Origin of the sequence: Streptosporangium brasiliense (genome assembly GCF_030811595.1) — a bacterium.
Classification (GTDB): domain Bacteria; phylum Actinomycetota; class Actinomycetes; order Streptosporangiales; family Streptosporangiaceae; genus Streptosporangium; species Streptosporangium brasiliense.
Map to the genome: position 1 here is coordinate 1 of NZ_JAUSRB010000003.1, position 57,671 is coordinate 57,671.

General features: G+C 70.2%; 38 protein-coding genes (1 of these 38 running past the window's edge). 23 read left to right on the forward strand and 15 right to left on the reverse strand.

The genetic code is table 11. From position 1 onward, the window contains the following. The coding region (locus J2S55_RS47100) for a hypothetical protein (RefSeq protein WP_306876069.1) at positions 1–180 on the reverse strand (180 nt) is incomplete at its 3' end. A 335-nt stretch (positions 181–515) separates the two neighbouring features. Here J2S55_RS47100 and J2S55_RS47105 point away from each other — a divergent pair. Both J2S55_RS47105 and J2S55_RS47110 read left to right on the forward strand, forming a co-directional pair. Continuing rightward, the gene (locus J2S55_RS47105) at positions 516–806 is read left to right on the forward strand and encodes a type II toxin-antitoxin system Phd/YefM family antitoxin (RefSeq protein ID WP_306876071.1); all 291 of its coding nucleotides are present in this window, start codon (positions 516–518) and stop codon (positions 804–806) included. Further along, a complete protein-coding gene (locus J2S55_RS47110) occupies positions 803–1,042 on the forward strand; it encodes a hypothetical protein (protein ID WP_306876073.1) in 240 nt (79 codons plus the stop codon). The genes J2S55_RS47105 and J2S55_RS47110 overlap by 4 nt, the downstream gene beginning before the upstream one ends. A 495-nt stretch (positions 1,043–1,537) precedes the next feature. Here the strand turns inward: J2S55_RS47110 and J2S55_RS47115 are convergent, their stop codons facing one another. Beyond that, entirely contained in the window at positions 1,538–1,858 is a 321-nt protein-coding gene (locus J2S55_RS47115; RefSeq protein ID WP_306876075.1) for a hypothetical protein, read from the reverse strand. A gap of 739 nt (positions 1,859–2,597) precedes the next feature. On the opposite strand from J2S55_RS47115, the gene J2S55_RS47120 reads away from it, so the two are divergent. The 3 genes from J2S55_RS47120 (at position 2,598) to J2S55_RS47130 (ending at position 5,747) form a co-directional block, all read left to right on the forward strand. Continuing rightward, the gene (locus tag J2S55_RS47120) at positions 2,598–3,878 is read left to right on the forward strand and encodes a MalY/PatB family protein (protein WP_306876173.1); all 1,281 of its coding nucleotides are present in this window, start codon (positions 2,598–2,600) and stop codon (positions 3,876–3,878) included. 403 nt (positions 3,879–4,281) lie between these two features. After that, positions 4,282–4,581: a hypothetical protein gene (locus J2S55_RS47125; RefSeq protein WP_306876077.1), complete on the forward strand. Its 300-nt coding sequence runs from the start codon at positions 4,282–4,284 to the stop codon at positions 4,579–4,581. Positions 4,582–4,679: 98 nt separating this feature from the next. Then, a complete protein-coding gene (locus J2S55_RS47130; RefSeq protein WP_306876079.1) occupies positions 4,680–5,747 on the forward strand; it encodes a glucose-1-phosphate thymidylyltransferase in 1,068 nt (355 codons plus the stop codon). Positions 5,748–5,911: 164 nt separating this feature from the next. On the opposite strand, the gene J2S55_RS47135 is transcribed toward J2S55_RS47130, so the two are convergent. Further along, on the reverse strand, positions 5,912–8,089 hold the full coding sequence (locus tag J2S55_RS47135) for a peroxidase family protein (RefSeq protein WP_306876080.1): 2,178 nt from the start codon (positions 8,087–8,089) through the stop codon (positions 5,912–5,914). A gap of 710 nt (positions 8,090–8,799) precedes the next feature. On the opposite strand from J2S55_RS47135, the gene J2S55_RS47140 reads away from it, so the two are divergent. Beyond that, positions 8,800–10,215: a nucleotide sugar dehydrogenase gene (locus J2S55_RS47140; protein ID WP_306876081.1), complete on the forward strand. Its 1,416-nt coding sequence runs from the start codon at positions 8,800–8,802 to the stop codon at positions 10,213–10,215. Further along, the gene (locus J2S55_RS47145) at positions 10,212–11,264 is read left to right on the forward strand and encodes an NAD-dependent epimerase/dehydratase family protein (RefSeq protein ID WP_306876082.1); all 1,053 of its coding nucleotides are present in this window, start codon (positions 10,212–10,214) and stop codon (positions 11,262–11,264) included. Before J2S55_RS47140 ends, J2S55_RS47145 begins: the two co-directional genes overlap by 4 nt. Before the next feature lie 410 nt (positions 11,265–11,674). On the opposite strand, the gene J2S55_RS47150 is transcribed toward J2S55_RS47145, so the two are convergent. Together J2S55_RS47150 and J2S55_RS47155 are read right to left on the reverse strand one after the other, a co-directional pair. Further along, positions 11,675–13,075, reverse strand: coding sequence for an FAD-binding protein (locus tag J2S55_RS47150; RefSeq protein WP_306876083.1), 1,401 nt, complete (start codon positions 13,073–13,075; stop codon positions 11,675–11,677). Between the two features lie 30 nt (positions 13,076–13,105). Continuing rightward, positions 13,106–13,291, reverse strand: coding sequence for a hypothetical protein (locus J2S55_RS47155; RefSeq protein WP_306876084.1), 186 nt, complete (start codon positions 13,289–13,291; stop codon positions 13,106–13,108). A 288-nt stretch (positions 13,292–13,579) separates the two neighbouring features. Between J2S55_RS47155 and J2S55_RS47160 the strand changes: the two genes are divergently transcribed. After that, a complete protein-coding gene (locus J2S55_RS47160; RefSeq protein WP_306876085.1) occupies positions 13,580–14,602 on the forward strand; it encodes an alcohol dehydrogenase catalytic domain-containing protein in 1,023 nt (340 codons plus the stop codon). Between the two features lie 501 nt (positions 14,603–15,103). Next, complete coding sequence (locus tag J2S55_RS47165; RefSeq protein WP_306876086.1) at positions 15,104–16,324, forward strand: class I SAM-dependent methyltransferase; 1,221 nt, start codon at positions 15,104–15,106, stop codon at positions 16,322–16,324. Between the two features lie 70 nt (positions 16,325–16,394). On the opposite strand, the gene J2S55_RS47170 is transcribed toward J2S55_RS47165, so the two are convergent. After that, entirely contained in the window at positions 16,395–17,588 is a 1,194-nt protein-coding gene (locus J2S55_RS47170; protein WP_306876087.1) for a DegT/DnrJ/EryC1/StrS aminotransferase family protein, read from the reverse strand. 670 nt (positions 17,589–18,258) lie between these two features. Here J2S55_RS47170 and J2S55_RS47175 point away from each other — a divergent pair. The 3 genes from J2S55_RS47175 (at position 18,259) to J2S55_RS47185 (ending at position 26,297) form a co-directional block, all read left to right on the forward strand. After that, positions 18,259–19,299, forward strand: coding sequence for a methyltransferase (locus tag J2S55_RS47175; protein WP_306876089.1), 1,041 nt, complete (start codon positions 18,259–18,261; stop codon positions 19,297–19,299). A gap of 147 nt (positions 19,300–19,446) precedes the next feature. Next, positions 19,447–24,648 carry a type I polyketide synthase gene (locus J2S55_RS47180; RefSeq protein ID WP_306876091.1) on the forward strand — a complete coding sequence of 1,734 codons (5,202 nt, stop codon included), beginning with the start codon at positions 19,447–19,449 and terminating at the stop codon, positions 24,646–24,648. Beyond that, the gene (locus J2S55_RS47185) at positions 24,645–26,297 is read left to right on the forward strand and encodes a (2,3-dihydroxybenzoyl)adenylate synthase (RefSeq protein ID WP_306876092.1); all 1,653 of its coding nucleotides are present in this window, start codon (positions 24,645–24,647) and stop codon (positions 26,295–26,297) included. Before J2S55_RS47180 ends, J2S55_RS47185 begins: the two co-directional genes overlap by 4 nt. A gap of 101 nt (positions 26,298–26,398) precedes the next feature. Here the strand turns inward: J2S55_RS47185 and J2S55_RS47190 are convergent, their stop codons facing one another. From J2S55_RS47190 to J2S55_RS47205, 4 genes are all read right to left on the reverse strand, one after another. Next, positions 26,399–27,244: an alpha/beta fold hydrolase gene (locus J2S55_RS47190; RefSeq protein ID WP_306876094.1), complete on the reverse strand. Its 846-nt coding sequence runs from the start codon at positions 27,242–27,244 to the stop codon at positions 26,399–26,401. 160 nt (positions 27,245–27,404) lie between these two features. Next, on the reverse strand, positions 27,405–28,808 hold the full coding sequence (locus tag J2S55_RS47195; RefSeq protein ID WP_306876096.1) for a nucleotide disphospho-sugar-binding domain-containing protein: 1,404 nt from the start codon (positions 28,806–28,808) through the stop codon (positions 27,405–27,407). Positions 28,809–29,166: 358 nt separating this feature from the next. Beyond that, positions 29,167–29,748, reverse strand: a complete 582-nt coding sequence (locus tag J2S55_RS47200) for a TIGR03086 family metal-binding protein (RefSeq protein ID WP_306876098.1) — start codon at positions 29,746–29,748, stop codon at positions 29,167–29,169. Positions 29,749–30,314: 566 nt separating this feature from the next. Continuing rightward, on the reverse strand, positions 30,315–31,043 hold the full coding sequence (locus J2S55_RS47205) for a DNA alkylation repair protein (RefSeq protein WP_306876099.1): 729 nt from the start codon (positions 31,041–31,043) through the stop codon (positions 30,315–30,317). A gap of 330 nt (positions 31,044–31,373) precedes the next feature. Here J2S55_RS47205 and J2S55_RS47210 point away from each other — a divergent pair, with 330 nt between their 5' ends. Continuing rightward, positions 31,374–32,063, forward strand: coding sequence for an O-methyltransferase (locus J2S55_RS47210; protein ID WP_306876101.1), 690 nt, complete (start codon positions 31,374–31,376; stop codon positions 32,061–32,063). A gap of 6 nt (positions 32,064–32,069) precedes the next feature. Continuing rightward, positions 32,070–33,434 (forward strand): condensation domain-containing protein, encoded by a 1,365-nt coding sequence (locus J2S55_RS47215; protein WP_306876103.1) that lies wholly within the window; start codon positions 32,070–32,072, stop codon positions 33,432–33,434. 349 nt (positions 33,435–33,783) lie between these two features. On the opposite strand, the gene J2S55_RS47220 is transcribed toward J2S55_RS47215, so the two are convergent. Beyond that, positions 33,784–35,964 carry a molybdopterin oxidoreductase family protein gene (locus J2S55_RS47220; RefSeq protein ID WP_306876106.1) on the reverse strand — a complete coding sequence of 727 codons (2,181 nt, stop codon included), beginning with the start codon at positions 35,962–35,964 and terminating at the stop codon, positions 33,784–33,786. Positions 35,965–36,316: 352 nt separating this feature from the next. Here J2S55_RS47220 and J2S55_RS47225 point away from each other — a divergent pair, with 352 nt between their 5' ends. From J2S55_RS47225 to J2S55_RS47245, 5 genes are all read left to right on the forward strand, one after another. Next, positions 36,317–37,429 carry a cytochrome P450 gene (locus J2S55_RS47225; RefSeq protein WP_306876107.1) on the forward strand — a complete coding sequence of 371 codons (1,113 nt, stop codon included), beginning with the start codon at positions 36,317–36,319 and terminating at the stop codon, positions 37,427–37,429. 77 nt (positions 37,430–37,506) lie between these two features. After that, a complete protein-coding gene (locus J2S55_RS47230) occupies positions 37,507–38,652 on the forward strand; it encodes a glycoside hydrolase family 113 protein (protein WP_306876110.1) in 1,146 nt (381 codons plus the stop codon). 336 nt (positions 38,653–38,988) lie between these two features. After that, positions 38,989–40,236 (forward strand): cytochrome P450, encoded by a 1,248-nt coding sequence (locus J2S55_RS47235; RefSeq protein ID WP_306876112.1) that lies wholly within the window; start codon positions 38,989–38,991, stop codon positions 40,234–40,236. Between the two features lie 331 nt (positions 40,237–40,567). Then, complete coding sequence (locus tag J2S55_RS47240) at positions 40,568–41,932, forward strand: aminotransferase family protein (protein ID WP_306876114.1); 1,365 nt, start codon at positions 40,568–40,570, stop codon at positions 41,930–41,932. Between the two features lie 114 nt (positions 41,933–42,046). After that, positions 42,047–43,510 carry an APC family permease gene (locus J2S55_RS47245; RefSeq protein ID WP_306876116.1) on the forward strand — a complete coding sequence of 488 codons (1,464 nt, stop codon included), beginning with the start codon at positions 42,047–42,049 and terminating at the stop codon, positions 43,508–43,510. A gap of 36 nt (positions 43,511–43,546) precedes the next feature. Here the strand turns inward: J2S55_RS47245 and J2S55_RS47250 are convergent, their stop codons facing one another. Then, complete coding sequence (locus J2S55_RS47250; protein WP_306876118.1) at positions 43,547–44,953, reverse strand: pyridoxal phosphate-dependent decarboxylase family protein; 1,407 nt, start codon at positions 44,951–44,953, stop codon at positions 43,547–43,549. A gap of 12 nt (positions 44,954–44,965) precedes the next feature. Then, positions 44,966–46,741, reverse strand: coding sequence for a hypothetical protein (locus tag J2S55_RS47255; protein ID WP_306876120.1), 1,776 nt, complete (start codon positions 46,739–46,741; stop codon positions 44,966–44,968). A gap of 812 nt (positions 46,742–47,553) precedes the next feature. Here J2S55_RS47255 and ovoA point away from each other — a divergent pair. Next, positions 47,554–49,785 carry a 5-histidylcysteine sulfoxide synthase gene (gene ovoA / locus J2S55_RS47260; RefSeq protein WP_306876122.1) on the forward strand — a complete coding sequence of 744 codons (2,232 nt, stop codon included), beginning with the start codon at positions 47,554–47,556 and terminating at the stop codon, positions 49,783–49,785. A gap of 81 nt (positions 49,786–49,866) precedes the next feature. Here ovoA and J2S55_RS47265 read toward each other — a convergent pair whose 3' ends face one another. Beyond that, positions 49,867–50,247 carry a VOC family protein gene (locus J2S55_RS47265; protein WP_306876124.1) on the reverse strand — a complete coding sequence of 127 codons (381 nt, stop codon included), beginning with the start codon at positions 50,245–50,247 and terminating at the stop codon, positions 49,867–49,869. A 564-nt stretch (positions 50,248–50,811) separates the two neighbouring features. On the opposite strand from J2S55_RS47265, the gene J2S55_RS47270 reads away from it, so the two are divergent. From J2S55_RS47270 to J2S55_RS47280, 3 genes are all read left to right on the forward strand, one after another. Next, entirely contained in the window at positions 50,812–52,206 is a 1,395-nt protein-coding gene (locus tag J2S55_RS47270) for an FAD-dependent oxidoreductase (RefSeq protein ID WP_306876126.1), read from the forward strand. Positions 52,207–52,906: 700 nt separating this feature from the next. Further along, entirely contained in the window at positions 52,907–54,508 is a 1,602-nt protein-coding gene (locus J2S55_RS47275) for an MFS transporter (protein ID WP_306876128.1), read from the forward strand. 199 nt (positions 54,509–54,707) lie between these two features. Next, on the forward strand, positions 54,708–56,312 hold the full coding sequence (locus J2S55_RS47280; protein WP_306876129.1) for an MFS transporter: 1,605 nt from the start codon (positions 54,708–54,710) through the stop codon (positions 56,310–56,312). A gap of 82 nt (positions 56,313–56,394) precedes the next feature. Here J2S55_RS47280 and J2S55_RS47285 read toward each other — a convergent pair whose 3' ends face one another. After that, on the reverse strand, positions 56,395–57,671 hold the 3' portion of the coding sequence (locus tag J2S55_RS47285) for a tryptophan 7-halogenase (RefSeq protein ID WP_306876131.1). 214 nt of this gene lie beyond the right edge of the window; the window shows 1,277 of its 1,491 coding nt (coding positions 215–1,491); its start codon lies beyond the right edge, outside the window; it ends in the stop codon at positions 56,395–56,397.

Consider the following 57,671-nt stretch of genomic DNA (forward strand, 5'->3'; position numbering starts at 1 on the left):
AGCGCGAGCGGCGATGTCAAGCTGCTTCTCCCCGACCTTGCCCAGCGGCTGGAGGACGCAGTACAGCGTGACCACCTGCTGTCCGTACTGCGCCTGATCGAGACGGAGCCTTCGATCATCGGTATGAGCCAGAACTTCGTCGCGATCGCGCAGGCTCCCGCGAGGATTGATTGTCGTCACGAAGGGTGCAGTCAGCGATGGGTCAGGCAGCTTCGACGAGAGGGTGTCCGCCCCAGCGAGTGCCTTTCTCGCTGCAGATGCGGGCATGTTCACAGCGTCAGCGTTGAGCAGGTGGGGACGGTCTCCCGCCCACTGAAGGTCTCCTCCGGATAGGCCAGGCAGATCTCGTTGAAGCGGTGGATCACGTCGCGGACCGTGTCTGTTATTGGCCTGCACTGGCTGAGCAATGACTGACACGTGGTTCCCGTCTGCCGAGGCCAGCAGCATCATCGCCGGCGATAGCACGCCGAAGTGGTGTACACATTGAACACATGAACTACTATGCTCACATGGATATGGAACAGATCGGAATCGTCGAGGCTCGCAAGCGCCTGGGCACACTGGTCTCCCGCGCCGTTCATGCCCACGTCCCTGTGAGAATCAGCCGGTCAGCCGACGAGCATGCCGTACTCATCAGTGAGGACGACTACACCGAGCTCCAGAAGCTGCGTGCCGAACGTGAGATCGCCGAGTTCCAGGATCGGATCGACTCCGCCGGACGCGGAGAGACCACGCCGGTCGCTTTCGAGACCGCCGAGCAGATGTACAGTCACTTCGGCGTCTCCCATCCGGGCGAGCGCCGTTGAAGCGGCGAGTCCTTTTCGACCCCCAAGCTGAGCAGGCCGTTCTGGCGTTGCCGCCGGGCTTGCGTATCACCGTCCTCGATACCGTCTATGGCCTGGTCGATGAGCCGGAGCCGCTCGGCGCGCGTCCCTACGGCATGATCCCTGATGCCTTCGAGATTGTGACGGACTCTTTCACCCTGCGCTACACCCATGGCGAGGATCACGTTTCCATCTGGGTCGTCCGTGCCAACACCTGAGTGCCGTACGCATCGGGCCTCGCGCGCCGTGGGCGGGGTCGGAGATCAAGAGTGAAAGCCCGCGGCCGGGTTGATCGACTCGTGGTCGATCAACCCCGCTGACAGCGTCCTGGCCATCAGCCATGGCTTCGGCGCGGGCAAGAAGGTCAAGGGTCGCGGGGCAGTTCGCCATCGGAGAGGTGAACATGCCGGCGAGGCGGGTGCCCTCCACCCTCTCAAGTGGCAGGCTCGAGGGAGTGCTGGAGCCAGACGTTCGGTTCCACGTAGACACTGAGGTCCTGCTCAGCCGAGGCCAGGACTGGAGCGATACCTCCTTCGACGAAGTTAGACCCTGCGGCGCGCCGGTCCATCGGTGCCACTGCTCGAGCGTTCCGGTGATGCTCATCGCGGACGGGGTGATTTTGACGGATCGTGCGCCCAGCCGCTCGTGGGTGCGGAGCCATGGATCCTCGGGGAGCCCGTCGGCTCGGCGCCTGGCGGCGTACTCCTCCATTGTCAGTTTGGGGCACCGGACCTTGCCGGTGGGGCGTACCGATGCCACCGGCCTACCCATCCCGTTGTCACAGGTGCAGGCGCGCAGGCCGTCACCAGCGTGGTCGTCGGCCGGTTGTCGAGCGCGTCCTGCACTGCCCGGAGGATGACGCCGTCCCAGCCGTGGTCGGGCTTCTCTGTCCGCTCGGGGGTCGGAAACGCGACCGGCACGCTGACCGCCCGCGCCACGGGAACATCGCCGTCGAGCACTACCAGGAAGTATTCCGGCCACCGCGCGGCCAGACGTCTGGCTCGGGTGAGCGTGCCGATCCGGTCGTGTTGCATGAACTCGGCACGATGTCACCGAGTTCGAGTGCCGGCTTGAGCAGGTCCGGGTGTGTGGCGAGGTTTTCGATGAGCATGTGCGTCAAGCCTTCTTGATCAGTGGCCAACCGCTCCATGCTGCCCGTAACGGCTGCCCTTCTCCATTCTTTTCGCCTGATCCCGAGCGAGCGCGGCCCGGAGACATGCCGGGGCGGTGCCTGTGATGCGCCGGGTCAGCTCACCGTTCGACAGGTGGAAAATTTATTTCTCCGGCCGTTGTTCTCATCATCCGGCGGTGGACGGATTGTCGTTTCTGTTGGCCGGGCCGTTGTGCGCAATAGGTGGCAGGAAGCGGTCATCAACAGGCAACTTGCTGGCTCCGTTCTGTCTGGTTTATGGCGCATAAAGCGCGCAGAGTCATTTATAACGGATCACATTTATACGAGGAAGGACAATTTGGATAGTCGGTAGTTCGATGAGGTTCTCACGGTGCGTGGATCGGGCGGATGCACTGTGATCCGCAGGAAATCGCGCTTGTACGTCGAGTGTTCCACCGGCCCTCCATCGCACGTCCGGCGTGAATTCCATCCGGTGGAGCAGAACGCCGGGCGATCCCTTCATCACCGAGTTCATGGACGGAGCATCGCATCTCATGGCGGGCCGTACTCGCCGGCGGAGCCTTCCTGCCGATCGGAACCACCCTGAAACCACGTGCTCCACAGCGCAGTCCGAGAAATGGAGGGACATCCCCTTGACCAACGTGACCCACGCCGGTACCGATCGGATCGACAGCCCGCTCACCGCGTACCACCTGGACCAGCTACGAGAACGACGCAGCGTCAAATGGCGGGAATGCCCGCCGGACGTGCTGCCCATGTGGGTGGCGGAGATGGACACGCCGCTCGCCGAACCCATCGCCTCCGCGCTGACCTCCGCCATCGCCCATGGCGACACCGGCTACGCGGTCGCCGGACGGCTGCCGGAGGCGTTCGCCGGCTTCGCCTCCCGGCGCTACGGTTGGCAACCCGAGCCGTCCGGCATGCGCCTGGTGCCGGATGTCATGACCGGGATCGTCGAGACACTGAGCCTGGTCACCGACCCGGGTGCCCGCGTGGTGGTCAACACTCCCGGCTACCCGTCGTTCTTCTACTGGCTGGACCGCATCGGCCGCCGTGTGGTGAACAACCCGCTCTCCCCTGGCCCTCACGGCTACCGGCTCGATCTGGATCGGCTGGAACGGGACTTCGCCACGGGGGCGGAGGCCTATCTGTTATGCAACCCGCACAACCCCACCGGTCTGGTGCTCAGCCGCGGCGAGCTGCTGGCCGTCGCCGAACTCGGCGACCGTTACGGGGTCCGGATCATTGTGGACGAGGTCCACGCGCCGTTGACCTATCCCGGCGTACGGCATGTGCCGTTCGCCTCCCTGAACACGCCGGCCGCGGCCCGGTCGATCACTTTCGTCTCGGCGGCCAAGGCCTGGAACCTGGCCGGCCTCAAGGCGGCTCTGGCCATCTTCGGCCCTGAGGCCCATGCCGACGTCGCCGCCATCCATCAGGAGGTCAGCGAGTGCGCCGGCCTGCTCGGTGTGATCGCCTCCGAGGCCGCCTTCACCGCCGGGGAGCCCTGGCTCACCGATCTGCTGACCGGCCTGGACAGCAACCGATGGCTTCTGGCCGACCTGCTGGCCGAACATCTGCCCGCGGTCGGCTACCGGCCGCCTCAGGCAACCTACCTGGCCTGGCTGGACTGCCGGGCCCTCGGCCTCGGTGAGGATCCGGCCGCGGTGTTCCTGCGTCATGGCAGGGTCGCGCTCTCACCCGGCTACAGGTTCGGCACGCCCGGGCGGGGTTTCGTCAGATTCAACTTCGCCACCTCCCCCCAGCAGATCATCGAGGGGGTCCGGCGCATGGCCGCATCACTCGACGGGCCGTGCCAGAGCGTCCACGATCTGGCCGCGCTCAGTCTCGACGACCGTTGCTCCTCCCCTCGGATCGTGCCGTTGCCGAATTCACCGTGTGATCACGGGAGCGATCCTTGACTCCGGGATCGATCCGGCCGGTGACCTTTACCCTGTCCGGCGCCGGGTCGGCAGGAAGTGGCTACCGGCAGGCAACATGCTGACTTTGATTCATCTGGTTCCCCGGTCTCGGGACGTGCAGAGTTGATGGTGCGAGGGATAGACGGAAAGGGAGGTCAAGAAATGCCGGTCCGGCCACCTCGCCGGTAAATTTCGACAATGCAGCCAGGCAATAAATGGCGATTACCGTTCCATCTTTTCTGACATTTCTCCTACATCATGACCAGCCGTGGCCGTGCGGGCTTTCCGCCCGCCGGCCCCGGTCCCGCGGCAGGCGCGGCCGCGGGACCGGGGCCCGGAATGAGCGACCCGGCGCTTCTGACGTCGATCCAGCCATCTGGGACACGAACATTTTGGAGAGGAAATGATTGATCATCCAGCAGGCGAGACGGTCGTCGAGGAACGCGAACTCGTCGAGCTCCGCGAGCGGTGTACCACCCTGATGCGTGAGGCCGAGGAGCAGCGGCGGATCACGCTCAGCCTGCAGAAGGCGATCGACGTCTTCCGGCACGAGTTCGATCCGGCGCCTCCGGCTCACATCAGCCCTGTCCGGCCGTCGGAGCCCGGCAACCGGTGCAACCGATGCACGCAGAGCCGGCACGCCGAAGTGCACCGCACCTCCCGCGTCGTCCTCGCCGAGTCGGCAGGACTCCGCGCCGCGTAGCGGTGACGGCCTCGCCTCCGGCGCCTGAGGCCGAGAGCGGGCATGCCGGCAGGACAACCTCTATTGCGAACATCTATTGCGGCAAAGGAAGCATTCTCATGAAGGCTCTGGTGTTGGCCGGCGGATCGGGTACCCGACTACGCCCTTTCAGTTACTCCATGCCGAAACAGCTCATCCCGGTCGCGAACAGGCCGGTTCTGGAACATGTGCTGCGCAACATCCGCGACCTGGGCGTGACCGAGATCGGTGTGATCGTCGGCGACTGGGCGGCAGAGATCGCCGAAGCCGTCGGGGACGGCTCCCGTTTCGGAGCGCGCATCACCTATCTGCAGCAGCATCGGCCGCTGGGGCTGGCGCACTGTGTGACGACTGCGCGGGACTACCTCGGCGATGACGACTTCGTGATGTATCTGGGCGACAACGTCCTGCCGGACGGGGTGGTCTCCATCGCCGAGGAGTTCCGCACCAGGCGCCCGGCCGCGCAGATCGTGGTGCGCAAGGTCGCCGACCCCCGGGCCTTCGGGGTCGCGGAGCTGGCCGCCGACGGCACGGTGCAACGGCTGGTGGAGAAGCCACAGCAGCCGCGCAGCGATCTGGCCCTCATCGGCGTCTACTTCTTCACCGCAGCCGTCCACCAGGCGGTCGCCGCCATCCGGCCGAGCGCCCGTGGCGAGCTGGAGATCACCGACGCGATCCAGTGGCTCGTCACCCAGGGAGCCGAGGTCAAGGCCAGCGAGTACGACGGTTACTGGAAGGACACCGGCAACATCGAGGACCTGCTGGAGTGCAACAGCCGGCTGCTCGGCGGACTGGACGCCGGCATCGCCGGAGAGGTCGACACCGCCAGCAGGGTCAACGGCGGGGTCGTCATCGAGCCGGGAGCCCGCGTGGTCCGGTCCCGGATCGAGGGGCCGGTGATCATCGGTGCGAACACCCTGATCGAGGACAGCCACATCGGGCCGAACACCTCCATCGGCCGTGACTGCGTGCTGCGCGCCGCGCGCCTGGCCGACTCCATCGTGCTGGACAGCGCGTCGATCTCCGAGGTCACCGGCCTGCGCGGCTCGCTCATCGGCCGTTTCGCCACCGTCGGTCCCGGCGGCCGCGGTCAAGACAGCCATCGTCTGGTGGTCGGCGACCACGGGCGGATCGAGATAGCCGCCTAGGCGGCCAGGACAGGCCCGATGCACCCGAGGCGGCAAAGAGGACACCCGCTGCGGGGCCGTGCCTTCCTCGTAACGCTCAACGCCGCCGGCAGTGGCAGGGACACAAGCTCCGAGCCACTACCGGCGGCGAGGCCGTACATCCGTTCAGGGGGCCGTTGCGGTGATCAGATCTCCGCGCCGGTGCCGCGTGGGGTCCTGCGGCGTGCCCTGCGGGTCAGCGACACGCCGGGTGCCTGTCCGACCGGCAGTGCGGCCGGTCCCCCGGGTGCCCGGAAGGTGGCGGCGCGGCCGTTACCGGCGCGGGTGGAGGAGTTGGGCACCACCGGCTCGGCAGCCGACGGGGTCGGGGCCGCCTTGCTCTGCTGCTGGGCCTGCGGGGTGAAGAACACGTTCGGAGACATGGTGTCCCGCGGGATGTCGGTGTTCAGGGCGATGATGTCACCGAGCGGCTTGCGGTAGTCGATCCCGAAGACCTTCCGGATGAAGGGCAGCAGCGGGTCGTTGGCGTGGAAGAAGCGGTCGCCGTCGCGCAGCGCCGTGAACTCCCTCTTCCAGATCGCCAGCTGCGTCTCGCCGAACTCCCGGCCCGGCAGGTGCGGCTCAGCCATCATGCCGACGAAGGCGTCGACATCGGCCACGTTGGCGTAGACCGCCTTGAGCCGCGCGGCCAGCGGCGTGCGGCGCACACCGCTGGTGGCGTTGTCCGCCTCGGCCGTGGTCGGGTTGCCGTTGATGTCGAACAGCTGCGTGAAGTCCATGCTGTCCGGGTCGTTGATCTCGTTGCCGGGGGTCAGCAACGGGTCGGAGGGGAACGAGTCGGACGCCTCACCGGTGATGGCCTTGAACGAGGTCTTCGCCGGCAGGCCGTACGCCTGACGCAGCTGGTTGTAGGTCGGCATGCCGTGGTCGCGGCCCCGCTCGATGTCGAGCGCGCCCAGGTCCGTCACACCGACGACGCAGTCCGGCAGCGTCGGGTCGTCGCCGCACAGCGGGTTGCCCGAGAGCTCGAAGCCCGCGCTGCGCAACAGGTTGTTGATCTGCTCGTCGTTCTTGTTCTGCGCCTTCAGGCCGATGCCGTGCAGCATGGGCCCCAGCTGGAGCATCTCCAGGAGGTCGGGGTTGAAGAAGGCGTCTTCGCCCAGGGGGATGGCCAGTTCGACTTCGTCGTCCTTGACCACGACGTCGATGTTCATCGCTTTCAGCGCGTCCAGCGTGGCCTGGCTGTAGCGGCCGGTCTCGGCAGTGATCCTGAACTTGGGGCGGATCTGGCTGTGCCCGCGGTATCCGACGGTCGCGAACTCGTTGGTGACCGTCGCGTCCACCTTCGGCTTGTATCCCCTGTAGGGAGGCAGCGTCACACCCAGCGTGGGCAGGAACTCGTTGTAGGTGACGTACTGCTGCTCGGCGATGACGACGGCCCGGGCGATCTGGAACTTGTCCTGCTGCGACACCCAGCTCGGCAGCAGGGAGACGATCCGGTTGTGCTCACGGGCGAACAGCGTCTGTGTGGCCAGCAGCGCGGGGTTCTCGTTGGCCCGCTGATCGCCGGTGACGGCGGCCCGGGTCGGCTTGGTGAACAGCTGGCCGCCGATGACCATGGCCGGCGCGGTGTCGGGGTTGCCGCGGCTGTCTCGCCGGGGCAGGTAGTTACCCGGCATCAGCAGCCGCGCGTCGTTGTTGTCCGGGTTGCCGTCCACGCTGCCCTCACGCATCCAGTCCAGGCGCGCGTCGGTGTCTCCGTAGACGGCCGAGGCCTCGATGTAGGAACTGATCGTGTTGATCTGGTCGCGGGCGCTGGTGACACCGCTGCCGGGGGCGGGGGCGGAACGCTCGAAGAAGATGACCCCGAGGTCGTTGCGGAACTTCTCAAGCGGGTCGTTCTTGTCGAAGGGGGTGTTCAACGCCTCCCCGGGGTCGCCGGTCCCCCGCCGGCCGAGCCGCTGGGCCATGGTGTGGTCGAGGAACTGGCCCCAGACGAATCCCCACTGGCTGACGTTGCGCTCGGAGTACAGATTCTGGTTGCTGTCGTTGAAGACACGGTTGCTCACGTACCGGGCGTTGGGCCCCGAAGCCGGCTTGTTGAGTCCGTCGGCGTAGCGCGCCGGGGCCAGCCGGGGGTAGAGCGCCCCTGCCACACCCCAGTCGGGGTGGGATCGGTTGTTCTTGGCACCGCTGAGGCTCTGCGCCTCCCAGATGCCCAGGATCGGGCGGTCCGAGACCCCGCCGTCGTCGGCGTGGGCGGTGCCGTTCATGCTCAGTCCGCCGGCGACCACGAGCGCGACGAGCGAGAGTGCTCTTCCACGCCGGGTCCGATGGCGACCAGGGCGCGCGAATGCACGCATGGTGTTCTCCTCTCCACACACCGATGACCGCGGCGGTTCCGCCGGAGAATCGTTATCCCGTGCAGCCTCACACCCAGCCTCTCGACACCACATCTTCTGAATTGCGGAATATGAGTGGATTTGTGAGTGCTTTGCGGGTACGCCGTAACCCTCCGCAGCGGGCTGTGCCGGCCGGCACGGTCGCCGCTGAACCGGCGGTCACAGCCCGCTGCGGCACATGCCGCGCCTGCCCTGACCATCCCGCCACAAAAGGCCCAGATCAGCGGATGGAGGCGGGTATCGGCCACCGGGCCGCGGCACATGGGAGGGCCGCCGATCCGCCGCCCTCCGCGGCACCGCCGAGACGGCCTCACCTGTGCCGGCTCCGGGCATCCCGGGGCGGCCGCCGGCGCCGCAGTCGGCGTGCTCCGGCGGTTGGGCAAGCCAGGAGATGCAGCGTAGAGCGGCCGGGATGACGATGGGCTGAGGATCGACGGATCCAGGGCGGCCGATGGCCAAACGAGAAAGCAGCGATCATTTGGTGGCGACGCGAGATCACTCGGCTGTCTATCGGGGTTCGGTCTGTTTCTCTCATACTTTCTCGGAAACCTACGCCAGCACGCCCCAACGGAGAATTCAGGTCGCCGCTCACTGATGACGAAGGATCGACCCCGTATTTCTCTCGATTGGAGACGTAGATGCGTTTTCTGCCCGACCGTGAAAACCTTAAAGTGGCAGTCATCGGCTTTGGGTATGTCGGCTCGTGCATCGCGGCGACACTGGCCGACCGCGGCTTCGACGTCGTCGGCGTGGACACCGATCCCCGGCTGATCGAGGAACTGGCCCGCGGCTACTGCCGGTTCCAGGAGCAGGGGCTGGCCGACATGATCTTTCGCGGGGTGACAACCGGGCGGCTGCGCGTCACCACCGACAGCGCCGAGCTCGCTAGCGCCGACGTCGTGCTGATCGCGGTCGGCACCCCGATCCGCGAGAAGGGGGCGCTGGCCGACGAGCAGCTGCGCGGCGCGTGCCTGGAGCTGAGCCGCCACCTCCGCCAGGGTCAGCTGGTGGTGCTCAAGAGCACCGTGCCGCCGGGCACGACCCGAGATGTCGTGCTGCCGCTGCTGGAGCAGAGCGGGCTGATCGGCGGTGTGGACTTCGGACTGGCCTTCACCCCGGAACGGCTCGCCGAGGGCACCGCCCTGGCCGAGCTGCGCACCTTCCCCATCGTGGCCGGCGGGCTGGAGCCGGACAGCACCCGGGACGTGGCGGCGTTCTGGCACAGGGTCCTCGGAGTCGAGGTGATCCCGCTGGACTCCCTGGAATCGGCGGAGATCGTCAAACTCGCCGACAACTGGTGGATCGACCTCAACATCGCCCTCGCCAACGAGCTGGCCAAGTTCTGCGCCCTGTACGACGTGGACGTGCTGGACGTCATCGCCGCGGCCAACACGATCCCCAAGGGCAAGGGCACGGTCAACATCCTGCTGCCCAGCGTCGGCGTGGGCGGCTCCTGCCTGACCAAGGACCCGTGGATGGTGTGGCGTTCGGCCCGCCGGCGCGGCGTGGAGATCCTGACCGCGCCGGCCGGCCGCGAGGTCAACGCGGGGATGCCGGAGTACACGGCGCAGCTCGCCATCGACGAGCTGGTCAAGCTGGGCAAGAACCCGGCGACCGCGAAGGTGGCCGTGCTGGGCCTGGCCTTCAAGAACAACACCGGTGACCTGCGGGCCACCCCGACGCGGGGAGTGGTCGAGACCCTGGTCGAGACCGGCGCCCAGGTGCGCATCTTCGACCCGCTGGTCGACGTCGCCCACGCCGAGGAACTGTTCGGCATCACGCCCGCGGCGAGCCTGCAGGAGGCCGTGCAGGACGCCGACTGCATCGCCGTACTGGCACTGCACCGGGAGTTCGAGGACATCGACTTCGCGGCACTGCCCGTCGCCCGATCATGCCTGCTGCTCGACGGGCGGGCCTACTACTCCAAGGAGAAGATCGCCTCACTGCGCCGCCTGGGCTACCTCTACCAGGGGATCGGGCGGGTGGGCGCCCCCGCCGCCCCCGACCCGCACAGCTACCCGGTGGCGCCGGTCTCGCGCCTCGTCGAGGGTCCCGTGGCCGCACTCTACGTGGAGTCGGGCTCATGAGCGCCGCGCACGAGAGCGGCGGCGCGGGCGCCGCGGCCGGCAAGCCCCACAACGACCAGGTGCACCGCCCGTCCCGGGTGGTCGTCACCGGCGGGAGCGGCTTCGTCGGCAGCCACCTGGTGGAGCGGCTCATCGCACAAGGCGACCAGGTCACCGTCTTCGACGGCGCACCGCCGTCGAAGACCTCCACCGGCCAGCACGCCAGACACGTCGAGGGCGACATCCGCGATCCGGCGAGACTCGCCGAGGCGATCACCCCCGGGACCGACATCGTCTACCACCTGGCCGCGGTCGTCGGCGTCGACCAGTACCTGGCCCGCCCGATGGACGTCATCGACATCAACTTCACCGGCACCCGCAACGTGCTGGACCTCGCCCACCGGACCGGCGCGAAAGTCATCCTGGCCAGCACCAGCGAGGTCTTCGGCAAGAACCCCGCCGTGCCGTGGCGCGAAGACAGCGACCGGGTGCTCGGCGCCACCTCCTCCGACCGCTGGTCCTACTCCTCGGGCAAGGCCCTGGCCGAGCACCTCACCTTCGCCTTCGCCCGCCAGCACGGGCTGGAGGCCACGATCGTGCGCTACTTCAACGTCTACGGCCCCCGCCAGCGGCCCGCCTACATCGTCAGCCGGTCGATCCACCGGGCCCTCAACGGGCAATCCATGGTGGTCTACGACCAGGGGCGGCAGACGCGGTGCTTCACCTTCGTCGACGACGCCATCGAAGGCACCATCCTGGCCGCCACCCACCCCAAGGCGGTCGGTGAGTCCTTCAACGTCGGAAGCATGGTGGAGACCACGGTCGGGGACGTCGTCCGGCTCATCGCCGAACTGACCGGGGCCGGCCCGTCGATCATCGACGTCGACACCAGCCAGCGGCTCGGCCCGGCCTATGAGGACCTGTCCCGGCGGGTCCCCGACAACGCCAAGGCACGCGAGATCCTGGGCTGGGACTGCCGGACCCCGCTGCGCGAGGGACTCCTGCAGACCATCGAATGGGCCCGCTCCAGCCCGTGGTGGCTCGGCCTGCCCGACAGCGGAGCGACCTGACCCTCCGGCGCGCAAAAGCTGAGAGCCGGCGCGGGCGGGTCCCGGAAAGGACCCCTCCGCGCCGGCTCTCAGCGCGCCTACGGCGTGCGCTCAGGCATCCCGCCCAGACCTGCCCGGACCACCCTCGACAGGCGGACGGCCGCGCACCTCCGCCGCCTCCGGCCCCCCGCACCGCACCGGCCGGCGCCCGCACCCGGACAGACGGACGCCCCGCCGTCTCCGGCGGGGCGGACACCTTCCGTCAGCGGCCGCCTGGACGCCGCCGGCCCCGGCACCGGGACCCGTGGCGGCCGGGGCCTGCACGGGGCCCCGGCCCGGCGGTCACATCCGCGCGGCCGCGCTCATCTCGGCGCGGCCGGGCCGGATGAAGTCACCGGCCGACCGGCCCGCTCCTCCACCCGGCACGCGGCTCACCTGGCGGCGGCCTTCGACCTGGGACGGGCGACGGTCCGCTGCGGCACGCTGGGCAGCGCGGGCTTGCGCCACAGCTGCCGCAGCACGCTGATGATCAGCGCCGGCCGCATGAGCGTCTCCGGCGGGTCGATGAGCCCGGCCACCCTCATGAACGCGGCGGTGAAGCGCGGGTCCTGGGTCGCGGCCTTCTGCAGCAGACGCATGAACGCGTTGCCGGCCCGGACCTTCAGCGTCCGCTTCCCCTGCACACCGGGGAAGCTGAGGTTGACGCTCGAGGTCATCTCCCACGCCGGCTTGATGATGTCGGCCACATCCTGCTGGAAGTCCTTCGGCTTCGGCGCCACCCCCCTCGCCAGGTGCCGGTGCAGGGCGAGCGCCTCAAGGGAGGCCAGCGTCTGCGCCTGGGCGTACACCGGGTTGGGCGTGCACACCGCGTCACCCATGATCAGGAACCGCTCGGGCAGGTAGGGGAGCAGGTCGTAACGGCGCCACATCGTGGTGGGGAAACGGAAGAGCGCCGGATCGTCGAGCGGCTCCGCCTGGATGATCGTCTCGTAGATCTCGGGCGCCGCGAGGGTCTTGACGAACTCGTTGAAGCCCTCCGGGTCGGTGGGCGGGTGGTCGCCGAGGATGCCGTAGGCGGTCAGCTCCACCTTGCCGCTGTCGGTCTTGGTGAAGATCGCGCCCCGGGGCAGCGTGGCGGAGGCGACCGGGTTGATCGAGTGGTCGGTGCCGAACGGGTCGGTGCCCGGCTTCAGCACATAGTGCCGGCTGACATAACCCAGGCCGACCTTCATCCCGTCTTCCTGGACCCGCAGATACCCCATCTGCTCCAGCCACAGCGGAGTCCGCGAGCCACGGCCGGCGGCGTCGATCACCAGGTCCGCCTCAAGGATCTGCTCCTTGCTGCCCTTGGCCTGAGCCTGCACCCGCGCCCCGGTCACCCGGGAGTGATCGGCCGTCGTGACCAGACCGACGATGTCGGTGTTCTCCATGAAGGTGACGTTGGGCATGGCCTGCACCCGCCGGCGGACGTAGAACTCCATGATCGGGCGGGTGGCGGCGATGGAGGTCAGGCCGGCGCGGACCTGCTTCAGCGGCTCGCCGTTGAAGTACCAGCGCACGGTGCCGGCCATGTCCGACAGCGGGATCCCGTCGTCGACCATCTCCTGGGTGATCCCGGGGAACATCTCCTCCAGAGCGAGCTGGCCGCGCGCGAGCAGCCCGTTGATGTGCCGGGTCTGCGGGGCGCCACGTCGCCACTCGGTCACGTCGATCAGCGTGTCACGGTCCACCAGCACCACTTCGCGGTAGGCCTTGCTGAGCGCGCTGGCGGCGAACAATCCGGTGATACTTCCGCCGAGCACGACCGCACGGTCGCCGACTTTAATACTCATGGCGATCATCTCCTCGAGTCTCGATCCAGATCAGGCATTCCGATGGATGTCGCCGAACAGAATCGGACAACCACGTTCGGGACTTGCCTTGTCGACGCCGGTTCCGTTGCCGGTGGATGAGAGCCCCACATCGACCGTGCTGTTCCTTTTCTCGGCGGGACGCTTGCGAAAAGCAGCATTTCCGGACAGGCGGCGCGTCGGTGCCGCCTGTGCCACGCCCTCGCATCGTCACAAGTGAGCGTGCCGCCGGGCATCTCCTGAATTGCGTAGTCGCGCAGGCGCCGATCGCACCCTGCGACGCCCGGCCGGCGCGTCCGCGACAGCGCAATCGAAAAGATGCCGGACCCATGCGCCGGTGTGAGGATGCGGTTGCGGAGCCCGGCGGCGGCCGCGGTGCCACCTGCCGAGCGCGCAACGGCCGAGACCGGCGTCTTCCAGCGGTGCGCGGCCTCGAGCCGGACCCGCCGTAGGACTAATTCCCCGCACCGCGAAGGTGGGTTGGCAATGAAGGCTGCCGTCATTCCAGAGGTCAATGCCGCGTGGGAACTGCGTGAGGTGCCGACGCCACGGCCGGGCCCCGGTGAGGTGCTGATCAGGGTTCACGCGTCCGGGATCTGCCACAACGACGTACTGGCCACACGGGGCATCATCCCCTTCCCCGCCTTCTCCCCCGCCGTCACCGGGCATGAACCGGTCGGCGAGGTCGTGGAGGTCGGCGCCGGAGTCACCTCCCGCAAGGTCGGTGACCGGGTCGGCACCACCTGGATCCAGGGGACATGCGGGCGATGCGACTACTGCGCGCTCGAACTGCCGGTCTCCGGGCAGGCGGCGTTCCGCTGCGCGGCCCCCGCGATGACGGGCTTCACCGTGCCGGGCGGGCACGCCGAGTACATGGTGGCCGCCGCGAGCGGCACGGTGCTGCTCCCCGACGGCCTGGACTACGAGCTCGCCGCCCCGGTGTTGTGCGCCGGCTACACGGCCTGGTCCGCCTTCCGCGTGGGCGCCCCCAGGCCGAAGGAGAGGGTCGCCGTCCTCGGCATCGGCGGTCTGGGGCACCTGGCGCTGCAGTTCGCCGCCGCCGGCGGATTTGAGACCGTGGCCATCACCCGGTCGCCGGACAAGCACGCCCTGGCCCGGGAGCTCGGCGCCGACACCGTCGTCGGCAGCGGCGAGGAACTGCTCGCCGCCGGCGGCGCCGACGTGATCCTGGCGACCGGCCCCTCCTACGCCGCCGCCACCGACAGCATGCGAGGGCTGCGGCTCGGCGGCCGGATCGTGCTGGCCGGGATCGACGGCTTGGAACCGTTCACGCTCGCGCCGGACCTGGCCAGGCCGTTCTTCGCCCAGCGGCACCAGGTGCTCGGCGCCACCCACGAGGGTCCGCAGTACCTCAAGGAGGCCCTGGAGGTGGTCGCCTCCGGGAAGGTGACGCCGAAGGTGGAGGTGTTCGACAAGACCCAGGTGGCCGAGGCGCTGGACAAGGTCGCCAAGGGCGAGGTCCGGTTCAAGGCCGTCGTGACCTACTGACCGGACGGCATGCGGCTGGAGGGGCGCGGCCACCGCGGCGTCCGGCGCGACCGGGCCGCCGCCAGGCCGCCCACGCCGCCCACCCGGGCGCCCGACGTACCGCCGGCGCCACCGCGCCCCCTCCGGGGACACCTCCACGCCGGCGGCACGCCACAGGGCACTTCGGCCGTCCCCCGGCTCCGCGCGCGGCGGCTTCGGGGGCGCCGGCGGCCGCCCGCCGTCACGGGCACAGGCACGGCACCCGCAGCGATGGATGCGGCCGGGAACGGACGCGTGACGATTCCGCAGTCCCTGGGCCCGCGTACGGCGAGAGCACCCCGGCCCTCCATGAGCGGCGGTTCCCCGGCGGCCGTGCGGGCACTGCGCTCATATCCGGAAACCAGATTTTCTGGCCGATATAAGCATCTGCGCTAATTATGTGACCATTCTTGGAACGGCGGGCGGGTGAAATCGGCATCCGCGAAGAAGCGCGACCACGACACCGACGGTTAAGCTCAGTTCATGTACACCAAATGTCGGGTTTGTGGCGGGAAAGTGCAGGAGTTCGTCGACCTGGGGCGGCAACCAACGGCGAATGGTTTCCTGCTGCCGCACGAGGCAGAGCAAGAATTCTTTTTCCGGCTCGCCGTCGGCGTGTGCGAACTCTGCACGATGGTGCAGCTGGTCGAGGAGGTGCCGCAGGATCTCAGATACCACGCCGGTTACCGGTACCACGCCTCCGGATCGGCCGGCCATCGCAAGCACTTCGAGCGGAACGCCCGGCGTTTCCTGGAGACCGAGCTCACCGGCTCCGACCCGTTCATCGTCGAGATCGGCTGCAACGACGGCGTGATGCTCTCGACGGTCGCGCAGGCCGGCGTGCGGCACCTGGGCGTCGAGCCGTCGGCGAACGTGGCCGAACTGGCCAGGGCCAAGGGCGTCCGGGTGCTGTCGGAGTTCTTCGACGAGCGGACCGCGGCCGCCGTCCGCTCCGAGCACGGCGAGGCCGACGTCATCTTCGGCGCCAACACCATCTGCCACATCGCGCACATCGACTCGGTCTTCCGGGGCATCGACGCGCTGCTGGCGCCCAACGGCGTGTTCGTGTTCGAGGAGCCCTACCTGGGCACCATCATCGAGCGGACCGCCTTCGACCAGATCTACGACGAGCACGTCTTCTACTTCAGCGTGACCTCGGTGCAGGCGATGGCCAGGCATTTCGGGTTCGAACTGGTCAACGCCGAGCACATCCCGCTGCACGGCGGCGAGATCCGCTACACCCTGGCCAGAGCCGGCGCGCGCACCCCGGCGCCGGCCGTCGACGCGCTGCTCGCCGAGGAGCGCGCCCGCAGGCTGTCGGAGACCGAGACCTTCGAGCACTTCGGGCAGACCGTCAAGCGCGTGCGGGACGACCTCGTCGCGCTGCTGCACAGGATCCAGTCGGACGGGCAGCGGGTGATCGGCTACGGCGCGCCGGGCAAGAGCTCGACGGTCACCAACTACTGCGGGATCGGGCCGGATCTGGTCCCGTTCGTGTGCGATTCCACCCCGTCCAAGCAGGGACACCTCGTGCCCGGTTCGCACCTGCCGGTGAAGCCGCCGGAGGCCTTCTCCGCCCCTTACCCGGACTACGCCCTGCTGTTCGCCTGGAACCACGCAGAAGAGATCATGGCCAAGGAACAGGGCTTCCGCGAGGCCGGCGGCCGCTGGATCCTCTACGTGCCCGAGGTCCACATCGTCTGAGACCCCCGGCAACGCCATCGGGGCGCCCCCTCCGGCAGTCGGAGGGGGCGCCCCGGTCGTGCGCCTGAGGTCATCCTGCCCTGCGGTCGGCCACGGCGAGCTTCACGCCCCCGGCGCCGCCGAGGCGCTCGCTCACACACTCGCGCACCGCCTCGATGGTCCGCTCGACGTCGGCGTCGCTCAGCGCCTGGTGCATCGGCAGCAGCAGCGTCCTGTCGGCCGCGGCCTCCGCGTTGGGCAGCAGGGCACCCGACCCGTAGGCCGCGACCTTGTGCAGCAGCGGGTAGCGGAAGGTGGTGTAGATACCGCGCTCGTAGAGGTCACGCGCGATCTCGTCCCTGATGCCGCCCTCGAACTGCACCCAGTACATGTAGTAGGAGGACTCGTGGCCGGCGGGCAGCGGCGGCGGGCACAGCAGGCCGTCGAGGCCGGCCAGCCCGCTGTCGTAGCGCCGCGCGATCTCACGCCGGCGCTCGATGAACTCCGGCAGCCGGCTCAGCTGGACGTTCCCGATGGCGGTGAGCACGTCGTTGGTGACCGAGCGCCTGGAGAACGACGAGATCTCGAAATCCCACCACCGCGTGCGGGCGCGCAGCGCCTGGTCGTACCCGCTCTTCTGCTCCAGACCGAAATAGGCCAGCTTGGGCGCGCGCGCCGCCAGCTCGGGGTCGCGCACGTACAGCATCCCACCGTCGACCGTCACGACGATCTTGCCGTGGTCGAAGCTCCAGACCCCCATGTCCCCGAACGTCCCGCACGGCCGGCCGTCGACGCGCGAGGCGATCGCGATCGCGGCGTCCTCGATCAGGAGGATCCCGCGGTCCCTGCACAGCTGCGCGATCTGGGCGACCTCCCCCGGATAACCGCCGTAGTGCAGGATGAGCACCGCCTTGGTCCGCGGCGTCAGCACGGCCTCGACATCGGCGACGGTGGGGTTCAGCGTCCGCGGATCGACGTCGCAGAACACCGGCTGCGCGCCGCGCGAGGCGATGGCGTTGCCCGCGCCGACGAAACTCACCGTCGGCAGGACCACCTCCGAGCCCGGGCCGACACCGGCCAGCTCCATCGCTATGAACGTCGCCTCGGTGCAGGAGTTGACCGACGTCACGTGCTCCCGGCCGACACCGATATGGCGCGCGAACCCCGCCTCGAACTCGTTCGCCCTCTCACCACGGCCGACCCAGTTGCTCTCGAAGACCTCCCGCACCGCCGCCAGCTCCTGTTCACCGAGCGACGGTTGAAAAACGTTGATCATGTCGACCATCAGGTTCTCCTTCACGGACGTGGTGCGAGGCGGCCCGGCGACGCCGTCTGCGGCGGATCCGGCCGTGCCACCCGCCGGGTGGGCGCCGGTGGTTACGGTCAGGAGGCCGGTGCCGGCCCCTGTCCTTCCTGCTGTCCGGCCCCGGCCGGCGCCCCCTGCGCGCACCCGCCGGCGGGAGACGCCAGAGCGTGACGACGGCCGGCACGGCCCGTCCCGGCCCGGACGCGGCGGACCGGCCCCGGACTCATCGCCACCCGGCCGCAGCCCCCCGCCCCTCCCGGCGACGACCATGAGTGGCGGCACTCCGCGGCGACGCCGTACGGAGTGATCATCTCAGTGACCCGCGCGCCGGGGCATCTTCTCGAATGCGATGCGAGGACGGCGCGGCCGGCGATCCGCCCCGCCGCCACCGCACAACCCGCGGCGCGACACCGCCACCGTGCCGCGCGGCATCGCACTCCAGAAGGTGCGGACCACAAGTGCCGCGATCATGCTTGGTGGAGACGTCGTGTCAGGAGCGACGAGTATCTGAGACGCGAGCAGGAAGGGCTGGATCCGAGGAGGCGACAGAGCCACAACCAGGAAGGCGCTTCCCCTCAGGACGCGGTCACGGCCGTGGACCGGGCAGTGCTTCCGCCTTTCGCTCGCCTTCCATCTGCGGAGGAGATCCATGGCCGCCAGCGTCACCATCACGGATGCCGACTACTTGCGGATCATCATTCACGGCACTACCGCATTCGAGTTGCTGCGCACCGGGCTTGAGTTCGACCTCTTCGAGCTTCTGGAGGGGGCGGGAGGGATGGACCTCAAGGAGGTCGCAACGGCGATCGGCGTGGAGGAGCAGCCCGCGCGCGTCCTGCTGCTCGGGCTGACCTCCCTGCTGCTGCTGGAGAAGCAGGGCGACAAGTACGTCAACAGCGAGATGGCCCGGCGCAAGCTGCTGCGCTCCGGTGAGCGCTTCCTCGGCCCGCTCATCGACATCCAAGCCAAGATCATCAATGCCAGCCTGGTCGACTTCGCCGAGTCCATGCGGCAGAACACCAACGTGGGGCTGCGCCACATCAGCGGCCCGGGCACGACACTGTACCAGCGCCTCACCGCCCACCCCGAGCTGCAGAAGGTCTTCTACGACAACATGGGCGACGCCTCGCAGCGGGCCTTCGCGCAGATCCTCGACCGCTACGACTTCTCCAACATCCGCCACGCCATCGACATCGGCGGCGGCGACGGCACCAACAGCATCGAGCTGGCACGGCGCTACCCGCAGCTGGAGATGACGGTCTTCGACCAGGAGAGCGTCACCCGGCTCGCCTCGCAGCGGATCGAGGACCCGGACCTGCACAAGCGGGTGCACTTCCACGCCGGCGACCTGTTCGCCGACCCGCTGCCCCAGGGCGCCGACGCGATCCTCTTCTTCCACATCTTCGAGATCTGGTCGCTGGAGCGCAACACCGAGCTGCTGCGCAAGTGCTACGACGCGCTGCCCGAGGGGGGTGTGTGCCTGGTCTACAACTTCACCTCCAACGACGAGGGCACCGGGTCGATGAGCGGCGGACTGGTGTCACCGTACTTCCTGGCGCTGGCCTCCGGCGAGGGCATGACCTACTCGCCCAACGACATGGAGAAGGCCGTCCTCGACGCGGGTTTCTCGCGCATCGAGCGCTACCAGGACATGGGTTTCAGTCACACACTCGTCGTCGGCCACAAGTAGGAACCCCGTTCCACTGGTTCTGAGCTGCTCTCGAGGCCCCGGAGGGAGGCCTGCGACGAGCGAAGGAGGGCTCTGGTGCAAGGACAAGGGGATGACCGTGGCCGGCGCCGTTTTCAAGACCGTCAACACGATGACGCGGGACCGCCGATGAACTCCCCCGAACCCGTCGCCATCATCGGGATGGCCTGCAGATTCGCCGGGGACATCGACTCCCCGGACAAGTTCTGGACCCTCCTGCGCGAGGGCGGCGACACCATCGGGGAGCTCCCCCGGGACCGCTGGGACTGGTACGCCTCCCAAGGCCGGGAGCACGCCGCCGCGGTGCGCGACGTGACCCGGCGCGGCGCTTTCCTCAACGACGTCAAGGGCTTCGACGCCGACTTCTTCGACATCACCCCGCGCGAGGCCGCCCTCATGGACCCGCAGCAGCGCATCGTGCTGGAGCTGGCCTGGGAGGCGCTCGAACACGCCGGGATCCCGCCCCGCGATCTCGGCGGGAGCGACGCCGGGGTCTTCATGGGGGTCGGCGCGGACGACTACGGCCGCAGGCTGCTGGAGGACCTTCCCCGCATCGAGGCGTGGACCGGCATCGGCGGCGCCTACTGCGCGGTGGCCAACCGCGTCTCCTACGCGATGGACCTGCGCGGCCCGAGCGTGGCGGTCGACACCGCCTGCTCGTCCTCACTGGTGGCCATCCACCTGGCGGCGCAGGCGCTGCGCGCCGGGGAGTGCCCCGTGGCACTCGCCGGAGGCGTGCTCGTGATGGCCGCGCCGGGGCTGTCCCTGGTGCTCGACGCCGCCGGCGCCACCTCACCGGACGGGCGCAGCAAGTCCTTCGACGCCGACGCCGACGGCTACGGCCGCGGCGAGGGCGGCGGCGTCGTCGTCCTGAAGCTGCTGTCGGACGCCCGGCGCGACGGCGACCGGGTGCTCGCGGTCGTCCGGGGCAGCGCCGTGCACCAGGACGGGCGGACCAACGGCATCATGGCGCCCAGCGGCGAGGCACAGGCCCATCTCATGCGCCGCGCCTACCGGGCCGCCGGGATCGACCCGGCCACGGTCGGCTACGTGGAGGCCCACGGCACCGGGACCCGGGTCGGCGACCCGCTCGAAGCCGGGGCGATGACCTCGGTGTTCGGGCCCGGCCGCCCCGAGGGGCAGCCCTGCCTGATCGGGTCGGTCAAGCCGAACATCGGCCACCTCGAAGCCGGCGCCGGCGTGGCAGGCGTGATCAAGACGGTGCTCGCGCTGCAGCACGCCGAGATCCCGCCGAGCCTGAACTTCACCACACCCAACCCCGCCATCCCCTGGGACACCTCCGGCCTGCGGGTGACGACGGAGCTGACCCCGTGGCCGGACACGGGCGGGCCCCGACGGGCCGGCGTGTCCGGGTACGGCTACGGCGGAACGATCGCGCACGTCATCCTGGAGGCGGCCGACGCGCCCGCCGAGCAGGCCGCCGACGACAGCGGCCCGGCCCTGTACCCGCTGTCGGCGGCCAGCCAGGCCGCCGTCGGCCAGTACGCCGGCCGCCTCGCCGACCGGCTCACGCGAGACGGCGGGACGAAGACCGCCGACGTCGGCCACACGCTGGCGCACCGGCGCACCCACCTGCCCCACCGAGCCGCGGTGTTCGCCGCCGACCGCGAGCAACTGATCGCGCGACTGCGCGAGCTGGCCGGATCCGGCACGGGGGCGGCGACCGGGACCGTGCCACCGTCCACCGGCCGCGGACTCGTCTGGGTCTTCTCCGGGCACGGCTCCCAGTGGACCGGGATGGCCCGCGAGCTGCTGGCCACCGACCCGGTCTTCGCCGGGGTGATCGACCGGCTGGAGCCGGTGTTCGTCGAGGAGATGGGCGTGTCGCCCCGCTCGACGATCCTCGACGACGCCCCGCAGCCGGTCGACGTCATCCAACCGATGATCTTCGCGGTGCAGACGGCGCTCGCCGCACTCTGGCGGGCCGGCGGCGTACGGCCCGACGCGGTCATCGGCCACTCGGTCGGCGAGATCGCCGCGGCGGTCACCGCCGGGGTGCTCACCCTCGAACAGGGCGCGAGGCTGGTCTGCCGGCGCTCGGTGCTCCTGCGCCAGGTCGCCGGCCGGGGCGCCATGGCCATGGTGAACCTGCCGCCGCAGGAGGCCGAACAGCGCCTCGGCGACCGGCGCGACCTCGCGGTGGCGGTCGCCGCCGCCACCGGATCGGCCGTGGTCTCCGGCGACATCGAAGCCGTCCGGGAGATCAGCGAGCGGTGGCAGGCCGAAGGGCTCGGCGTCCGCCAGGTCGACTCCGACGTGGCCTTCCACAGCCCGCACATGGACCCGCTGCTCGACGCGCTGGCCTCGGCCGCCGCCGACCTGCCGCCGCGGACACCCGCCATCCCCGTCTACACCACGGCACTGCACGACCCCCGCTCCACCGCGCCGCGAGACGGCTCCTACTGGGCGGCCAACCTGCGCGGGCAGGTGCGCTTCGCCCAGGCCGTGACCGCGGCCGTCGAGGACGGCTACCGCCTGTTCGTCGAGGTCTCCCCCCACCCCGTCGTGGAACACTCCATCAACGAGACGCTCGACGGGCTCGGCGTCGAGGACGCCTTCGTCACCCACTCCCTGCGCCGCAACCGGCCCGAACGCGAGACGCTGCTCACCAATCTCGGCCTGCTGTACTGCCACGGCGCGGAGGTGGACTGGTCGGCCCTGTGGCCGGGCGGCACGCTCGCCGACCTGCCGACCACGGCCTGGCAGCACAGACCGCACTGGAGCGAGGAGCCGGTGGGCCGCTCCTCCCTGACCGAACAGCACGACCCGGCCGGCCACACCCTGCTCGGCGGCCGGACCAGCGTCATCGGCACGACCCCGGCGCAGGCCTGGCTGACCTACCTCGACCGCGACTCCCGCCCCTACCCCGGCGACCACCCGGTCCGCGAGGTGGAGATCATCCCGGCGGCGGTCCTGCTGAACACCTTCCTCACCGCCGCCGCCTCCACCGGGCCCTGGCCGGATCTGACCGACGTGGCCCTGCGCGTGCCGGTCAGCGTCACCAGCCCCCGCAACCTGCAGATCGTCCTGCAGGACGGCACGGTCCGGCTGTCGTCCCAGATCGCCGACGACGGCGCCGACGACAAGGGCTGGGTCACGCACACCACCGCGGCCGTCGAGCCACACTCCGCCCCGGACACGCACCTCGAGCCCGACGACGTGGCGGCCGGGGAGGAGCTGCCCACCGACTACGTCGTCGACCGGCTCGCCGCGCTCGGCGTGGCCGCCATGGGCTTCCCCTGGGCGGTGGAACGGATCCAGCTCGGCGAAGGCACCCTCGTGGCCACCGTCCGCGCCGACCAGGACGCCGACACCGTGCCCACCACGTGGGCGCCCATCCTGGACGCCGCCCTGTCGACCGCCTCGGTGGCCTTCTCCGGACCGCCGATCCTGCGCATGCCCGCGCACATCCACCGTGTCACCCTCGCCGAGACCTCACCGGCACGGGCCCGCGTCACCGTGCGCGTGACCGGCGACGACGCCGTCGACGTGGAGATCGCCGACCTCGACGGCACCGTCGTCGGCAGGCTGTCGCGGCTGCGGTACGGCGTGCTGGACAGCGACGTCGGAGCGGTCACCAACCCGCGCCGCCTGGTGCACGAGATCACCTGGCGGCCGGCGGAGCGCAAGGAGTCCCTGATCACGCCGGAGATGGTCCTCGTCGGCCCCGACACGGCGCTGCTCGGCAGGCTGACCGAGCGGCTCGGCGGCTCGGGCATCCCGCACCGCATCGCCACCACGCCGGAGGAGCTGCGCGACTCCGAGCTGACCGGCGACCACATCGTCCTGGTCGTGCCGGCGCTGGGAGCGCCCAGCGAGGTGGACGAGACGGCGGCCCATGCCTCGTGGCTGTTGGCGCGGACCGCGCAGCGGCTGGCCGGCACCGGGCTGGTCACCCCCGCCCGGCTGTGGTGCGTCACCCAGGGCGTGCGCGAGAGCGCGGACGAGCGGGCGCTGGGACACGGCCCGCTGTGGGGCCTGGGACGAATCATCGGCGGCGAGCATCCCGAGTTCTGGGGCGGCGTCGTCGACATCGGGCAGTCACCGGAGGACGTGCCCGGCCTCATCTCCGTCGTGCGCACCATGCGCGGCGAGGACGTGGTCGTGGTGCGCGACGGCGAGCCGTCACTGCCGCGCCTGCGCCGGCTGGAGGGCGACCCCGTCCGCCAGCCGATGACCTGCCAGCCGGACGGCACCTACCTGATCACCGGTGGCCTCGGCGTCCTCGGCCTGGAGGTCGCGCACTGGCTGGCCGACCGGGGCGGGCGGCGGATCGTGCTGGCCGGGCGCCGGGCGCTGCCGCCCCGGGACGCCTGGGACCGGCTCACCGACCCCACCGAGCTGGCGCAGGTGGAGGCCATCCGGTCGCTGGAACGGCTCGGCGTCACCGTGGTCACGGTGGCGGTGGACATCGCCGACGCCGAGGCCGCGGCGAAGCTGCTGTCGGCCGCCTCACTCGGGCTGCCCCCCATCCGGGGCGTCGTGCACGCCGCCGGCGTCCTGGACAACCACACCCTCCGCACCCTCGACGAGGGATCGCTGCGCACCGTCCTGCGACCCAAGGTGAACGGCGCGCTGGTGCTGCACAGCCTGTTCCCGCCGGGCAGCGTGGACTTCTTCGTACTGTTCTCCTCCAGCGGCCAACTGCTCGGCCTGCCCGGCCAGGCCAGCTACGCCGCCGGCAACGCCTTCCTCGACGCGCTGGCCGCCCACCGCCGGGCCGCCGGGGACAGCGCGACCACCAGCTTCGGCTGGACCTCCTGGCGAGGGCTGGGCATGTCCACCTCCTCCGCCGTCATCGACGTCGAGCTGGCCGCGCGCGGCACGGCCGACATCAGCCTCACCGAGGCGTTCGGCGCCTGGGAGCTGGCCGAGCGCTACGACCTCGGCTACGCGGCCGTCCTGCGGACCATCCCGCTGGAGGCGGGCGAGCGCAGGCTCCCGCTGCTCAGCGAACTGCCGTCGGACACCCCCGCCGAGGAGAGCACGGCCGAGCAGACGACCTCCCCGTGGATCGGCCTCAACGGGCCCGATCTGCATCTGTTCCTGACCGAGGAGATCCGCCGCCAGGTCGCCGCCGAGACGAAACTCGCGGCGACCGAGGTGGACCCGCGCCACCCCCTCATCGAGATGGGCCTCGACTCGGTCATGACGATGCGGATCCGGCGCGGGCTGGAGAAACGGTTCCGGCTGCCGCTGCCGGTCACGCTGTTCTGGGACCGGCCCACCATCGACGCGGTCGCCTCCCTGCTGGCCGAGCGCATCGACGGCTCCGAATCCGCCCCGCTCAGTGAAGGGAGCGTGCGATGAAGCTCGACGGGGTGGTGCCCTGGCCCGCCGACCTGGCCTACGCCTACCGGGCGGCCGGCTGCTGGCAGGGCCGCCCGCTGGGCTCCTACCTGTGGGAATGGGCCGAACAGCGGGGCGAGCGGATCGCGGTGGTCGACGGCGGGCACCGGCTGACCTACCGCGACCTGGCGGTGAACGCCGACGCCCTGGCCGAGCGGCTCGCCGACCTCGGCCTCGACCACGGCGACACCGTCCTGGTCCAGCTCCCGAACTGCTGGGAGTTCGTCGTGGTCACCGTGGCCTGCTTCCGCCTCGGCGTGGTGCCGGTGATGATGCTGCCGCCGCACCGCGAGCACGAGCTGGTCTCGATCGGGACGCACGTGCGGGCCAAGGCCCTGATCGTCCCCGACACCTGGCGCGGCTACGACCACCAGGATCTCGCCCACCGGGTGGCGGCCGCGCTGCCCGGGCCGGCGCGGGTGCTGGTGGTGGGCCAGGAGGTACGGCCGGACAGCGTCGACGTGCGCGGCCTGCTCGAGCAGGACGGCGACAGCGCGGCCCGGCGCCGCCGGCTCGACGGGCGGGCGCCCTCCGGCTCCGACGTCGCGGTGTTCCTGCTGTCCGGAGGGACCACCGGCGTGCCCAAGGTGATCAGCCGGACGCACGACGACTACGAGTACAACATCCGGCGCAGCGCCAGGGCCTGCGACTTCGGCCCGGACACGGTCTACCTCGCCGTACTCCCGGCCGGCCACAACTTCCCGCTGGCCAGCCCGGGGATCCTCGGCGCGCTGTTCTCCGGCGGCCGGGCCGTCCTGCTGCCCTCGCCCCGCCCGGAGCCGGTGTTCGAGGCGATCGAGGCCGAGGGCGTCACCGCCACCTCGGCCGTCCCCGCCGTGGTGCTCAAATGGATGGAGGAGGCCGCCACCAGCCGTCGCGACCTGTCCAGCCTGCGCTACGTCCACGTCGGCGGGTCCGTGCTGTCGCCGGAGATCGCCGCGCGGATCGGCCCGGCCCTGGGCTGCCGCCTGCAGCAGGTGTACGGCATGGCCGAGGGCCTCATCTGCTACACCCCGGCCGACGCCTCCGAGGAGGTGGCCCACACCACGCAGGGCGCCCCCGTCAGCCCCTACGACGAGCTGCTGGTGGCCGGCCCGGACGGGCACCCGGTGCTGCCCGGGGAGATCGGCGAGCTGCTCACCCGTGGCCCCTACACCCCGCGCGGCTACTACGGCGTGCCCGACCAGAACAGCCTCTCCTTCACCCCCGACGGCTGGTTCCGCACCGGTGACCTGGTGCGGATCACGCCGGAGGGCAACGTGGTGGTCTGCGGCCGGGTCAAGGACCTGATCAACCGGGCGGGCGAGAAGATCTCGGCCGGTGAGATCGAGACCCTGGTGCAGGAGATGCCACAGGTGGCCGAGGTCGCCGCGGTGGCCATGCCCGACCCGGAGGTAGGCGAGCGGGTCTGCCTGTTCGCCCGCCTGCACCCCGGCCACGAGCTGACGCTCGGCGACGTCTCCGCCGCCCTCACCGCCCGCGGCCTGGCCGCGTTCAAGATCCCCGAACGGCTTGAGGTGCTGGACGACCTGCCGCACACCCCGATCGGCAAACCCGACAAGAAGGTGCTGCAGAAACTTCTGCTCGCCGACGTCGCGGGCACCGCCTGAGGCCCCACGACCGCGGTCCCGCACCGGCTCGGCAGTGCGGGACCGTCTGGGTTTCACACCCGCAGGCGCCCGGCCGGCGCGCGGGCCGGGCGCCCGCGGCCTCAGCCGTTCCTGGGGCCCAGCACGCGGGCGAGCAGCTCGGCGAACTCGATCGGATGCGTCACATAGCCGACATGGCCCCCGGGAAAGTCCACGATCCCGATGCCGAACCGTTCGGCCAGCACCGTGTTGGGACGGTAGGGGAAGTGCTCGCGCGATGCGCTCCCGCCGGCCAGGACCAGCCGGTCCGACACCGACTCCAGCGCCGCCAGGTCGGGGACGAAGGCCGGATAGGTCAGGATCTCGTGCTCGAACCAGAACACCTGGTTGCGGCGGAGCCGGGAGAGCATCTCGGCCAGCTGCTGCGGGGGCAGCTCGGCGTCCTTCGGCGGCCGCGTCGGGCTGGTCATGCCCATGCGGGTCCTGAAGACCTCCCTGGCCGCCTCGATGCCGGAACTCTGATAGGTGTCGTACAGGTCGGCGTAGAACCCGAGCCACCGGTCGGAGTCGGGCAGTATGGACGCCAGCGGCGGCTCGTGTGAGATCAGTGTCCGGACCTGGTCGGGGTGCCGCTCCAGCAGGGCCAGCGCGATGATGGCCCCGGAGCTGCTGCCGAACACGTGCGCGGGCGTCCGGGCCAGGTGGCCGAGCAGGCGGTGGATGTCGTCGACGTCGGCCTCCAGCCGCCGCCCGCCGTCCACCGGCCCGTCGAGCGGGCTGCGGGAGAAACCGCGCCGGTCGTATGTGATGACCGTGTAGCGGTCGGCGAGCGCGTCCGCCATCGGCCCGAGCGGGGCGGCGTCGCCGTTCCCGCTGGGGATCAGCAGCAGCACGGGGCCGGTGCCGCGCACCTCGTAGTAGAGGCTCGCACCCGGCAGGGGGAGCATGTCGATCGTTGGCGTGCGCATCGGTCCTCCAGGTTGCCGGTCAGCGGGGCAGAGCGCGGCACGTGCCCGCCCCGTCAGGGGAGTCCACGCCCTGCGAGCCGACCGGGACGGACGCCGAGCTCCTGGCAGCCGTACGACTGCCAGGAGCTCGGGGGGTGCACCGCTCGGCTGAGGGGGGCGTTCAGCGGCGGTGCTCGGCGGTCAGTCTCTCCAGCACAGGGACGACGCCGGACGGGCTCGGCATGGACAGCCAGTCGTCGAAGACGGCCTGCGCGCCGGCCTGGTAGGAGGGGTCGGTCACCACCTTCTGGATCATCTCGCGGATCTCCTCGACCGACTGCGTGGTGTGGTCCAGCCGGGTGCCGGCGCCCCGGCTGATCACGTAGTTCGACGTGGGGGTCGCCTCGAGCTTCTTGGCCGGCAGCTCCCAGGTGGTGACGGTCTCGACGACCGCCTCGTTGATGCCGAACTCGAAGCCGATGCGGTAGGTCCCGTCCTCCATGGTGCGCGGGTCCACCTGGACCGAGCGCATCATGAGGGTCTCACCGGTGTCACAGACGATCTGCGGCACCTTCAGCGCGGCCGAGGCGGCGTAGGTGCCTATGCCGCCGTGGTGGATGATCGCCGAGCAGGTGGGCAGCAGGTGGGTCAGGGTCACCCAGTCGATCGTCCGCACGTTGTCGGGGATGTGCTCGATCCCCTCCATCTGCAGGCTGTTCAGGGTGGCGACCAGCTCGATGTCCAGGTCGGCCACCGCCTCGATGATCTTCGGCGTGCGGCCCCAGTCACCCTTGATGAACCTGCGGGTCGACTCACCCAGCGACAGGGCCACCCGCGGCCGCTGCGGCCGCTCGTAGAGCCATTCGGGCAGGACCTCGGCGCCGTTGAACGGCACGTACCGCATCGGCACCTTGACCGCGCTGGTCGGCAGGGTCATCCCCGGCGGCATCGGGTCGATCGACCACTGCCCGTACAGCAGCTCGTCGTCGACCTCGATGCCGTACTTCTCGGCGAGCGGCCTGACCAGATCGGCCTGCGGGTTCTCCGACAGGCCCGCGGCCCTGACCTCGTCCCTGCGCTCGGCGAGCCGGTCCATGCTCCACCCGAGGTAGTCCGCGCCCAGGAGCATGCGGGCGTAGGCGGCACCCGAGACACGCGCCGCCACCGGCCCACACGCGAAGGTCGGGTCACATATCAGCAGGTCCGGCTGCCACGCCTTGGCGAAGTCGATCAGTTCCGCCGCGTACGGGAGGTCGATCCGGACGTAGTCCGAGATGGGGTTGAGCAGCCACTGGTAGTAGGCGATCCAGTGCTCGCGCCCCTCGTCGTCGAGTCCGAGGGCGTCGGCGTAACGGAGCACCTCCTCGGGCTGCGCCGGAGGCCGCGCGTCCGGCCGCATCCGCGCCTCGTCGACCGACGGGTCGCCCAGCGCCACCGCCGTCAGGCCCGTGGCCCTGATCGAGTCGGTGAACCTGGCGTGAGAGGCGACACGCACCTCGTGTCCGGCGCTCTGCAGTGCCCACGCGACCGGCACGGCCGGCCACAGATGGGCGTGCGACGGATAGACGGTGAACAGGACTCGCATAAGGTCTCCCTTGGAAAGTGCCTTGCCTGCGGTTCGGCAATAGATCCGACGCTGCGATAGCGGCCCATGAGAGAAGCCGACGAGCCGTTCACCGGTGGCGGCCGGCGTGGTGTCCAGCAGCGCGCGGCTGCCCCTTTCAGGTTCACCACCCGGTCGCCCGAGCGCGTGTAGATCTTCGCTGCTCCATAGTCCGTGTCCACGCGCCGCGAGACATCTCCTGAATTGCCGTATTTGACGGTGGAGCCCGGCGCAGCGGCCGTACCCGTGCTCGCCGGGACGGGTCCGGCCGGGGTGTGACGGCCGCGGGGCGCCGGCCTGCGCGGGTCGCGCCCGCACAGGCCGGCGCCCCGCGCCGCCGTCAGTTCGGGTCGCGCCCGCCTATCGCGGCGAGCCGGTCGTACAGCGGCGCGTCGTCGCTCACCTTCACCTCGGGACCGATCTGGTATCCGTCCGCCTCGTCCCCGCGGAACTCCGGCTTGAGGTTGTTGCCGGCCCAGTCCAGCGCCAGTTGTCCCAGTTCGGGGTCGAGGTCGGTCGGCTGGCCGGTCGCCTTGGCGATGTCCCAGGCGTGCACCGACAGCTCCGTGATGTGCTGGCCGACCGCCCATCCGGCGTCGACCTCGCCTATGGACAGCCGCTGCGTCTGCTCCAGGGCGCCCGACTGCCGCCAGGCCGCCAGCAGCGCCTGAGCCGCCTCGCGGTAGGCGCCGGACCAGTCCTCGCCGATGACATCCACGCCCAGATGCCTGCGCTCGCCACCCGCGGTCACCTTGGCGAACTGGTGCATCTCGTCCACCACGTGGTTGACCAGCGCCCGCACGTCCCAGGACCGGCACGGGGTCGGCAGCGTCTCCTGTCCGGGCCGGATCTGGGCGATGAGGGCGCCGGTCTGGTCGAGCGCCCGGGACAGCAGGTCGAGGGGGCTGTCGGTCTGGGTCATGGATGGCTCTGCCTTCTCTTGTTACGGCTTCTTCGCCGGTTCTTCCCGGTCACTGCCTGCGCGCCGGACGGACAAGCGTGGGTTCGGCGTTCTTCGGGGACTCACGGGGCCCACGGCAGGGCGGCGCCGCGTCATCGCGCGATCCGGGGACGGGCACGTGGGGCCCATGCCGCCGCGACGTCCCCATCATGTCTCCATCGGAGGCGGTCATGCGCGTCCTGCCGGCCGCGGCGCCGCCCGGCTCGACACGGGACAGGGCGCCGACGCGCGCGTCTGGGCATCAGAGGGCCAACGGGCCGGTCCGGGATCGTGGGCGCGCGAGGGATCCGCGGACGCGGCCGGGACCCGGCCGCCGGGCCGGACCACCTCTCCTGCGCGCCGTGGCCGGGCCGCCGTCCCCTCCGGTCATCGGCACGGTCCCGCCTTCGAACTCACCCATGACATCAGCGTCACGTCCGCCCACCCCGGGCGCATCTTCCAGAATGCTCTGATCGGTGCGGACGGCGCACCCGACCCCGTCGCGGAGGCCGCGGCCGGGGCGGGCATCCCTGAGCGGACCCGCCGCCCTATTTCGCCTTCTTCAGGCCGAGATAGTGACTCCGCTCTTCTTTGTCGAGACGTTCGATCGCGTAGCGCAGAGCCGTACGCGGCATGGTGGCGGCGTGCTTGTCCAGGAAGTCCAGCAGCTTCTGGTGGTCTTTCTTACCGGCCTCGCGCAGCAGCCCTCCGAAAGCCTTGTGGATCAGGTCCTGGTCGTCGTCGAGCAGTATCTCGGCGATTTTGAAGGTGTCGTCGACCTCGCCCTGCCGCACGAAGTAAAGGGTGCTCACGATGGCGGTGCGGCGCTCCCACATGTCTTTCGAGCGCGCCAGCTTGTACAGGATGTCGCGCGGCTTGTCGGACAGATAACCGCCGACCGCGTGCGGGCTGCCGAGATCGACCAGATCCCAGTTGTTGATCCTGTCGTGGCGCCTCATGTAGAGGTCGTAGAGCTCCTTCCTGCGGCTGGCGGGCGTCCTCTTGAGGCGGGCCTGCTTGTCCATGACACTCAGGCCGCCGACCCGCACCTCGTGGACCGGGCTCTCCAGCAGTTTTTCGATCTCGTCGGGCGGCATCTCGATGAACTCCTTGGCAAGCCCGAAGACGTCCCTCATCCGCACACCGATGAAAATGTCCCCGTCGCCGTACTCACCCTCGCCGGATTTGAAATACCGATGAATCTTGTCGGCCTCGTCCGACGGGATGTAGGCCTCCAGCCTTTCGATGAATCGCTCCGCGCTGACGTTCTCCGGCATATCGCACACCCCTTTGCCCGCAGACACACATGAATAGGGTTTCCGTCTTCCGCTCTGCGCGACCAACGTATCGAAGAGCGGCCCAGCCGCGGGCGGATCCCGCGGACGCGGCGTCGAGCCGGCCGGGGCTCATGCGTCGATGACCTTCCTAGGTTCATAATCCGCCGCCGCGCGGGCTGTCAAGCGCCGCCAGGCGTCCGCGCCGGTCGGCCGCAGCGCATTTCAGAGGATGCAGCGGGCTGTGATCACGGGTGACGATGGTCGCGCTCCGGTGTGGCCGGGCGTGGCGTCGCCTCCGCCCGAGCGACCCGTGTCAACACAGGGAGGGACATGAGCAGCCCGGGGTTCGCCGAGGTCAAGCACGTGCCGGTCAACCAGGCCATGCGCAACTATCTGGTCAGGTCCTGCAGTCCGCCCGACCCCGCGGTGAGGATGCTGGCCGAACGCACCGCGGGGGTCGGTGACGCGGCGGGCATGATGGTGCCGGTCGAGCAGGTCGCGCTGCTGACCATACTGGCCAAACTGCAGTCGGCGACGACCGTCGTCGACGTGGGGACGTTCACGGGACTGTCGGCACTGGCGCTCGCCCTCGGCCTGGCCCCCGGCGGGCGCGTGATCACCTGTGACGTGACCGACAAGTGGGTGGACATCGCGCGGGAGCACTGGGAGCACGCGGGCGTGGCCGATCGCATCGACTTCCGGCTCGGTCCCGCCGGCCGGACGCTGCGCGAGCTGCCCGCCGACACCGCGGCCGACATCGTCTTCATCGACGCCGACAAGATGAACTACCCCAACTACTACGAGCTGGCCGTCCCGCTGCTGCGCACCGGCGGCCTGCTGGTGGCCGACAACGTGCTGCTCGACGGATATGTCCTGGACCCCGAGCTCGCCGACTCAACGCTACAGCGCAAGTGCGCCGAGACGCTGCGCGTCTTCAACGCCGCGCTCGCCGGCGACGACCGGTTCGACACGGTGATGCTGCCCATCGCCGACGGTCTCACCGTCGCCCGGAAGAAATGAGCTCCGATGACCGACACACTGCCGCTGGCGTCCCCGCCGACCGGAGGCGAGGACCGGATCCCGCTCTCCTTCCAGCAGGAGTTCCTGCGCATGATGGACCACGGCGACGGCGCCGGGCCCTACGGCCCCCGGTACACCATCGTCGGCGGCTGGCGCATCACCGGTGAGCTCGACCTCGACAGCCTGCGGGGCGCCCTGTACGACGTGGTGGCGCGGCACGAGGCGCTGCGCACCTCGGTCGTCCTCGACGACGGCGAGCCCTACCAGCGGATATTCCCCCCGGCCTGGCCGGACCTGCTGATCCACGACCTCGCCGATCGGGATCGGGGAGACCGGGACGTGGTCGCCGAGCAGTTCCTCAACGAGATCGAGGCCGGCGAGTTCGGCGCCGACGAGATGCCGCTCATGCGCGGAGTGCTGGGCCGCTTCGACCGCCGCGACGCGGTGTTCGTCTTCATGGCCCACCACACCGCGGTCGACGGCTGGTCGGCCCAGATCGTCATGCGTGACCTCGCCGCCTGCTACGCCGCACGGCGTGAGCACCGGGCACCCGACCTGCCCGAGGTCCGCCAGCACCGGGAGTACGTCGCCTGGCAGCACGCCAACACGGCCGCGCCCGCGATCGTCGCGGCGCGCGAGTTCTGGCGGGAGAACCTGCGCGGCGCACAGGTGGTGCCCATCCCCACCGACCGCCCCCGGGAAGAGGGCCCGTTCGTCACCGGCTGGCACCGCTTCCTGCTGGAGGAGGAGTTCAGGGCCTCGGCCGCGGCACTGGCCGCCGAGACCCGCAGCTCGCCCTTCATGGTGCTGCTGGCCGCCTACCTGACCTACCTGCGTGAGCAGACCGGCCAGACGGACCTCGTCGTGCCGACCTTCACCCCCGGACGCCACCCGTCCTGGGTCCAGGACACCGTCGGCTCCTTCTACAACCTCCTGCCGCTGCGGACCGACATCTCCGGCTGCACGAGCTTCCGCGAGGTGATCGCCAAGGTCCGCGCCACGTGCATCGCGACCTACACCCACGAGATCCCGTTCCTCCAGCTGATCGAGGAGGCCCCCGACCTGATGGCGTCGGTCATGGAGCCGAACTCGGCCGCGTGCGTGTTCCAGGTCGTCCAGTCCCCGTTCATGATGGGCGGCGCGCAGGTCGGCGACCTGCGGTTCACCGCGATGCGCCGGCGGGTGCTGTCGGCGCCGGTGGGCTCGCAGCTGCCCGACGGCGCACTGTGGACGCTGGAGCTGCAGCCCGAGGGGGACATCGTCGGCAAGATCGGGTTCACCAGCAACCTGTTCGACGAGAGCACGGTCACCGCGATGGTGTCCGACTTCCGGCGGGTGCTGCGGGAGACCGTCACCGGGCCGGGGCGGTGAACGGCTGACCGTCTGCGCTGCGCCCGTCGCTCTTCATCGCTTCTCTTCCCCCGCGGGGTAGGCCGGTCGGCCTACCCCGCTCCGGGTCCAAGCACCGCGCCGCCCCGCCCCGTCGTGCCGGTCCACCGGCCGGAGCCGCCCCCGCCGCCTCACCTCGCCCCGGCTCGGCACGGGCCGCACCCCCGCACCCGTGAACCAACCGGCCCGGCACCTGGAGCGCGGCACCGGCCGGATCTTCAGAACGGCGGCCACGCACCCCCCAGCCGCAGCACGGCGAGCCTCCCCCTCCGGGCGCCGCCGGCGGCGGCATGTCCGGAGAGGGAGGCTCACGCCCCGCCCGCGCGACCGCTCAGCGGCCGGAACCGACGGGACTGACGCTCACGGGGACTCCGTTGAACACCGCGTTGCCCGACAGGACGTCGATGACCGACTCATCGGTCAGCGCGTTGGCGTTGACGCCGGCGTGACCGGACGCGACCCGCTGGGTGCTGCCCTGGTGCCCCCAGCCGTGGGGCAGGCTCACCACACCAGGCATGATCTTGTCGGTCGGCTCGACCGGGACCACGACCTCACCGGCGGCCGAGCGCACCAGGGCCTGCTCACCGAGCCCGAGCCTGGCCACGTCGGCCGGGTTGACGTGCAGCGTGCAGCGGTTGCTGCCGCCGACCAGCGCCGGGGTGTTGTGCAGCCAGCTGTTGTTCGAGCGCAGCTGACGCCGCCCGATCAGCAGGATCTCCGGCTGCGGCCCGGAGAACCGCTCACGCAGCCGCTGGAGATCGCCCACCAGCTTCGGCGCGGCGAGTTCCACCCGGCCGGACGGGGTGTTCAGCAGTTCCTTCAGCCTCGGCTCCAGCGGCCCGAGATCGATGCCGTTGGGGTTGTCACGCAGCTTGGCCAGCGACAGGCCGTACGGGCCGAGCTTGAGCATCGCGTCCAGCATCAGCTCGGGCCCGCTGTCGCCCTCCAGCTCCGCGCGCAGCCGCGCCACGTCCTGGCCGGCGAACGGGGAGCCGGGCGCCTCGACGGCCCCGGTCAGTATCTGCTGGAGGATCATGTCGTCGAGCGCGGCCGGATCGGCGTCCGCACCCTGGCCGGAGACGATGAGCGTCAGCCGCGCCAGGATCTCCGCCTCCGAGAGCTGTCCCGGTCCCAGCGGCAGGACCTGCGGGGAGAACCTCGTGTAGTTGCGCACCGTGACGATCAGCAGCAGGAAGTCGTAGTGCGGCATCTGCATGATCCGCGGCGGCGGCAGGATGACGTCGGCGTGCTTGGTCGTCTCGTTCAGGTAGGGGTCGACGCAGACCATGAAGTCCAGGCCGGGCAGCACCCGGTCCAGCTTCGGGCCGTTCGGCGCCGACAGCACGAGGTTGCCGGCGATCGACACCAGCGCCCTGACCTGCCCCTGCCCGGGAGTCTCGATCTCGTCGGCCAGGGTGGCGACGGGGAACTCCCCAAGAGCCTCCGGCAGCCCGCGGACCCGGCTGTGCCAGCGCCCGGTGTCGAACGGCTGGCCGGTGCGGAAGATCTCCAGCGCCGCCGTCCTGGTGAACATCACGCCACCGGGCCGGTCGAAGTTGCCGGTCAGGATGTTGACCACGTCGACCAGCCACTGCGCCAGCGTGCCGAACTCGGCGGTCGAGGTGCCGATGCGGGTGTAGACGGCCGCCGTCGGCGCCGCCGCCAGCTCACGGGCCAGCCGCACGACGTGCCCGGCCGGCACTCCGCACACCCGCTCCACGGCCTCCGGGGTGAACTCCGCGGCCAGTTCCCGCAGCTCCTCCAGGCCGTTCACCTCAAGATTGACGGTGGCGAGATCCTCACCGAGGAGCGTGTTGACGATCCCGAACAGCAGGAACACGTCGGTGCCCGGCCGTACGGGCAGGTGCTCGTCGGCGAAGGCCGCCGTGCGGGTGCGACGCGGATCGACGACCACGACCTTGCCGCCACGCTCGCGCAGCCCCTTGAGCCGGGTGTGGAAGTCGGGCGCCGCGCACAGCGAGCCGTGCGACTCCAGCGGGTTGGCCCCGATGATCAGCAGGTAGTCGGTGCGGTCCACGTCGGGCACCGCGATGGCGAACGGGTCACCGAACATGAAGCCCGTCGAGATGTGCTTGGGTATCTGGTCGATGGTGCTCGCCGAATAGGTGTTGCGGCTGTTCAGCGCCTGCGTCAGCGGCTGCCGGTACATGAAGCCGGCCATCGTGTGATAGGTCGGGTTGCCGAAGTAGACGGCCAGCGCGTCGCGGCCGTAGGTCTCGATCACCCTGGTCAGGCCCCGGTCGACCAGCCGGAACGCCTCCTCCCAGCTGGCCTCCCGCCAGTGGTCGCCCTCGCGGATCATCGGCACGCGCAGGCGGTCGGGGTCTTCGTCCAGCTGGCCGAGACTGGCGCCCTTCGGACAGATGTATCCCTTGGAGAAGGGATCATCCGGGTCGCCCTTCACCGACGTCACATGCCCCGCGTCGTCGAGAGTGAGTCGCAGGCCGCAGACGGCGTCACAGATCGGGCAGGTCCGGTGCGCGGTTCTCATCGCTACTCCTGACGGTCGGCCTCGCCCCATCATGACGTCGGGCCCCGCCCGGCGGATCTTCGAAAATGCGGTGGTCCGCCCGATCCCGGCACCATCCCGCCGGCGGGTCGCAATCGAGAAGATGCGGGCGGGGAACGGCCGGTACGACGATACCTCTGCAGGAAGCACCCCCGGTTCCGACGAACGGCGCCGTGCTGATCCGCATCAGCGGCCTCCCATTCCTGAGTAAGGGGCGTCCATGACCATCACACCGCCGCACTCCGCTGATCTGCCGGCGTTCCCGATTCCGCGTCCGTCGGAGTGCCCGTACCGGCCGGCGACGGAACACGTCGAGCTCCGTGAAGAAGGCCCGATGACCAAGGTGCGGCTCTACAACGGTCGCACCGCCTGGCTGGTGACCGGCGCGGCGCAGGCGCGCGCCGTGCTCTCCGACTACCGCAGGGTGTCGATCCGCCCCTACCACGGGAACTATCCCCTGCTCAACGAGGAGTTCGAGAAGGTCGTCGACAGCGGCTACGCCGACGTCCTGTTCGGGGTGGACCCGCCCGAGCACACCAAGCAGCGGCAGATGATCATGCCGCGTTTCTCGTTGCGGCGCAGCGCGCAGCTGCGGCCCGACATCCAGCGCATCGTGGACGAGAAGCTGGACGAGATGATGAGCCAGGGGGCTCCGGCGGACCTGGTGAGCCAGTTCGCCCAGCCGGTGCCGTCGATGGTCATGAGCCTGCTGCTCGGCGTCCCCTACGACGACCACGAGGAGTTCGAGACGCCGGCCAGGAAGCTGTTCGTGCCGGAACTGGCCGAAGAGGCGACCGCGGAGCTGGGCGACTACCTCGACCGGTTGATCCAGAAGAAGGAGAACAACCCGGGCGCCGGCCTGACCGGGCTGATCGACGACCTGATCGTCAACCAGCTGCACAAGGGGGCCATCACCCGCTCGGAGCTGGTCCACATCGCCATGGCCATGCTGGTCGCCGGCACCGACACCACCACCAACGTGATCTCACTGGGCACGCTGGCGCTGCTGGACAACCCCGAGCAGTGGGAGGCGCTGCGCGCCGACCACAGCCTGATCCCCGGCGCGGTGGAGGAGATCCTGCGCTACGTCTCCCTCGTCGAGGCGTTCGCCCGGGTCGCGGTGGAGGACATCGACCTCGACGGAGGATCGATCAAGGCGGGCGAGGGCATCCTCATCAGCTGCGCCGGGGTCAACTTCGACCCGGCCTCGGCCTCCGACCCCGACACCTTCGAGATCCGGCGGCCACCCCGGCCCAGCTTCTCCTTCAGCCACGGCATCCACCGGTGCCCCGGCGACAACCTGGCCCGCCTGGAGCTGGAGATCTCCTTCCGGACGCTGGTCGAGCGGATGCCCAACCTGCGGCCGGCCGTACCCCTCGACCAACTGCGCAGCAACAACAACGACGGGACCCTGCAGCGGCTCTTCGAGTTCCCGGTGGTCTGGTAGCGACCGCCGGCGCGGTCCGCGGACGCGACCCGGGACCGCCGGGCACGGCGGCCGCCGTAGCGAAGAAAGGGAGCAGCATGCCACACCCACGCACCGACCATGCTCGTGCGGAAGACGCCATTGCCGAGACGGAGGTGCCGCGGCAGGGCATCGCCTACCGTGGTGTCGCCTATGACACCGGTACGAACTTCGCGACCGGTCAGGGGGCGCTGTCCCGGACCGCGTGGAGCACGCCCGACATGCTGTCGGAGCTGAGCCTGATCAGCGACCAGCTCAACTGCAACTCGATCACCGTCTACGGCAGCGACCTGGACCGGCTGACCGAGACCGCCACCGCCGCGGTGGAACACGACCTCCACGTGTGGCTCCAGCCCCGCCTGGTGGACCGGCCGCAGCAGGAGGTCCTGGACCACCTCGCCGAGGCCGCGCGGATCGCCGAGTCGCTGCGGAGCCAGGGCGCCGCGATCAACCTGACCGTCGGCGCCGTGCACCTGCTGTTCACCCCGGGCATCATCCCCGGCGACCAGTATCACGAGCGGATGGCGAACCTGTACGCCGACGCCGAGCACCACCTGCTCACCCCGACCGCGACCGTCGACCTGGCCGCCGCGACGCCCCGGCTCAACGAGTTCCTGGGGAAGGCCGCCGCGGTGGCCCGCGGGATCTTCAACGACAGGATCAGCTACTCCGCGGCGTACTTCGAGGACGTCGACTGGGGGCTGTTCGACTTCGTCGGCCTCATGTACCAGTACCTGCCGACCCACCTCACCCGCGAGCAGCACCTCGCCGAGGTGGCCCGCTACCGCCGCTGGGACAAGCCGATCCTCATCTCCGAGTTCGGGACCGCGACCTACCAGGGCGCCGAGGAGAAGGCCTTCTTCTTCTGGGACATCGCCGACCGGAGCGGGCCCGTGCCCACGATCATCGACGGCCACGTCCGCGACGAGAGCGCCCAGGCCGCCTACCACCTGAAGATGTTCGACGTCTTCGAGGAGGCGGGCGTCGAGGGCGTCGCGGTCTCGGAGTTCATCCACCCGACCCACCCCCACTCGACCGACCCCCGCCTCGACCTGGACACCGCGAGCATGGCCATCGTCAAGACCATCCGCGACGACTTCAGCGACCCGGCCTCCACCTACCGCTGGGAGCCGAAGGAGTCCTTCCACGCCATCGCCGACTACTACGCCCACGTCGGCTTCCAGGAGGTCGCGCGGCGCCGGTAGGGGCCGTGCGGCGCCGGGGGCGCCGCACCGTCCACGGCGGCCGGCCCGCTCCGCGACATCGGCGTGCCACCGCCCGTGCCACTGCCCGTGCCCGCCCCCTCCGGCGCGGGCACGGGCGCCGCGGAGCGGATCACGCTCTGCGCATCGGAGAAGATGCAGGGAACGTCCGCCACGATCACGATTGATGACGACGCCGCGCCGCAAACGCGCGACGAGTGTCCGAGACGCGAGCCGCAGGCACCTGGGTCCGAGGACGCGACCAAACCGCCGCGGATCCGCGGCCACGGCCATGGACCGGGCTGAGCTGCCGCCTTCCCAGACAAGAGGTGACCATCCATGGCCCTGCCACTAGTGAACTCCCCGGAGACCGACTCCTCGGCCCTGCCGGCCTACCCGCTGCCGCGGGAATGCCCCTACCGGCCGTCCTCGGGCTTCGCACAGCTGCGTGCGCCGGGGCCGCTCACCAAGGTGCGGCTGTACGACGGCCGGACCGCGTGGCTGGTGACCGGACCGGTCGAGGCACGCGCCCTGCTGGCCGACAAGCGGATGTCCAGCCTCGCCCACTACCCCAACTACCCGGTGCTGGACGAGCGGCACAAGCACATGCGGGCCACCCGCGAGATGGCCACGGAGGAGGAGGGCGGCTTCGCCGGGGCGCTGTTCGGAGTGGACCCGCCCGAGCACACCAGGCAACGGCAGATGCTGATCCCCAGCTTCACCACCCGGCGGGTCGCGGTGCACCGGCCGGAGATCCAGCGCATCGTCGACGAGCGGCTGGACGCGATGCTGCAGCAGGGCTCCTCGGCCGACCTGATGACGGCGTTCGCCACACCGGTGCCCATGATGGTGGTCTGCGCCTTCCTCGGCGTCCCCTACGAGGACCGCGAGTCCTTCGAAGGGCCGGCCCGGGACCTGTTCAACCCGGAGCGCGCCGACCAGGCCATGGAGGAGCTGACCGACTACCTCACCCGCCTGATCCAGGCCAAGGAGAGCGACCCGGGCAACGGCCTGCTCGACGACCTGATCGCCGGTCACGTCCGGAAGGGCGACCTGTCGCGCGATGAGCTGATCCAGTTCGCGTTCGCGATCCTGGTCGCCGGCACGGTCACCTCGACCAGCACCATCGCGCTGGGCACCCTCGCCCTGCTGGCGACCCCGGGACAGTACGCCGCCCTGGCCGACGACCCCGACCTGGTCCCCGGCGCGGTCGAGGAGATCCTGCGCTACGTCACCCTGGTGGAGCAGCTCGCGCGGGTCGCGACCGAGGACATCGAGATCGCCGGAGAGGTCATCAAGGCCGGTGACGGCATCCTCGTCAGCTTCGCGGGCGCCAACATCGACCCGAGCGTGACCTCCCACCCCGACGTCCTGGACATCACCCGACCGCCCACCAACCACCTCGCCTTCAGCTACGGCATCCACCACTGCATGGGTCACAACCTGGCCCGCCTGGAGCTGGACATCGCCTTCCGCACCCTGGTCAAGCGGGTCCCCACGCTCCGGCTCGCGGTGCCCGCCGAGGAGGTCCCCTCCTACGACGACGGGACCGTGCCGCGGCTGCTGTCGCTCCCGGTCACCTGGTAGCGGACCGCGGGCCCCGGATCCGGGGCCCGGGTCCGGGTGGTCCGCGGGCGGGCCGCCGCCGCGGGGCGCGTGCTCACCGCACGTGAGGGGATGCGCCCCGCGTCCGCCCCGACACACCAGGTGAAAGGCCTGTGAACTCGGAATCCGAGCATCTCAGGAGAAGAGTGCCGAAGGGCCGATACCTAAACTTGCGAGCAGGAGGCGGTGGCATCCGGGGCCAGGCAGATCGGTCACCTCCGTTCTCGTTGGACGTGCCCGTCGCGAGATGAACGACGACGGCTTCCAGCCAGTGCGCAACCCTCCTACATCGGCACTCATGATTGGAAGAATCGTGACAATTACCCCGATTCGGACGCAGTCAGCGTCGTCGACCGAGCTGGAAGACCTGGACCGGCGCCACCTCATCCACCCACTGCAGGCGGCCGCCATCTCCGACCGTCTCGTGATCGTCCGCGGCAAGGGCTGCGCCGTCTGGGACGCCGACGGCAACGAACTGCTCGACGCCACCGGCGGCGGGCTGTGGCACTCCCACGTCGGGCACGGGCGGCGCGAGCTCGCCGAGGCCGCGGCCAAGCAGATCGAGCAGCTGGAGTACTTCACCAGCTACCAGGAGTTCACCAACGACAAGGCCATCGAGCTGGCCGTCCGCCTGTCCGGGCTCGCCCCCGCCGACCTGAACAAGGTGTTCTTCACCAGCGGCGGCTCGGAGAGCGTCGAGACCGCGATCAAGGCGGCCCGGCTGTACCACGCCCGGCGGGGCCAGCCGGACCGCACCTGGATCATCTCCCGGCTGTACGGCTACCACGGCGCCAACTACGGCTCCGGCACCCTCACCGGCTTCGAGCCGATGCATCTCAGCGTCGGGCCCAACCTGCCGCACGTGGAGAAGGTCTCGCCGCCCTACCTGTACCGCGCCGCCGAGCTGTACGGTGACCAGGACCCGACCGACTTCCTGATCAACGAGCTCGAGCAGACCATCGAGCGGCTCGGCCCGGGCAACGTCGCCGCCATGATCGGCGAACCCGTCATGGGCGGTGGCGGCGTGCTGACGCCGCCGGCGGACTACTGGCCCCGGGTGCGCGAGGTGCTCAACAAGCACGGCATCCTGCTCATCGCCGACGAGGTCATCACCGCCTTCGGCCGCACCGGCGCCTGGTTCGACTCCGCGCAGCGGGACATGGACCCCGACATCATCACCACCGCCAAGGGCATCACCAGCGGCTACTTCTCCTTCGGCGCGGTGCTGCTGCGCGACGGCATCGGCGACGCGATCACCGAGGACTACGGCTTCTTCCACGGCTACACCTTCAGCGGCCACCCGGTCGGCGCCGCGGTGGCCCTGGCCAACCTCGACATCATGGAGCGGGAGGACCTGCCGGCCAACGCCCTGTCGATCGGCGACTGGTTCCGGGCCGGGCTGGCCCCGCTGGCCGACGTGCCGACCGTCGGCGACGTCCGGGTCGAGGGCGCCGCGGCCGCGATCGAGATGGTCGCCGACCGCCAGACGCGCGAGCCGATGGCCTTCCCCGACGTGTTCGGGCTGACCGCCCAGATCCGTGCCAAGCACGGCGTCATCACCCGGCCCTACGCCCACAACATCATCCTCTCGCCGCCGCTGACCATGAACGAGGACGAGGTCCGGCGGGCGAGCGCCGCGATCGTCGACGTGCTGACCCAGACGGCCGCGAACGGCTGACGGGCCACGGCCCTCGGTCACAACCGGATCCACTCGGCGTCCGGCAGGGAGATCACCTTCCCTGCCGGACGCTTCCGTAAGCGGCCCGCGACACCCGGGGCCGGAGGAGCGCGCATGACCACGACCCTGACCCCAACCGAGCGGCAGCTGCGCGGCACGCTGACCACCACGAAGATCGTCTATCTCGTCATCGCGGCGGCGGCGCCGCTGTCCGCCCTGGTCGGGACCCTGCCGCTGGCCTTCGCCATCGGCAACGGCCCGGGCGTGCCCGCCATGTTCGCCTTCGCCGGCGTCACACTGCTGTGCTTCTCGGTCGGGTACGCGGCGATGAGCCGGCACATCGTCAACGCCGGGGGCTTCTACACCTACATCTCCTGCGGGCTGGGCCGGCCGGCCGCCGTCGGCAGCGGCCTGATCGCGGTCATGGCCTACAACACCATCACGATCGGCCTCGTCGGCGCGTTCGCCTACTTCGCCCAGCTGGTGGCGGCCTCCCACGGGGTCGATCTGCCGTGGGAGCTGTGGGCCGCGGCGGCCGTCGCCGTGATGGCGGTGCTCGGCTACCGGCAGATCGACCTCAGCGCCCGGGTGCTGTCGGTGCTCATCATCGGCGAGATCGCGATCCTGGTGCTGCTGGTGGCCGCCATCCTGCTACGTGAGGGCACGGCCGCGCTGCCGGCCGCCTCGTTCGCGCCCGGCACGGTGGTCGGCGCCGGGATCGGCGTGTCGATGATGTTCGCCTTCTGCTCCTTCGTCGGCTTCGAGTCCACGGCGCTCTACGGCGAGGAGACCAGCGACCCCAGGCGCAGCGTGCCACTGGCGACCTACGCGGCGGTGACCGTGATCGCGGTGTTCTACGCGCTCACCAGCTGGGTGGTGGTCGGCGCCGTCGGGCCGTCCCGGGTCCAGGAGGTGGCGGCCGCCCAGCTGGGCAACCTGTTCTTCGGGCTGAGCGACGACTACCTGAGCAAGGCGGCGACCGTGACGATGCAGGTCCTGCTCTGCACCAGCCTCTTCGCCGCGATGCTGGCCATGCACAACGCCTCCAACCGGTACCTGTTCGTCCTGGGCCGCGAACGGCTGCTGCCCCACTGGCTGCAGGCGGTGCACCCGCGGCACAGATCGCCGCACCGGGCCAGCCTCGTGCAGACCACGGTCACCGTCGTGCTGGTGGCGGCCTTCGCCCTCGTCGGGCTCGACCCGTACGTGAACCTGTCCACCAGCATGATCGGGATCGGTACGCTCGGCGTCGTCGTGCTGCAGGCACTGGCCACGCTGTCGGTCATCGGATTCTTCCGGGGCCGCCCCGACCGCCACTGGTGGCGCACCGGGCTGGCGCCGCTGCTCGGATTCGCCGGACTGGCGGTCGCCGGTGTGCTGCTGCTGGACAACTTCGCCCTGATGACCGGCACCACCGCGGTCGTGGTGACCTCGCTGCCCTGGCTGATCCTGGCCGCCGGTGTGGCCGGTATCGGCTACGCGCTCTGGATGCGGACCGCCCGGCCCGAGCGCTACGCCGCCCTGGCCGGCGTCCAGCGCCGCGACCAGGCCGGCCCGGTGGCCGCCTCCCGGCCCTGACCGGCGGGCACGCCGCGCCGTACCTGCTCGCCCGCCCTACACCGCGATCTTCCTGTCCACGACCGACCAGCTCGCGTCACGAACGATCTTCATCGCCTCGTCGACGTGCGCACGGTGGGTGCGGTGGTTGAGCACGCACAACCGCAGCGTGAACCGGTCCTGGATCTGCGTGCTGGTCAGGGCCACCCGGCGGCTGGCGTGAATGGTCTCCAGCAACCGGCGGTTCACCGCGTCGCCGCCGGGGGCGCGGAAGGTGAGGACCGTCAGGTCCGGGGCCGGCGTCTCCAGCAGCGGCATGTCCAGCAGCTCGCGGTGGACCACCTGGGCCAGGTCCAACTTCTCGTCGAGCGTGGCACGGAAGGCGTCGACCCCGTACAGATGCAGCGGCAGCCACAGCCGCAGACCGCGGAAGGGACGGCTCAGCTCCGTGCCGAGGTCGGCGTAGTTGGGCAGCCGCGAATCCAGCTGCAGGTCCTGCAGGTAGGCGGCGTCGGCGCCCTGCGCGGCCGCCAGCGTGCGCACGTCACGCGTCAGCAGGACACCCGTGCCGTAGGGCAGGAACAGCGACTTGTGCGGATCGAGGGTGATCGAGTCGGCCCGCTCGATGCCCGACAGCTTCGCCCGGCCCCGGCTGGTCAGCTGGAAGGCCCCGCCGTAGGCGGCGTCGACGTGGAACCACAGGCCCTGCCGCCCGGCGACGTCGGCGAGGTCGGCGAGCGGGTCGATCGTGCCGGTGTTCGTCGTGCCGGCGGTGCCGACCAGCAGGAACGGCCTCCGGCCGGCCGCACGGTCGGCGGCGACCAGTTCCTCGACCGCACCGGGGTCCATGCGGTGGTCGGCGGTGACCGGCACGGTGCGCAGCTGATCCGGTGCGAACCCGGCGATCCGCGCGGCCTTGGCGACGCTGTGGTGGGTGTGCTCGGTGACATAGACGGTCCCGGTGCCCGGTGGCCCGCCGAGCAGCTCCTGGCGCGCGGCCAGCAGCGCCGACAGAGTGCCGCCGGACGCGCCGCTCGTGAGCAGCCCGCCCGCCGTCTGCGGGAGCCCGAACACCCCGCAGAGCCACCGGATCACACCGTGCTCCATGGCCACCAGGGCGGGCGCCATGGCACCCGAGCCCGTGTACCGGTTCACGGTGGAGGCGAGGAGCTCGGCCACCGCCGACGCGAAAAGGCCACCGCCGGGAAAGTAGGCGAAACAGCCGGGGCCCGCGGTCTCCACCGCCTTCGAGGCGGCCTGCCGGAAGGTCTCCAGCAGCCCGTCGAAGTCACCGGCGTGATCGCCGGGCGGTGCGAGCAGATCGACCCGCATGCGGTCGGAGACATCGAGGTCGACGGCGGGAGCCTCGTTCAGCGAACCGACGAAATCGGACACGAACGAGGTCGCCGAAGTCATCATCGCCGCCAGCTCGTCCCCGCTCGGCTCCAGGGGGAACAGTGACATGAGCGCTTACTCCTAACTGTGAAGGCGCGCGGGCGACGCCGGATGCGTCGGCTGCAGCGGCGGCAGGGTGAAGGCGTGCATGCGGCCGGCGTGGATCACCGGCCGTCTCCAGTCGGAGTGGTCCAGCGGGGCCAGGCCGTGGCGCTGCCTGCGGGTGGCCTCGATGCTGGCGGCACGTGCCGTGACGTCCCTGCCGCCGGCCTGGACGATCTGCTGGATCCGCTCGGCGCCGAAGTTGACCGGAAGGGCCTGGCTGAACTCCGTGGCGCTGACCTGCAGCCACCCGTGGGTGTCCTCCTTGATGCCGTCGGCGAGCCGCCTTATCGCGACGTCCTGGCCGACCTGGGCCTCCCTGTCCTTCCAGTAGGCCAGCAGCCGGTGGGCGTGTCCCACCATGCCGGTGATGGCGCCGCCGCTGGTCATGAAGTTCCCGTTGCCGAACGAGTCGCCGGCGATCACGCCGTTGGCGGCCACCAGCGGGTCCGCCCCGACCCGTTCGACCAGGCTGAACATCTTCGGCCCGTAGGACGTCGCGACCTTCTGCAGATGCTCCTTCGGCATCTCCAGGATGTGCGCGGCCTGCTCCAGGTAATAGTCACGGAGCATGTGGCGGTAGGCGGCGTAGTATTCCAGCGACTCCCGGTCGGTGCCGGGCGGCACCAGGCCGGCCACGATGGGGTCGAAGACCTTGAAGTCCGGGACCTGGACCAGCACCCAGCCGATCGCGGGATCCCCCTCGTGACCGACGGCGATCTGCCGGACCCAGAACTCGCGACCCTCCTCGTCGAACTCGGAGGCGATGCGCCGCCGGAGCCGGCCGTCCACCAGCACCCCCAGCAGGCCGGCCAGATAGTCCGCCTGGGCCACCACCGGCCCCTGGCCGTCCTCGTGGTCGACCTTCACATCCTCCTGCTTGAACCCCAGCCGGTCGGCGTCGTCGCTGTCGAAACCCTGGGCGACCATGAACAGCTCGGGCACGCCCAGATCGATCAGATCGCTGCCGGGTATCCGCACCCGGTGGAACCTTCCCCGGTAGTCCAGCTCCCGGAGCGCCTCGATGCGCACCCTCTTGCGGCCGTCGGGGAGCTCGGTGAAGCCGTCGTCGCCGAGCGCGACCCGGTGGTGGGTGAAAAGGCGGACCCGCGGGGATTCCACCCCCGCCTCCAGGTCCAGCCGCTCGATCTCCTCCAGATAGCGCCGCAGCAGGATCAGCAGCTGCAGGGCTCCGGTCTGGAACATCGACGGGCTGTCCAGCACCTCGACCATGTCGGTGCCGGTCCGTTCCGGGTCCGGCCCGCTGGGCGGCTCGGCCGCGTCCAGCACAGTGATCACCCGGTGGGGCGCGCCGTCCTTCCACCGGTCGTCGATGAACTCGGTGTGGTGGATGAGGCCGGCGATGCGCGCGGTGGAGAAGCCCAGGAACAACTCGTCCGTCGCGATGGGGCCCGCGGGCCAGTCCGGCCGGTACAGGCATTCGGCGAGGCGGAAGACACTGCCGTCGCCGCGATGCGGCACCCGTTCCTCGCCGTAGCGCTCCAGCATCATCTGGTCGATGATGCCCAGATGGTGGTACAGCTCCTCGCGGATGTTCCAGTGCACCCCGAGCGAGGGGTCGCCGCGCATGTCGACGCCGACGGCACGGCGGCCCATGGCCACCGTCCACAGCATGGCCATCATGTTCGTGCAGCCCAGACCCAGCGCCAGGAAATCCGGATCGCGTACGCCCCTCAGATCATCCGTATGATCGCTCTGGTTGAACGGGACATAATCCACGTCGGGCTGATTCATTTCGCGCTCCTCCCCGGTATTCATTTGTCGACGCCACAGAAAAAGAGTTGCGACCGGCTGTTCCCGGTACGATTGAATTGAACCGATTCAGTAATCGACCTCTTCATGCCCTTCTCTTTTCTTGGTCCGCCGAGTTTTCCTCCAGAACCAACTCTGCGCGTCCGGCGGCACGCAAACCAGGAATCTCGGTTGCAGGAAGCTGCCCGTGATTGCAGCTTCCTGCCACGCCGCCGCATCCGGGCGGCCGCGCCGCCGTGTCGAATACCGGAGCAGGAGTGCATGGAGAAAAGACGGCGCAGGCGCGCCGCCGGGCGTCTTTGACGGGGAGGTCCGGCACCGGTCCTGCGCTCCGGCAAAGGCCGGATACCGGTCCGGGACGGAGATTCATGAGGCCGCTCCCGGCGGCCGAAAGCACCGGTCCGGCTAGGCGGCCCGTGCCCCGCGATCCGCGCCCGGCCCTCGGTCAGGGCGGCGCCACGGACGGTGGAGCCGGCCGGCCTGACGCGCCGGCCGGCACGGCCGCCGGCAGGAGCGCCCGCGTGCCGCACACGGCAATGCCGTCCGCGGACGTCATAAAAGTTATTACCTGTGATCGAAGTCAGCAATATCGGAGAAGCCAGGCGCGCCGGACCTTGAAATCCTACGGGGAACTTACGTTCTCAACTGTGAGGAAGAGGTGAGCAACAATGACTGTCACCGTGGCGGAGGAGTGGAAAAAGAATGTAGCGGCGCATTCGGACGAGCGATTGACCGGCCCCCGGGGCGCGTGGTGGTTCACCGGCAAACGCCCCCTCCCCGGGGAGTGCCCGGGTATGCAGGAGACCGGCCGGATCACTTCGCTGCCGCTGCCGGACCTGTCGGTGTGCGGCCGTGACGCGGTGCTCGACTACTTCGACAACTCTTGGGCGCTTCAGGAGATCCTGTTCGCGGGACTGCAGACGTCAGAGGCCTTCTACCGTCCTCCGGCGCACAACCTGCGGCACCCCATGATCTTCTACTACGGTCACCCGGCCGCGCTGTACATCAACAAGCTGCGGGTCAGCGGCCTCCTGAGCGGTCCGGTCAACGCCTACCTCGAGCACGTCCTGGAGACCGGCGTCGACGAGATGTCCTGGGACGACCTGTCCAAGAACGACATGCTCTGGCCCTCTGTCGGTGAGGTCCACAGCTACCGGGCCGAGGTCTACCGGATCGTCCGGGGGATCATCGAGTCGACGCCGTTCGCCCCGGACCTGGGCCGCCCGGTGACGATGGACGACCAGGCGTGGGCGATCTTCCTCACTTTCGAGCACGACCGCATCCACCTGGAGACCAGCTCCATGCTGATCCGGGAGCTGCCCCTCAAACTGGTGCAGCACCCCTCCGCCTGGCCGGCCCCCGCCCCGATGCGGCGCGTCGGCGACGCCGGCGGCCCGACCCCGGAGTCGGTCCCGGACAACCGCACGGTGGCCGTCCCCGGCGGGCGGGTCCGCCTGGGCAAGCCCTGGTCCTTCCCCTCCTTCGGCTGGGACAACGAGTACGGGACCCGGGAACTGGACGTCGCCGACTTCGAGGCCTCCCGCTACCTGGTCAGCAACGGCGAATACCACCGCTTCGTCGCCGACGGCGGCTACCGCCGGCCGGAGCTGTGGTCGGAGGAGGGCTGGGGCTGGCGCGCCTTCCGCAACGCCAAGTGGCCCCAGTTCTGGGTGCCCGACGGGCCGAGCGGACTGCACCGCTACCGCCTGCGCACGACCTTCGAAGTCATCGACATGCCCTGGGACTGGCCGGTCTGCGTCAACTACCACGAGGCGAAGGCCTACTGCGCCTGGCGCGCCGAGCGGGACGGCCGCGCCTACCGGCTGCCGACCGAGGCGGAGTTCCGCTGCATGCGCGCGCTGCCGGACGAGCCGGCCGTCGACGACGACCCGGTCATGCGCCTCAGCGGTGCGCACCTGCGCGCGCAGGGCGTCAACCTCAACCTCGCCTGGGGGTCGGAGACCCCCGTCGACCACTCGCCCGCCACCGCGCACGGCGTGCACGACTCCGCAGGAAACCTCTGGACATGGTGCGAGGACACCTTCAACCCGCTGGACGACTTCGCCGTCCACCCCTACTACGAGGACTTCAGCACCCCCTGCTTCGACGGCCTGCACCAGATGATCCTCGGAGGCTCGTTCGTCAGCACCGGCGACGAGGCGAGCATCTGGGCGCGTTTCCACTTCCGCCCGCACTTCCTGCAGCAGTCCGGGATCCGGCTGATCGCCTCGCCGGACCCGGCCACGAGCACCGAGGCCCCCGACACCTACAACACCCAGGAGATGCTCAACCGCTATCTCCTGATGCACTTCGCCAGCGTCCAGGAGACCTTCGGCCGCCCCGACCACCCCCTCGCCGTCGCGCACGCCTATCCGCAGCGCCTGGCGAGAATGCTCACACGCGAGGCCGAGCGGATCGGCGTCAGCCTCCACCGGGTCCTGGACGCCGGATGCGCCGTCGGCGGTGCGAGCTTCACCCTTGCCGAGAGCACCGTCACCAGCGTCGTGGGCGCCGACCTCAGCTCCACCTTCATCGAGACCGCCCGCAAACTGGCACGCGGCGAGGCGGTGCCGTACGAAAGGCTCGACCAGGGCGAGGTCCGCACCCGCCTGCACGCACGCGCGCCGCGGCCGGCCGGCGGCGCCGACGTCGACTTCGTCATCGCCGACTGCTGCGCGCTGCCGGAGACCCTGGGCAGCTTCGACGCCGTGCTCCTGTCCAACCTTCTCGACCGCGTCGCCGACCCCCGGGCGTGCCTGCGGCAGTTCACCGACTCCGACCGGGTCCTGCGCTCGGGCGGGCTGCTGCTGGTGGCCAGCCCGTGGTCGTGGCAGCCCGCCTACACCGCGCCGGACAAGTGGCTCGGCGCACGGTCCCAGTCGCCGACCAGCGAATACGAGATCAGGCGGATCCTGGATGAGGCCTTCGACCTCGTGGCGGAGTCCGACGAGCCGGGCATGCTGCGCGACCACCGGCGTCACTACGAATACCTCAGCGCCGACGTCTCGCTGTGGCGCAAGCGCTGACCACCGAGGGGCCCGCCGGATCCCGCCCCTGATCCGGCGGGCCCGCCCCCGCCTCCGCGCGGAGCGACAGGAGATCCGCCGTCAGCCGTGACCGCGGATCTCCTGAACCGCCCAGCCGTTGCCGTCCGGGTCGCTGAAGTGCACGAAGGCGCCGCCGTCCCTCGAAGAGAGCCGCTTGACCTCGGTGACCTCCACGCCCCGCTCCAGCAGCTCGGCCCGGGCCGCCTCGATGTCGGAGACGACCAGATGCAGGCCCTGGAGCGAACCCGGCGGCGTGTCCACGATTCCGACGCCGATGGCGATCGAGCAGGCCGATCCGGGCGGGGTCATCTGGACCACCCGCAGATCGTCGCTCATCCAGCTGTCGTGGTCGAGGTCGAAGCCGACCTTCTCGGTGTAAAAGCTCTTGGCCAGGTCCACGTCCTTGACGGGAACCGGCACCAGTTCGAGCTTCCATTTCATGGCGCGTCATCCTTCCGTACGGTCGATCTTCCAAGCCGCGCGGACCGACGGGCACGGCCGCCAGGACCTACCCCCGCCTGAGCCGTCCGCCGTCCCCCGCGCGGAGGCCGCACAGGGTCCCCCGCCCGGCCGCCTCCGGAGGACGGCCCACGCGTCCCTCGAGCTCACGTAGAGCTATCACGAACCTCCTGCCCCCGTCCCGGGGTTCGCGTTCCGGCCACGCCCGGGCGCGTCCCGCACCCACGTCACGCCCGGGCGGCCCGCAACCTCGGAGATGCACGGCCGACCGGGGCGGTGTGATGCTGCCTGCGTAGACACGTTGACGGTAGGGGCTTGATCTCGACAGCAGCCCGTTGGGACGGACCGTTTCCGTCCCGCCGGATGGTGACCGCAGGCGGTTCTGACGGTTTCGACGTCATCGGCGTGCAGGACGCGGCCGGTCAACGGCGCCGCGCCGCCGCGGTGAGCACGGCCGAGGCGGACGGGCGGCCGGTGAGCCCTCGGTGACGACCGGGCCGCCGCCAAGTCGGGTCCGTTGACCCGTCTTTAAGAAAGGTGACCGCAATGAGCAGCCAGGTCGGAGATCGCGTTGTGGTACTTGGCGGGAGCATGGCCGGGATTCTCGCCGCCCGGGTGCTCGCCGAGGCGTACCGGGAAGTTCTGGTGGTCGATCGCGACACGGTGGTCGGGGTACGCGGGCCGCGCCGGGGAGCGCCCCACACCCGCCACGCCCATGGGCTGCACGCCCGCGGTCACCTGATCCTGGAATCCCTTTTCCCGGGCTTCACCGAGGAGCTGAGCGCGGCCGGCGTGCCCACCGGCGACCTCGGCGAGATGCGGTGGTATTTCAACGCCCGGCGGCTGAAGCCCGCGCGGACCGGGCTGGTCTCCGTGACGGCGCCCCGGCCGGTTCTGGAGCACCACGTCCGTGCCCGGGTGGCGGCCCTGCCCAACGTGACGTTCATGGAGCAGTGCGACATCGTGGGACTGGTGGCCACCGCGGCACGTGACCGGATCACCGGCGTGCGGGTCCAGCGGCGCTCGGCGGACTCCGTCGAAGAGGTGCTGGAGGCGGATCTGGTGGTCGACGCCACCGGCCGCGGCTCCCGCACGCCCGCCTGGCTGGAGGAGTTCGGCTACCAGCGGCCCGTCGAGGACCGGGTGAAGGTCGGCCTGGCCTACACGACCCAGCACTACCGGACGCGCCCGGAGTGGTTCGACGGCGTCCAGTCCATCAACCCGGTGGCCTCCCCGGCGCACCCCCGGGGCGCGTTCTTCGGCCAGGTCGGCCGCGACCTGTGCATCCTGTCGCTCACCGGCCTCCTCGGCGACCACCCTCCGACCGAGCCCGAGGCGTTCCTCCAGTTCGTCCGCTCCCTCCCGGTGCCGGAGGTGTACGAGGCGGTCCGCGACGCCGAGCCGCTCGACAACGCGGTGTCGTTCCGGTTCCCGGCGAGCGTGCGGCGCCGCTACGAGCGGCTGACCCGCTTCCCCGACGGTCTGCTGGTCATGGGGGACGCGGTGTGCAGCTTCAACCCGGTCTACGGCCAGGGGATGAGCGTCGCCGCGCTGGAGACGATGGTGCTCCGCCGGCACCTGCGGCAGGGCACCCCGCCGCAGCCGCTCCGTTTCCTCGGCGATGTCGCCCGCGTCATCGACACCCCGTGGGACATCTCCGCCGGCGGCGACCTCGACTTCCCCGGCGTCGAGGGACCGCGCACGGTGAAGGTCCGGGCCGGCAACGCCTACATGGCGCGGGTGCAGTACGCCGCGACGAAGGACGCCAAGGTCACCGAGGGATTCATGCGCGTGGCCGGTCTCATCGATCCGCCGCAGGCCCTCATGCGCCCGTCGATGCTCCTGCGCGTCCTGCGGCACGCCGTCCTGCGGCCCTCCCCCGGCGAGTCCTGGCTGGCGCGGGAGCGGGCGGCCGAGACGATGATCCAGCCGACCCCGTGACGACCGGGCCGGCCGCCTCGGACGCCCCGCGGAAAAGAACGGACGGGTGAAATTCCCGGAGCCCGCGACAGGTATAGACACCACATATGAATCAACACAATTCATGTCATTGTGTGATTTCTCTCCGGGGGTCGCGGGCCCTGCACCCATTCAGCGGCCGCCGATGTGACAGCGGAATCCGCAGGCCGGTGACATCCCACGTCACCGGCCGGTGGGCCCGGCCGATTCCGGATCGGCGTTCCAGTGTAATCGCCCCGCACGGCGACAAAGGCAAAAGAGCAATTTGGAAGATGCGCTGACCAGGACACAACTGCCACGGTCATGGTGAGGGTCAGCACGCTCATCGCTGGCAGAGCAAGGAACGTGCCTATCGACACCACAGGCGGACGGCATGCATCGGAGGTAGCACGAATTCTGTCGCCCAGGCGGGACCCGCGTCCGCACCGCGGATCCGCACGATCTCCGACGGCCGGCTCCGCGACTGCCTCGCGCGGGCCGATGTCGTGATCGGGGCTGTACGGAATGGGGCTTCCGATCTCCGCCTGGCCCTTGAGGGAGGACGCGGTTTGACGACCGAGATCCCGACGCGGGAGCAATCTGTGCCCCGCCCGAACGGCGATGAGTATCCGAGCGCATCGTCGTCCCCATATCCAGCCGCTCCGGCGACCTGCGGCACCAACGACGAGAGGATGATCAAGACATGACGACAGTCGACGCGCCGCCCAAGGCTGGGCGGCGGGAGTGGATCGGCCTGGTCGTACTGGCCTTGCCCACCATGCTGACGACCGTGGACATCAGCGTGCTGTTCCTCGCGCTGCCCCAGCTGGCCACCGAGCTGGGCGCCACCGGCACCGAGCAGCTGTGGATCACTGACATCTACGCCTTCCTGATCGCCGGATCCCTCATCACCATGGGGACCCTCGGCGACCGGATCGGCCGCCGCAAGGTGCTGCTGAGCGGCGCGGCGGTCTTCATCGTCGCCTCACTGCTGGCCGCCTACTCCACCTCCCCCGAGATGCTGATCTTCTCGCGCGGGCTGCTCGGCATCGCCGGAGCCACGGTGATGCCCTCGGTCATGGCGCTGATCAGCAACATGTTCAAGGACCCCGCGCAGCTGGGCGCCGCCTACGGCATCTGGGGCGGCTCCATCATGATCGGCGTCGTGCTCGGCCCGGTGGTCGGCGGAATCCTGCTCGGCGCCTTCGGCTGGCAGTCGGTCTTCATCATGGGTGTGCCCATCATGGCGCTGCTGCTGCTGCTCGGCCCGTTCTTCCTCCCCGAGTTCCGGGCCCCGGAGGCCGGGCGGCTGGACCTGTTCAGCGTGATCCTGTCCTTCGCCTCCATCCTGCCGATCGTCTACGGCCTCAAGGAGGTGGCCAGGAACGGCTGGCAGCCGGCGGCCATCGCGGCCCTCGTGGCCGGCGTGCTGTTCACCCTGATCTTCATCGTGCGCCAGCGCAGGCTGACCAGCCCGCTGCTCGACCTGAGCCTGTTCTCCATCAAGGCGGTCCGCACAGGGCTGATCGTCGCCACGGCCATCGGTGTCATCATGGGCGGGGTCGGCCTGACGGCCGTGCTGTACATGCAGATGGTCGAGGGACTGTCACCGCTGCAGGCGGGCGCGTGGATGCTGGCTCCGACGATCCTGATGACCGTGGGCGGCATGGGGATCGCCCCGCAGATCGCCCGCAAGGTCCGTCCCGCCTTCGTCCTGGTGGTCGGCATGGTGATCGCCGCGATCGGCATGCTGGTGCTCACCCAGGTCAGCAGCGTGGGCGGGTTCACGACCCTGATGATCGGCCTCATCATCGCCTACATCGGCGGCAGCCCGGTCGGAGGACTGACCCAGTACATGCTGATGAGCTCCGCCCCGCCGGAGAAGGCGGGATCGGTGTCGTCGGTGTCGTCGACCGGCGGCGAGCTGGGTGTCGCGCTGGGCATCGCCGTCCTGGGCAGCGTCGGCACGATCGTCTTCCGGAACGAGGTGGTCATCCCGGCCGGGGTCTCCGCCGGGGCCGCCCAGACCGCCAAGGAGAGCGTCGCCGGCGCCGTGGCCACTGCCCAGCAGCTGCCCGGCACGGTAGGCGCCGACCTGCTCGAATCCGCTCGTGAGGCCTTCACCAGCGGGCTGCACGCGGTCACCACGGTCACCGGCGTCCTCTACATCGGCCTGGCCATCCTGACCTTCGTCGGGCTCCGGCACCTGCCCCCCATGAGCGGGGCACCGGGTGCGCCGCCGACGCCGGGCGAGGCGGCACAGACCGAGCCGTCCAAGGACGACACGGTCCAGACCGTCAGCTGACCGGAGAACCCGCCGGCACGGCACCGCGGGGCCACATCGGACCAGGTGCCGACGGACCGGACCGACGACAGGTTCCCGCTCCCGGAAAAGGGGGGCGGGAACCTGTCGTCATCGGCCCCGGGCGCCGGCGCGGGCAGGTAACCCCGCCTGGGCCGCCTGCCCGGACCCACCTGTGAGAGGCCGGAATCGGGAGGACCTGATGGACGCCGACCGGACGACCGGGCCAGGACCGCGGGCCGGGCGACGGGAGTGGACCGGGCTGGCCGTACTGGCCCTGCCCACCCTGCTGGTCTCCCTCGACGTGTTCGTGATGCTGCTGGCGCTGCCGCACCTGAGCAGGGACCTGGGAGCCGGCAGCACCCAGCAGCTGTGGATCACCGACATCTACGCGTTCATGCTCGCCGGATTCCTGATCACCATGGGGACTCTCGGCGACCGGATCGGCCGCCGCAGGCTGCTGCTGGGCGGCGCGGCCGTGTTCGGCCTCGCCTCGGTGCTGGCCGCCTACTCCACCTCCCCGGAGATGCTGATCGCCGCCCGCGCGCTGCTCGGGGTCGCCGGGGCGACCCTGGCCCCCTCGACCCTGGCACTGATCAGCAACATGTTCCACGACCCCCGGCAGCGGGGCCTGGCCATCGGGGTGTGGCTGACCTGCTTCATGGGCGGCGCCGCCATCGGCCCGATCGTCGGCGGCGCGATGCTGGAGACCTTCTGGTGGGGCGCGGCGTTCCTGATCGGGGTGCCCGCCATGGTGCTGCTGCTGGTGCTCGGGCCGCTGCTGCTGCCCGAATACCGCACCCCGCAGGCCGGCCGGCTGGACCTGGCCAGCGTCGCGCTGTCCCTGGCCGCGACCCTGCCGATCGTCTACGGCCTCAAGGAGCTCGCCAGGAACGGCTGGCAGCCGTTGCCCGTCGCCGCGGTCGCGGTCGGCCTCGCCGTCGGCGTGGTCTTCACCCGCCGGCAGCGTGGACTGGCCGATCCGCTGCTGGACCTGCGTCTGTTCGCCAACCGCACCTTCAGCGCCGCACTGGGCACAATGCTGTTCGGCATCATGCTGACCAGTGCGATCATGCTGTTCATCACCCAGCACCTCCAGCTGGTCGACGGCCTGTCACCCCTGCAGACGGGCCTGTGGATGCTCCCCACCGTCGCCGCGAACACCGCGAGCTTCCTGCTGTCGCCGCTCCTGGCCCGCCGGATCCGCCCCGCCTACCTCATCGGAGCCGGCCTGGCCGTGTCGGTGGCCGGCCTGCTGCTGCTCACCCGGGCCGGCGCGGCCTCCGGACCCGCGGTCCTGGCGGCGGGCTTCGCCCTCAGCAACCTCGGCGCCGGCCCGCTGCTGACCCTGGGCACCAACCTGGTCGTCGGATCCGCCCCGCCCGGCAGAGCCGGATCGGCTGCGGCCATGAACGAGACGAGTGCGGAGTTCGGCTTCGCGCTCGGCATCGCCGTACTGGGCAGCGTCGGCACCGCCGTGTACCGCCACCACATCGCCGCCGGCATCCCCGCCGGCATACCGGCCCCGGCCGCCCAGGCGGCCCGTGACACGCTCGCCGGCGCCGCGACCGCGGCCCAGCACCTGCCCGGCCGGCTCCAGGCGGCGCTGCTCGCCCCCGCCCGCGAGGCCTTCACCAGCGGGCTGCACGCCGTCGCGATCCTCAGTGCCGTGCTCCTGGCCGGCGTCGCGATCCTCGCCGTGACCCTGCTCCGGCACGTGCGCCCCAGCGCTCAGAACCACCCCGACCAGCCTGGCGACGCCCCGGAGGCGGCAGCCGGTGCCGTCCCCCAGGGAGCCTCCAACTGAAACGAGCGTGCCGGCCGTCGGCCGGCACGCTGTGTGCGCACGCTGTGGAGGTCCGGCCGGGGCCGGGCGGTCGGGCGGGGGATCAGGCTGCCGGCCACGTCCAGTGCATGCCGTCAAGGGAGGGGATGAGACCGCCTGGGCGCACCGGGGTCTGCTCGTCGGCGTTCTCACCGATGACGGCCTGCACCTGGATCCGGGCGCCGGCCTTGACGACGGAGCGGGCCAGCGAGGCCTGCAGCAGGTTGCGGTCCTCTCCCTCGACGTGCACCGGACGCTGGACGATCTGCGACAGCTCCTCGAAGGCGGAGGCCCGCTCGGTGAGGTAGGAGCCGGCGTCGACGAGCGCTCCCTCGTTCGAGGCGCCGCCGCCGACGAGCTCCACGAAGGACTCCAGCTCGGACGCGGTGTTGTTGGTGACCTTCTTGGCGTTCCAGAAGTAGGAGTCCTCGTGCTGGTGCATGTCGTAGAAGGCGACGAGGAAATCGTGGAAGAGCGCGTACTCCTTGCGGTAACGGGCCTCGTACTCCTCGAAGGCGGCCGTCTCCTGGGTCTGGTCGCGCAGGGAGGTGTTGATGGAGCGGGCGGCCATCATGGCGCTGTAGGTCGCCAGGTGCACCCCGGAGGAGAAGACCGGGTCGATGAAGCAGGCCGCGTCACCGGTCAGGACCATGCCGGGCCGCCAGAACGCCTCCTTGCTGTAGGAGTAGTCCTTGCGGATGCGGATCTCGCCGTAGGGCCCGTCCGTGACGCGCTGGGCGTCGGCCAGGTATTCGGCGATCAGCGGGCATTCGTCGATCAGCTTGCTCAGCGCCTTCTCCCGGTCGCCCTGGACCCGTTCGAGTTCGGCCTGGCGCACGACCGCGCCGACGCTGGTGAGCTCGTCGGTGAGCGGGATGTACCAGAACCAGCCGGAGTCGAAGGCCGCGGCCAGGATGTTGCCCTGGTTGGGGGCGGGCAGTCGCTTGCCGCCGGTGTAGTAGCCGAACAGCGCGATGTTGCGGAAGAACTCCGAGTAGAGCCGCTTGCCGCCGACCCTCTGATGGATGCGGCTCTTGTGCCCGGAGGCGTCGACGAGGTAGCGGCTGCGGGCGGTGTGCCGCACGCCGTCGGCGTCGGTGAAGTGCACACCGCACACCCGTCCGTCGTCCTCGACGACGTCGGTGACCGATGTCCGCTCGCGCACCTCGACGCCCTTGCGGCGGGCGTTGTCGAGGAGGATCTGGTCGAACTTCATCCGTTCGACCTGGTAGGCGGTCGAGGCCTCGGTGCTGAACTTGGAGGAGATGGAGAAGGAGAAGGTCCATGGCTCGGGATTGCTGCCCCACCGGAAGGTGCCGCCCCGTTTGGGCATGAATCCGG

Excerpts from the sequence above, each read along its gene's own strand:
- J2S55_RS47105 (WP_306876071.1), top strand. The coding sequence starts at position 516 with ATGGAACAGATCGGAATCGTCGAGGCTCGCAAGCGCCTGGGCACACTG.
- J2S55_RS47115 (WP_306876075.1), bottom strand. The coding sequence starts at position 1,858 with ATGCAACACGACCGGATCGGCACGCTCACCCGAGCCAGACGTCTGGCC.
- J2S55_RS47125 (WP_306876077.1), top strand. The coding sequence starts at position 4,282 with ATGATTGATCATCCAGCAGGCGAGACGGTCGTCGAGGAACGCGAACTC.
- J2S55_RS47130 (WP_306876079.1), top strand. The coding sequence starts at position 4,680 with ATGAAGGCTCTGGTGTTGGCCGGCGGATCGGGTACCCGACTACGCCCT.
- J2S55_RS47135 (WP_306876080.1), bottom strand. The coding sequence starts at position 8,089 with ATGCGTGCATTCGCGCGCCCTGGTCGCCATCGGACCCGGCGTGGAAGA.
- J2S55_RS47145 (WP_306876082.1), top strand. The coding sequence starts at position 10,212 with ATGAGCGCCGCGCACGAGAGCGGCGGCGCGGGCGCCGCGGCCGGCAAG.
- J2S55_RS47150 (WP_306876083.1), bottom strand. The coding sequence starts at position 13,075 with ATGAGTATTAAAGTCGGCGACCGTGCGGTCGTGCTCGGCGGAAGTATC.
- J2S55_RS47160 (WP_306876085.1), top strand. The coding sequence starts at position 13,580 with ATGAAGGCTGCCGTCATTCCAGAGGTCAATGCCGCGTGGGAACTGCGT.
- J2S55_RS47165 (WP_306876086.1), top strand. The coding sequence starts at position 15,104 with ATGTACACCAAATGTCGGGTTTGTGGCGGGAAAGTGCAGGAGTTCGTC.
- J2S55_RS47170 (WP_306876087.1), bottom strand. The coding sequence starts at position 17,588 with ATGGTCGACATGATCAACGTTTTTCAACCGTCGCTCGGTGAACAGGAG.
- J2S55_RS47175 (WP_306876089.1), top strand. The coding sequence starts at position 18,259 with ATGGCCGCCAGCGTCACCATCACGGATGCCGACTACTTGCGGATCATC.
- J2S55_RS47180 (WP_306876091.1), top strand. The coding sequence starts at position 19,447 with ATGAACTCCCCCGAACCCGTCGCCATCATCGGGATGGCCTGCAGATTC.
- J2S55_RS47185 (WP_306876092.1), top strand. The coding sequence starts at position 24,645 with ATGAAGCTCGACGGGGTGGTGCCCTGGCCCGCCGACCTGGCCTACGCC.
- J2S55_RS47190 (WP_306876094.1), bottom strand. The coding sequence starts at position 27,244 with ATGCGCACGCCAACGATCGACATGCTCCCCCTGCCGGGTGCGAGCCTC.
- J2S55_RS47195 (WP_306876096.1), bottom strand. The coding sequence starts at position 28,808 with ATGCGAGTCCTGTTCACCGTCTATCCGTCGCACGCCCATCTGTGGCCG.
- J2S55_RS47200 (WP_306876098.1), bottom strand. The coding sequence starts at position 29,748 with ATGACCCAGACCGACAGCCCCCTCGACCTGCTGTCCCGGGCGCTCGAC.
- J2S55_RS47205 (WP_306876099.1), bottom strand. The coding sequence starts at position 31,043 with ATGCCGGAGAACGTCAGCGCGGAGCGATTCATCGAAAGGCTGGAGGCC.
- J2S55_RS47210 (WP_306876101.1), top strand. The coding sequence starts at position 31,374 with ATGAGCAGCCCGGGGTTCGCCGAGGTCAAGCACGTGCCGGTCAACCAG.
- J2S55_RS47215 (WP_306876103.1), top strand. The coding sequence starts at position 32,070 with ATGACCGACACACTGCCGCTGGCGTCCCCGCCGACCGGAGGCGAGGAC.
- J2S55_RS47220 (WP_306876106.1), bottom strand. The coding sequence starts at position 35,964 with ATGAGAACCGCGCACCGGACCTGCCCGATCTGTGACGCCGTCTGCGGC.
- J2S55_RS47225 (WP_306876107.1), top strand. The coding sequence starts at position 36,317 with ATGACCAAGGTGCGGCTCTACAACGGTCGCACCGCCTGGCTGGTGACC.
- J2S55_RS47230 (WP_306876110.1), top strand. The coding sequence starts at position 37,507 with ATGCCACACCCACGCACCGACCATGCTCGTGCGGAAGACGCCATTGCC.
- J2S55_RS47235 (WP_306876112.1), top strand. The coding sequence starts at position 38,989 with ATGGCCCTGCCACTAGTGAACTCCCCGGAGACCGACTCCTCGGCCCTG.
- J2S55_RS47245 (WP_306876116.1), top strand. The coding sequence starts at position 42,047 with ATGACCACGACCCTGACCCCAACCGAGCGGCAGCTGCGCGGCACGCTG.
- J2S55_RS47250 (WP_306876118.1), bottom strand. The coding sequence starts at position 44,953 with ATGTCACTGTTCCCCCTGGAGCCGAGCGGGGACGAGCTGGCGGCGATG.
- J2S55_RS47255 (WP_306876120.1), bottom strand. The coding sequence starts at position 46,741 with ATGAATCAGCCCGACGTGGATTATGTCCCGTTCAACCAGAGCGATCAT.
- ovoA (WP_306876122.1), top strand. The coding sequence starts at position 47,554 with ATGCAGGAGACCGGCCGGATCACTTCGCTGCCGCTGCCGGACCTGTCG.
- J2S55_RS47265 (WP_306876124.1), bottom strand. The coding sequence starts at position 50,247 with ATGAAATGGAAGCTCGAACTGGTGCCGGTTCCCGTCAAGGACGTGGAC.
- J2S55_RS47270 (WP_306876126.1), top strand. The coding sequence starts at position 50,812 with ATGAGCAGCCAGGTCGGAGATCGCGTTGTGGTACTTGGCGGGAGCATG.
- J2S55_RS47275 (WP_306876128.1), top strand. The coding sequence starts at position 52,907 with ATGACGACAGTCGACGCGCCGCCCAAGGCTGGGCGGCGGGAGTGGATC.
- J2S55_RS47280 (WP_306876129.1), top strand. The coding sequence starts at position 54,708 with ATGGACGCCGACCGGACGACCGGGCCAGGACCGCGGGCCGGGCGACGG.